A 55,213-nucleotide genomic window follows, 5' to 3' on the forward strand; every position below is an offset into this window, starting at 1 on the left:
CCCGATCGACACCGCGGCCGATGTCCGGGCGGCGGTTGATCGAGCGAAGCCGGCCGCGATCTGGTGGCGTGAGCTCGGGTTCGACGGGCGTAAGCAGCGACTGCGCACCTGGCGTTCGCTCATCGTGCAGCGCATCGACGAGTTCGCCGAGCTGATCCATCGTGAGAACGGCAAGCCTGTCTTCGACGCGATCGCCGAATTGTCGATCGCAGTGGAGCACCTCGACTGGGCTTCCGGCGCCGCGCAGAAGGTGCTCGGCCAGCACAAGGTGTCTTCGGGTCTGCTCGCGATCAATCACAAGGCCACGCTCGAGTACCGGCCGTACGGCGTCGTCGGCGTTCTTGGTCCGTGGAACTACCCGGTACACACGCCGATGGGCTCGATCTCCTACGCGTTGGCCGCGGGCAACGCGGTCGTGTTCAAGCCGAGCGAGTACACGCCGGGCGTCGGCAGGTGGCTGGCCGAGAGCTTCGCCGAGATCGTGCCGGAGCAGCCGGTCTTCCAGCTGGTCACGGGCTACGGCGAGACCGGCGCGGCGCTGTGCCGGTCGGGCGTGGACAAGCTGGCGTTCACCGGCTCCCCCGCGACGGGCAAGAAGATCATGGCCGCGTGCGCCGAGACGCTGACGCCGGTCCTGGTCGAGGCGGGCGGCAAGGACGCGCTGCTGGTGGACGCGGACGCGGACCTCGACGCGGCGGCCGACGCGGCCGTGTGGGGCGGCATGTCGAACGCGGGCCAGACGTGCGTCGGCGTCGAGCGGGTCTACGTGCACGAACGCGTGTACGACGACTTCGTGTCCAAGGTCGTGAAGATCGCCGGTGACGTGCGGGCGGGCGACGACGCGGAGGCACAGATCGGGCCGATCACGATGCCGGGCCAACTGGCGATCATCCAACGGCACATCAAGGACGCGCTGGCCCGCGGTGGCCGGGCGCTGGTCGGCGGCGCCGACGCGGTGGGCGAGCGTTTCGTGCAGCCGACGGTGCTGGTGGACGTGCCCGAGGACTCGTCGGCCGTGCGGGAGGAGACGTTCGGCCCGACGCTGACGATCGCGAAGGTCGCCGACATGGACGAGGCGATCACGAAGGCCAACGACTCGAAGTACGCCCTGGCGTCGACGGTCTTCTCGAAGCGGCGCGGAATGGAACTGGCACGGCGCCTGCGGTCCGGCATGACGGCGGTGAACGGGGTGATCTCGTTCGCGGGAATCCCGTCGCTGCCCTTCGGCGGCATCGGCGAGTCGGGTTTCGGCCGCATCCACGGCCCCGAGGGGCTCAAGGAGTTCGCCCGCCCGAAGGCGATCGCCCGTCAGCGGTTCCGCGCGCCACTGGTGCTGACCACGTTCAGCCGCACCGCTAAGACGGACGCGACGGTGGCGAAGCTGATCACCCTGCTGCACGGCAAGCGCCGCTGAGGTTCGGCCTCCGGCCCCGGTTTCCAGCGTACCGGCGGCCACCGACAATCCCCGCGCCCCACGACGGTTGTCCACAGCCCCGACCGGGCGAAGCTCGCACGAAAGGGACTTTCGTACGCCCCCGGGGGTCCCCCGATTTCAACGCTACCGGGAGCCACCGACAAATCTGGTGCTCACGCTGGTCAGGCGTCTGGTGGGACCAACAGCCGGGTTTTCGCGGACCGAGGTCAGGCCGCCTGGGCCGTCTGCCTGGTGAGCAGTGCCGGGTAGGTGATGGGGACCGCGTCGTGGTGTAGCGCGATGTCCACCGCGTCCAGGAGGGCCTGGCGGGGTCCGGAGCGGGACAGGTCCGTGGTGTCGACGGCCAGCCGGATCAGGTGACCCCGCCGTGCCGCCCGGGCCGTGCCCATCACCAGGGCGAAGCACCACCACGGCTCGGTTCGCTCACCGAAGCCGAAGCCCTGCACACGTCCTCTGTGGACGGTTTCGGTACGCAGGTCCCGGATGCCCATGAGGTCCGCGCACATCGTGAAACCCTTGTGGCGCAACGCGACCATCGCGCCAGGGGACACTATCCACCGCGGTGGCACGAAGGCGTCCGTGGTCAGGTTGAGGCGTTCCATCGCGGCGGCGGACGCCGTCAGGCGCAGTTTCGCCTCGTGGGCGGGAAGCGACGCGAACTCCGCGCGCCGGCGGACGGTGCGGGTTCTCGCGTCGGCCGGGTGGTCGTAGCCGTGCTGGAGCAGTGCGTTGCCGGCGGCCCGCTGCTCGCGCACCCAGCTCAGCACCATCCCCGGCTGGTCGGCGCCCGCGATCCTGGGGGCGAACAACATCGAGAAAGGTACGCCTCGAGAGGCCAGTTCCATGCTCAGATCGCTGGCGCGATCCAGTGTCCAGGCGTTGATCCCGGACAGCGACACCATCAGTCGAGCGGACACGCCACCCATGACGACATGCATGGATGACACCTACCTGACGCGAAGGTGACGTGTCGCCGAACAGTGGCCCGGTTTCATGCGGAGTTCATGCATGCCACGAGTGGGTGTCATTGTCCAGTTTGCCTGCTCGTAGGGTTTGACGATGAGCTACGACTGGATCTCGTTCACCACCGACTACGGAACCGATGACGGGTTCGTCGGTGTCTGCGAGGGAGTCGTCGCGGGGATCGCGGCCGGGCCGCGGATCATCCACATCAGCCACACGATACCGCCCCAGGATGTGCGGCGGGGGGCCGCGGTTCTCGCCCAGTCCGTACCGTTCCTCCCGCCGTCGGTGCACCTGGCGGTGGTCGACCCGGGGGTCGGGACCGACCGAAAGGGTGTCGTGGTCGTGACCTCGCGGGGGTTGCTCGTCGGACCGGACAACGGCCTCCTGATGCCGGCCGCTGAGTTGCTCGGCGGGGCGCGGGCGGCCTACGAGCTGACCGAGCCGGCCTACCGGCTGTCGCCGGTGTCGGCCACCTTCCACGGGCGGGACGTCTTCGCGCCCGCCGCCGCGCACCTGGCCGCCGGGGTGCCGGCCGAGCGCCTCGGCCCGCCGGTCGACCCGGCCACGCTCGTGCGCCTACCGGAGCCGAAGACGTTCGTGGAGACGGGAAAGCTGTCCACGGAGATCCGGTACATCGACACCTTCGGCAACCTCCAACTGGCCGCGACCGCCGCCGACCTGGACGCCAGCGGCGCGGTCCTCGGCGCCACCGCACACGCCGACCTCAACGGCCGCTCGATGACGGCCACCGTCGCCCGCACCTTCGCCGACACGACCCGCGACGGGCTGATCCTCTACGTCGACTCGGGCGGCCGGGTGGCACTCGCGGTCAACGGCGGCTCGGCGGCCCACGCCTTCGGCGGCAAGGTCGGCGACCCGGTACGACTCCTGTTCGCACGGAGTTAGGACCTGCCGGCACCCAGCGACACCTGGAAATCCCGGGGAGGCGGACTAGCCCTGGATCATGCTGCGCCAGTCGCGGCCGTGCGATAGGTCCTTCAGCAGCGCCAGGTAGTTGTCGTGCAGTACAACCCGGTAGCACGGGGCCACCCGTGAGGGTCGTGACCACGCCGCCCGCCTCCGTCACGATCACCGGAATTGGCGCGAGATCCTCGTAGTCCATGCTCCCGCCGGCGATGACGACAGCGTCGACCCGGCCGGTGACCAGTCCGACGATGTCGCCGGTCGTCTGCAGGAAGACCGTGCGGTGCAACGTGGTCAGCAGTTCCTCGGACCAGGTCCCGGGGTTGATCATCGCGGTGCGGGCGCCGCTGAGCTTCACGCGGTCGCCAACCCGCGTCGGCGTGGTCGCCGAGCCGATCGACCGCCAGCAGCCCCGTCCACGGCCCGCGTAGATCGTCTGCCGAGCGACCGGCTCGTGGATGACGCCGATGGCCGGTCCGTGCTCGTCCTCGAAGGCGATCCGCGTCGAGAAGACCGGGATCCGGTGGGCGAAGTAGTAGGTCCCGTCGATGGGGTCGACCACCCAGCGGCGGCCCGACGTACCGGCGGAGGTCCCCAGCTCCTCGCCGTAGACCTCGTCGCGGGGAAACCGGTCGGCCAGCTCTGTGCGGACCAGCGCCTCGACGGCGAGATCGGCCTCGGTGACCTCGGTGCCGTCAGGCTTGAAGGACACCCGTGTGCCGGCGAAGAACCGCTCGGTGACCAGGTCGCCGGCGCGCCGGGCGAGGCCGACGGCGAAGTCGACCAGGTCCTGGTCGGCCGGTGGGGTCAATGGACGACGACCTCGTCGCCGGGGTTGATCTCGCCCGGGGTCGTCACCGCCACCTTGATGCCGAAGCTCACGCCGCCCTCCGGCTCCCTGCGGTAGTCGGCCAGCGTGCGTAGCGGCTCGGGGCCGGCGGAGGTGCCGGTCGGCTGGTCGACCATCGTCACCTTGCAGCGGACGTCCGGCTTCACCCAGCGCAGGCGCGTCGAGCCGATGGTGAACTCGCGGATCCCGTCCTCGGTGTACGGCGCCTCCCAGCCGGTGACCACGATGTTGGGCCGGAACCGTGCCATCGGCACCGGCTTCGCGCCCCTCGCCAGGATCCGGGCGTTGAGATCGTCCAGGGACGACTGCGACGTCAGGTGCAGCGGCGTGGAGTCGGTGAAGGTGATGTCGCCATGCCGGTCGTCCACCGCCCGCCGGTGGTCCGGGGCCACGCGGACCAGGCGCACGGGCTCGCCGAGCAGCGTGCTCGCCCAGTCCGCCGGCTCGTCGCCCTGGTCGACCGCCTCGCCGTCCCAGACGCCGTGGATTCCCACCGTCAGCCGGGGACCGTCCGGACGGACGTTCACGATCACCGACTCGTGGTCCGGCGCGGACAGGGTCAGCTTGTCGGCCTCGGTGGTCAGCTCCGGCCGGACGACGGCGAGCTTCGACGTGCTGCGCTGGCTGCGGAACAGCCCGTCCGGCCGGACGAACATGAACGTGCGGTCGTGCAGTACTCCGGTGGGGAGTACCCGCGCGTGGGTCAGAGGGGTGCCGGCACAGCCCTTGACCGGGTAGAGCATCAGCTGGGAGACAGTCGCCACCCCACCGAGACTAACGGCGCCGGCCAGGCGGAACCTCCCGGTTTCTAGAGGATCGCCCCCGGCACGTACGCGGCCGCCTCCGGGAAGCGGGCCACGACGTCCGACACGCGCTTCACCACCGCCGCCACCTGGGCGTTCGCCACGCCGGTGAACGGGAGGCGGTCGGCCAGCAGGTCGTCCAGCCCTGCGCGCGACAGCGGGATCCGGTCGTCCGCGGCCAGCCGGTCCAGCAGGTCGTTGCGCTCGACCCCCTGCTCACGCATGGCCAGGGCCACCGCGACCGCGTGTTCCTTGATCGCCTCGTGGGCGGTCTCCCGGCCGACGCCGGCCTGCACCGACGCCATCAGCACCTTCGTCGTCGCCAGGAACGGCAGGTAGCGGTCCAGCTCTCTGCCGATCACCGCCGGGTACGCGCCGAACGAGTCGAGCACGGTCAGGAACGTCTCGATCAGCCCGTCCAGCGCGAAGAACGCGTCCGGCAACGCCACCCGGCGCACCACCGAGCACGACACGTCGCCCTCGTTCCACTGGTCGCCGGCCAGCTCGCCGACCATCGACGCGTAGCCGCGGAGGATCACCGCGAAGCCGTTGACGCGTTCGCTGGACCGGGTGTTCATCTTGTGCGGCATGGCCGACGAGCCCACCTGGCCGGGGCGGAAGCCCTCCGTCGCCAGCTCGTGACCGACCATCAGGCGGATGGTCTTCGCGAGGCTCGACGGCGCGGCGGCCACCTGCACCAGCGCGGTCACCACGTCGTAGTCCAGCGACCTCGGGTACACTTGGCCGACGCTGTCGAAGACGTGCGCGAAACCGAGATGACCCGCGATGGTCCGCTGGAGCCTGTCCAGCTTGGCCGCGTCGCCGCCCAGCAGGTCCAGCATGTCCTGCGCGGTGCCGACCGGACCCTGGATGCCACGCAGCGGGTAGCGCTCCACCAGCGAGTCGAGCCGCTCGAACGCGACCAGCAGCTCGTCCGCCGCGGACGCGAACCGCTTGCCCAGCGTCGTGGCCTGGGCGGCCACGTTGTGCGACCGGCCGGCCATCACCAGCTCGCCGTGCTCGGTCGCGAGCGTCGCCAGCCGGGCCAGCACGGCCACCGTCCTGACCCGGACGTGCTCCAGCGACCTGCGGAGCTGCAGCTGCTCAACGTTCTCCGTGAGGTCGCGGGACGTCATGCCCTTGTGCACGTGCTCGTGCCCGGCGAGCTCGTTGAACTCCTCGATCCGGGCCTTGACGTCGTGCAGCGTCACTCGTTCACGGGCCGCGATCGACGCCAGGTCGACGTGGTCGACCACCCGCTCGTAGTCGGCGATCACCCCGTCGGGCACGTCGATGCCCAGTTCGGCCTGCGCACGCAGCACGGCGAGCCACAGCCTGCGCTCCAGCACGATCTTGTGCTCGGGCGACCACAGCTCGGCCAGCTCGGCGGAGGCGTAGCGGTTGGCCAGGACGTTCGGGATGCGTGGCTTGGGCGTCACGCACCCCAGCCTAGAGTCCCAGCTCGGTGTCGGTCGCGAGCCTGCGCAGCTGCTCGACGGACACCGGGATGGTCTCCTTGGTGAGCTTCGGGCCGCCGCTGAGCGCGTAGTTGTACGCGGCGGCCTCGACCGCGGCACCGTCGCGCCGGAGGTGGTAGACGGCCGAGATCTTCCCGCCGGCCACGAACCCGCCCAGGTCCTGGTCCACGGCCATGAGCACGCCGCCGTCCTGCTCGCCGATCTTTCGGCAGGTGCCCTCCGAGCACGCCGTGTCGACCAGGTCGTTCGCGCCACCGGGCACCCATGTCTGGACCAGGATCGAGTACCGGACGCCGTCGATGGTGAAGTCGATGGCGCCGTTCACGTTCGTCTGGCCCTCGTAGTACTCACCGGTGGCCTCGCCGCCGAACTCGGAGACCTCGATCTCCGACGCGTTGGGCAGCACGGAAGGCATGATCTCCCGCAGGTGCGCCGCCATGTCCGTGCCACGCGCACGCAGCTTGTCGATCGGGAACTGGACCGGCGTGACGTCCTTGGCCGGCCACTGGATCCGAGACGGCGACGGGGACGTCTCGGACCCGGTGGCCGTCGACTCGGTGGTCGTGGCCGGCCCCTGGCCCGCCTCCACCTGCGACGACAGGCGGCCCAGCGCGACCGGCAGCGCCACGGCCGCCACCGCGACCGCCACGGTCGCCACGCCGACCCCCATCAGCGCGCGGCGCCGCCTGACCTGCTGACGCGCGGCCGCGACCAGCACGTCCGGGTCGAAGTCGAGCGGCGGCTCCTCGGCGACGGCGTCCCGCATACCGCCGCGCACGTCTTCCTCACTCATGACGCGACCCTCCCCATCAGTTCCGACACACAGGTCCGCAGCGATTCGAGGCCGCGGGCCGACTGGCTCTTGACCGTGCCCTCCGAGCAGGCCATGACGTCGGCCGTCTCGGCGACGGACAGGTCGTCGAAGTAGCGAAGGACCAGCACGGCGCGTTGCCGGGGCGGCAGGCGCAGCAGGCCCTGGTGGACGAGGTCGCGGGCCCACAGCCGCTCCGGGCTGTCGGCCGGGCCGCGTCCCTCGTCGTGGCGTTCCGGGACCTCGGCGGCCGACTGCTCGGACCGCCGCCACGGCCGGCGCTTCTCGTCCAGCCAGGTGCGCAGCAGGACCGTGCGGCTGTAGTTCGAGAGGCTCTCGTCCTTCTCGACCCGCGTCCACGACCGGTAGATCTTGATCAATGTGGTCTGCATCAGGTCCTCCGCGAGGTGCCAGTCACCGCAGTACAGGTACGCCGACCTGCGCAGTCGGGCGGCGTGCTCGACCGCGAACCGGCGAAAGCTCTCCTCGTCGGACTGTCGCATGGGCCCCCTTTCGCCCATTACCCACGACGCGATGCCCATCAGGGTTGCAAGGACTCGCGGAGCATCCGTTTCGCGACCGCGCGGGGGTCCGGGTTCACCTCGATCAGCGCGTTGACCACGGCGCCGTCCACCAGCGCGATGAGGTGCTCGATGCGTCGCTCGTCGACCGGGACGCCCGAGCGGGCCAGGATCTCGGCGAGCAGCGCCCGCAGCTCGACGCCGAGCGTGCGCATCAGTGGGCGCAGGTAGGGGCGGCGGAACGTCGCCACCAGGCGCTCGTACCGCAGCAGCACCAGCTCGGCGTCCCGTTCGCCGGCCGGCGAGCCGAGCAGCTGGTCGAGCACGAGGTCGATGACGGACTCGAGGTCGCGCCGCTCGGCGGGGAGCGCCTCCAGCAGCTCACGGCCGCGGACCAGCTCGGCCCTGGCGTGGTGCTCGACCGCGGCCGTCATCAGCTCGTCCAGCGAGTCGAAGTAGTACGTGGTGGACGCCAGCGGCAGGCCGGCGCGCTCGGCGACGGCCCGGTGCCGGACGGCGTCGAAGCCGCCCTCGACCAGCAGCGCCGCCGCGGCCGCCACGAGCGACTGGCGACGCCGCTCGCCTTTGGGGGTGCTGGCGGCCGTCATGCCGAGAAATCGTACGGCTCAGTAGATCCTGGCGATTCAGTAGATTCTGGCGATGTCCCTGGCGAAGCGGGACAGGTCCGCCTCGTACGGCGCGGCGTCACCCGCGCTCGCCGGCTCGCTCACCACGAGCACCTGCCGGCCGTCGCTCGTGGGCGCGAGGGCCTGGGCGCTGCCGGAGCTGGCCGCGGTGAAGGCCGTGTCACTGGCAGACACGAGAAGGACGTTGAGCCGGCCTTCCGGAAGGTCGAAAGCGGCGCCCGTGGTGTCGCCGCCGCAGCTCATGGAGACCGGCACGGCATCGTTGGCTTTGATTCCGGCGGCGGCCGGGAGCTCGCCCGCGAGGGCAGCAGCGAGCTCCCGGTCCACCTGTTCGCACCCACTAGGAGTGCCGGTGGGCCCCGCAGGCCCACCATTCCCATTCGGAGTGCCCCCCTGCTTGGGCGACCCCGACGGGAAGTCTTCCGCACGCTGACTCTCCGTCGGTGCGGCAGTTTTACCGTCCTCGTTTGGTAACTCGTCTGGAGCAGCGAGTTCGTTACCGGTTGAAGCGGAAACGCCAGCACTTGCCGAGTCCGAGTACGAACCCTGCCCTGTCCACAATGCCACGCCCAACGCCGTCGCGCCCGCGAGAACCGCCACACCAAAGGCGGAACCTGCGAGTAACCCGTTCCGGCGACGGGCCCGCTGGCGTTCCGACTCCCTGGTGACGTCGGTCCGCGTGAACGTCGGCGGCGGAGTGTCCGCGACCGCGTCTTTCAGCAGCTCGGCGAGCTTCTTCTCGTCCATTCCGCCACCTCCTTCCACGCTCATGAGGCGGACCTCAGGTCGTCCAGTGTGCCGCCGAGCGCCGTCCGCAACGCCGTCAGCCCTCTGGCAGTCTGGCTCTTCACGGTCCCTTCCGAGCACTTGAGCGCCTCGGCCGTGGCCGCGACGTCCAGACCCTCGAGGTACCGCAGGACGAGCACCGCACGCTGCCGCGGCGGGACCGCCCGCAGGCCGGCGAGCAGCGCGGACCTCGTCGCTACGGCGTCGCCGATCTCGCCGTCCGTGGACGGCCGGTCCGGCAGTTCCTCGACGAACCGCTCCCGGCGCCACGGGCGCCGGGACTCGTCGATCACCGCGCGCACCAGCGTCCTGCGGACGTAGGCGTCCAGGGCCCCGCGGTCCCGGATCCTGCGCCATCGCCGGTGCAACGAGACGAACGCGGTCTGCGCGAGATCGTCCGCGCGGTGCCAGTCACCGCACAGCAGATACGCGGATCTCCGCACGGCGTCTCGCCGAGCCGCGAAGTACTCCGCGAAGTCCTCCTCGTCGCGCTGATCCACGCGGGCTCTCTCTGCTCGTCGTCCTGCACGTCCGGGACGGAAAGTGCGGTGTCTACGGTTGCACGACCCTTCGTTGTGACGTACGCCACCCCCTCCTGGGACGCACGGGACGTCGCCGAGGTGCCGCCCAGGGGGATGTGGTGTGATCAGATCGTGACCAAAGTGCGGGAGATCGATCTTCGTTCGGACACTGTCACCCAGCCGGACGAACGGATGCGGCTCGCGATGTCGCGGGCCGAGGTCGGGGATGACGTGCTCGACCGGGACCCCACGATGCGGGCCCTCGAGGAGCGGGCGGCCGACCTGCTCGGCGTCGACGCGATGCTGTGGGTGCCGACCGCGAGCATGGGCAACATCATCGCGTTGACCTCACACCTGCGAAGAGGCGACCGATTTCTCGCGCCACGCCTGGCGCATGTGCTGGAGAACGAGTTGGGCACCGCGGCCTGGCTGTCCGGCGGCATGCCGGAGGCCGTGGACTGGGGCGCGTGGCCGGGGCGGATGCCGGTCGAGTCGGTGCGGGCGGCCGGGCGCGTCGGGCCCTACCACTCGCTGCGAACCACGCTGCTGTGCCTGGAGAACACGCACAACGGCGCGGGCGGCACGGTCACCCCACCGGACGAGCACGCGAAGCTGGTCGCGACCGCCAGGGACGTGGGGCTGAAGGTGCACCTGGACGGCGCCCGGCTCTGGCACGCCTCGGTCGCGCTGTCCGTGCCGCCGGCCGCGCTGACGGTCGGGGTCGACACCGTGCAGGTGTGCCTGACCAAGGGACTTGGCGCGCCGATGGGCAGCCTGGTCGGCGGCAGCACCGCGTTCGTCGAGGAGGCGCGGCGGATCAGGAAGATGCTGGGCGGCGGGGTCCGCCAGGGCGGGATCGTCGCCGCCGCCGGGCTGGTCGCGCTGGACCGGATCCCGGACCTGGCCGAGGACCACGTCAACGCGCGGAAGCTCGCGACCGGACTGGCCGAGCTCGGTTGGGAGGTCGACCAGCCGGAGACGAACATCGTGCTGGCGGGGACGCCGGACACCGAGGCGTCGCTCGCCGCGCTCAAACGGGTCGGCGTGCTGGCCGTCCCGATGAGCGGCAAGGTGCGGTTCATCCCGCACCGCGACATCACGGCCAAGGACATCAGCGAGGTCGTCGGCCGGATCGCCGGGCTCTAGCGGATCTGCTTACGGTGCGAGCCGGCCTGGATGGCCTTGTAACCGACGAAGCCGACGGTGACGACCGCGGCCGCGACGAGCAGGAAGCCCACGACCTTGAAGATCGCACCGATGATCCAGAAAGCGGCCCAGATGACCAGGATCGCGCCGGCGATCTTGAGCAGCGTGTTCATTGTGTCTTTCCTCCCCTGTACCGGGTTCACCCGGCTGAACGAACGGCGCTCGCCGCCGGTTCCTTCAGTCAACCACCGGCGGAGCCCCGAGACATCGGGGAATTCCACCGGTCTTCGTCTCAGGGTGTGAGCCACTCACCCAGCCGTTCCAGGGCCGCCTCGACGTCCTGGGTCGGACCCGCGAAGGAGAACCGGACGAAACGCGTGCCCAGCGCGGGGTCGAAGTCGACGCCGGGGACGATCGCGACGCCGGTCTCGGCGAGCAGGCGCTGGCACCAGGACATGGTGTCGGTGGTCAGGTGGGACACGTCGGCGTAGGCGTAGAACGCGCCGTCGACCGGGGCGACCCGGTCGATGCCCAGCTTGGCGAGGCCGGTGACCAGCAGGTCGCGGTTGACCCGGTAGTGGTCGACGTGGGCGTCGAGCTCCGCGTACTGGAAGGCGGCGGTCGCGGCGTGCTGGGCGAGGGTCGGCGGGCAGAGCGTGAAGTTGCCGGTCAGGCAGTCGACGGCGCGCAGCAGGCGCCGCGGCACGAGGAGCCAACCGAGCCGCCAGCCGGTCATGGCGAAGTACTTGGAGAACGAGTTGACCACGATGGCCTCGCGGGAGAACTGCCATGCCGAGGCCGGCGGGTCGGCCAGGTACGAGATGCCGTGGTAGATCTCGTCGCTGACCAGCTGCACGTCGTGGTCGGCGCACCAGCCGGCGATGGCGGCGAACTCGCCGGTGGGCAGGACCGTGCCGGTCGGGTTGGCCGGGGACGCGATGATCAGGCCGTCGAGCCTTCCCGCTCGTGCCAACATGTCGACGGTGGGTTGGAAGCGGGTCTCGGGACCGCAGGGCAGCTCGACGACCTCGCAGCCCAGGGTCCTGAGGATGTTGCGGTAGGCCGGGTAGCCGGGACGGGCCAGGGCGACGCGGTCGCCGGCGTCGAAGGCCGCGAGGAAGGCCAGCAGGAAGCCGCCGGACGAGCCGGTGGTGGCGACGACGTCGCTCGGGTCGACGTCGAGGGCGTACCTCTGGTCGTAGTGGTGGGCGATCGCCTCGCGCAGCTCGGGGATGCCGAGCTGCTCGGTGTAGCCGAGGTAGCCGTGGAGCGACTCGGCCGCCCTGTCGAGAACGGCGCGTGGTGCCGCGGCCGACGGTTGCCCGGCGGCCAGCGACACCACGTCCCCCTGTGCGCGCTGCCGGGCGTTGGCCGCGGACAGCACGTCCATCACGTGGAAGGGTGGGATGTTTGCGCGAGCGGCGACGTTCAGCATGGTCACCACCCTTACACGGCCGCGGGCACCAGCTCCTCCTCCTGTGCGACCTTCGGTTGGCGCAACACGGTGACCGCGAGTACGACCCCCAAGGCGACGAGCCCGGCGGCGATGCCGAACGCGAGGTGGAAACCGCTGGTCACCGCCTCGGTCCGGCCGATGCCCTCGGCGAGCAGCCCGTTGGTGTGAGCCGTTGCCACCGTGGCGAGGACGGCGAGCCCGAGCGCGCCACCGACCTGCTGGGTGGTGTTGACCAGGCCGGACGCGACGCCGGAGTCGTCCCTGGTGGCGTCGGACATGGCGAGGGTCATCATCGCGGGGAAGCCGAGGCCGGCGCCGATGCCCAACAGCGTGACCGCGGGGAAGACGTCGGCGAGGTAGCCGGCGTCCACGGGCGCGCGGGTGAACAGGACAAGGCCGGCCGTGACGAGGACGAGCGCCGCCACCAGGACGTTCCGTTCCCCGAAGCGGGCGTTGACCCGCGCGGAGACACCGAGCGACAGCCCGCCGATGCCGACGGCGACGGGCAGGAACCCGAGGCCGATCTGGAGTGGGTCGTAGTGCAGGACCTTCTCCAGGTAGAGGGCGCCGAGGAAGAACATGCCGAACATGCCGGCGACCAGGAGGACCTGGATGAGGTTGGCGCCCGCGACGTTGCGGCTGCGGAGGATGCGCAGGGGCAGGAGCGGGTTCGCGCTGGTGGCCTGGCGGGTGACGAAGCCGGCGAGGAGTGCCACGGACGCCGCGCCGACGAGGAGCGTGTGGGCGGAGCCCCAGCCGTAGTCGGCGGCCTTGACGATCGTGTAGACGCCGAGCATGAGACCGGTGGTGACGAGGAGGGCGCCGAGGACGTCCGCGCCTTCCTTCAGTCCGATGCCCTGCTCGCCGGGGACCCTCCGGACGGCCAGCAAGGTGGTGAGGACGCCGATCGGCACGTTGACGAAGAAGATCCAGTGCCAGCTGATGGCCTCGGTCAGCACGCCGCCCGCGAGGAGGCCGATCGAACCGCCGGCCGCCGCGACGAAGCTGAACACGCCGATCGCCCTGGCCTGCTCCCCCCTGCCGGGAAACATGGTGACGATCATGCCGAGAATGACGGCGGCGGCCATCGCGCCACCGACCCCCTGGACGAACCGCGCGGCGATGAGCAGTCCCTGTGTGGTGGCGAGGCCGCAGAGCAGCGAGGCGGCGGTGAAGACCGCGATGCCGCCGAGAAACATGCGCTTGCGACCGACGAGGTCCCCGGTCCGGCCGGCGAGGAGAAGGAGACCGCCGAAGGGGATGAGGTATGCGTTGACCACCCAGGCAAGCCCCGACTGGGAGAAGCCGAGGTCAGCCTGGATGACGGGCAGCGCGACGTTGACGATGGTGCCGTCGAGAATGATCATCAACATCCCGGCGCACAACACGACGAGCGCGAACCACCTGGAGTCGCGCCTTTCGTTCTGGGACATGTGGAGCCGCCTCCTGAGCGTTCAAGTACAGGAGAGACCGTAGCAGATAGTCCCGAAGCGGACGATCCAGTGTGGGATTGCCTACATCGAGACGAATCTGAGGACACACGTCTCCCACGTCCGCAAGGGGGACCCCTGGTTCCACACTATCGGCAGGCACCGACAAAAACGGGGCCCGAGCTGCACGAACGGACCGTTCGCGCGGACGACATCGAAAAAGTCTCCATTCGCGCGGCGCCACGGACCGGTGCGCGGTTCGCCGCGCGTTGACCTGATGCGGCGGTACTCGCGGGCGGTCTCTTGCGGCGGCACCGGCATGAACCGCGACCCGTTGACCACGGCGGTGCGCAGGCGGGACGGCGCCGTGTGGGTCACATGCGACGGCGGGGTGGGCGTTGGCAGGCGACCGGTGTGGAAAGGCGGCCCTCCACCAGGCGGGTCAGGCCGGCCACGAAGCCCTCGCGTTCACCGTCCGGCAGCGCCGCCAGAACGTCCTCGTGCACGCGGGACACCACGTCCTTCGCCGAGGCGTGGACCTTCCGGCCCAGCTCCGTCACCACGATGATCCGCGCGCGGCGGTCCGTCGCCGAGGTCTGGCGTTCCACCAGCCCGGCCTTCTCCAGCTCGTCGATGGTGACGACCATCGTCGTCTTGTCCAGTTCGCAGATCTCGGCCAGCTGGATCTGCGTCCGCTCGCCGGCCTGCGCCGCGGACAGCACGCAGCTGGCCCGCGGCGTGATCCCGAGGCCGGCCAGCTCCGCGGTCAGCTCGGTCGACAACACGTGACTGGCGTGGGAGAGCAGGAACGAGAGATCCATGTCGGCCAGGTTACGCCGATAGGTCTGTCAGCAGATAATCCCGTGACGAACCAATCAGTACCCGACGTACGAGCCGCCCGAGGCCGTGGCCTTGATGCCGGGCACGTTGCCCAGCGACCCGTACCTGGAGATCGCGTAGTTCACGCCGGCGCAGATGTTGTCCACCGGGTTCCAGATGTCGCCGTGGCCCGGCAGCTTGTACGAGTTGAACGTCGGGTCGATGCACTGCATCAACCCCTTCGACGGCGTGCCCTTCGCGGCGTTCGAGTCCCAGTTGTTGATCGCGTGTGGGTTGCCGCCCGACTCGTGCTGGATGATCTGCCAGATCCGCTGGGCGTCCGCCTCGCTGACGTTGATGCCCTGCTTGCGCAGCTCCTCGATGGCTTGCTTGATCCACTCCTGCACGTTCCCGGGAGGCGGGCCCCCCGCGGGCGGGCCACCGGACGAGCCCATGCCACCGCCACCGCCACTGAAACCGCCGCCACCGCCCCCACCGCCGCCGCCATGTGACGAGCCGCCGGAGTGGGCGGCGGTCTGCTGGACCGGCTCCTGGGTCTGGGTCGCGTTCGCGTTCGCCGGGGCCGTCTGCGCCTCCGGCGTCTCCTTCCACGTGACCGGCTGACCCGACTGCGGGCTGAACGGCTGCGTGTTCGGCTGTGGCAGCGTGGAGAACCTGGTGGCCGGTGACTTGCTCGCGTTGATCGTCCCGAGCGACGCGCTGAGTGTCTGCTCGGTGCTCTGGAGGTGGCTGTCGATGTCCCCGGCCGCGCTCTGGCACACCCGCGTGGTCATGGCGTCGAAGTCCGCCGTCGACGCCTTCGGGTTGTTGGTGGTCCACGTCCGGATCTCGGTGAGCGCCTGGTCGCAGCGGGTCGAGATGTAGCTCTGCGCGCCGGTGATGGCGCCTGCGGCGTTCGTGAGCGCGGTCGCGGCGTTCGACATGGCCGTGCCGACGTCCGAGCCCGCGGTCTTGAACTTGTTCATGTACCCGACGAACTCGTCCGCGGACGTGCCCTCCCACGCCGCGTCGAGCTTGGTGACCGCGCCCGCCACCTCGCCGCTGTACGTCGAGACGTTCGTCGCGGCCATGGACAGCTTGCTCGCGGCCGTGGTGACCGCCGAGGCGTCCGCGTCCTTGATCTTCGCCACGGCCGTGGCGACGACACCGCCACCCGCGTAGCCCGCCAGCGTCTCCGCCGAACCCACCGTCGTCCCCTCCTAGACCTACACGTAGTGGGGTTGCCCCTGCCCGTACCGGTGCTGCCCCTCGTCCTCGACGTTCTGGACGGTCCGCAGTACCGCGTCGAGCGCGCCAGCCACCCCGTTCAACCGGTTCTCGGCGGCGTCGAACTCGTCATGCATGACGTCGTTGAGCGAGTCGAGCGCGGAGGCCAGCCCCGCGGAACTCGGCAGCTTGCCGAACGTGCTCGCCGACGTCGTGGCCGTGCCCCCGTCGGGAAACGAGTCGGAGACCGAGCCGAACTTCGGCTTGTAGTCCTGTGCCTTCGAGATGAGGCCGTTGATGGCGTCGATGTTGTACTGCGTCATGTCCCACCCCTTCGCACCCCGTCCGACGGCCACGAGCCAGCCGCGGTTCCCTCAACTTTATGCCGGTCAGACCTCGGCCATCAGCTCTTCGACACAGCTCGCGAGGCGGCGTCCGTCGGCCGGCGTGACGGTGCTCCACATGCGGCCGTCGTTGTTCGCCCTGGCGAGATGGACATACCGCCCGTTCGGCGTGTCGTGGAAGGCGACGACCCGGTCGGCGCGGAGCATCCGCTGGTCGCGCTGCATGCGGGTGACGCCGAACTGGCCGCGCACGTTCATGTCGCGCACCATGTCGGCCATCGTCTTCGCGTCCTTGCCCGCGACACCCCGCCCGGTCAGCTCGGCCGCGAGCAACCGCACGTCACCACGAGCCTCGGCGTCCGCGGCGACGAGCACGTCGGTCGGCACGCTGACCGACAGCCCCGGCCCGGCGACCACGTCCCCCGCGATCGACACGGCGGCGTCGGCGATGGCGGTCTCGCGTGCGGGAATGAGCCAGACCTCGGGCCCGTCGACGGCGGCGAGCAGCGCGGTATGGCCCGCGACGACCGCGAGCGAGGAGATGCGGTGGTCGGTCCACACCCAACTGTCGATGGAGAGTTGGTGGTGGGCAAGCAGGTTCAGCTGGTCGACGAGCTCGGGCACGGCCCGGTCGCGCTTGGCGAGCCCACGCGCCTCGAGATCGTCGAACGCCTTGCGGACCAGCTGGCGACGTTCGGTGTGGGTGCGGCCCGGGCTCGGCACCGTGAGCGCCTCATGTTTTGCCGGGAGCCCTTCGGACTCCCAGAGCACGTCGAACTCGAGCTTGGAGAGGACGATGCTGCCCCTGCTCATCTACCCCTCATCGTCATCCCCGATGGACTCCGGCGCGACGACCCGCTCGTCGTCGAACACGTCGCTCGACTCGACACCGTAGCGGCGAACGTGCTCCAGGTCCTCCTCGCCCTCTTCCTTCCGGCCGGCGGCCGCCGGCTGCATGAGCGAGCTGCCGGGCCGGCCGCTCTTGGCACCGAACCGCTCGGCGTTGCGCGCGGCACGGGCCTCCTCTTCCGGCGCGGTACCAAGGGGAGTGCCGTTCTTGACCGGCCCGCGGTTGGCCGTGTTACGAGAGAGGCGTTCCTCCTCTGCGCCCGCGCCGGCACCCGTGGCGCCACCGGTCCCGATGGCGGTGGCGGCGTCGGCCATGAGCAGGGGGTTGGCCGCGGCGCGAAGCGCGGCCGGGAAAGGAGCGGCGGTGTTCGGGAAGGAGGGGGCGCTGGGGAGCGGGCCGCCGCCGGTGATGGGTCCGGTGCCGACGGGCGGATTGCCGCCGGGGGTGGGGATGGGGCTGGTGCCGCCACCACCCGGTGCTCCGGGAACGAAGCCGGTCGACCCGCCCGGCGCGCCACCGGCGGGGTTGAAGTTGCCACCCGGGTTGAAAGTGCCGACGGAGGACATGTGCGTGCTGGTGTCGACGGGCTGGGCGTTGAGGTTCATGCCGGGCGGGACGGGGAGCGCCTGGGACCTGCCGAGGGCGTCGGAACTGCTGGACTGGTAGCCGTTCATGGCGTCGACGGCCTGCTGCCGGGAGGCGTTCGTGTCCTTGACCTGTTGGGCGTGGTCGGTCGTGTGACCGAGGAAGCCCATGAACTGGTCGAAGCCGTTCTCGTCGGTGGGGCCGTTGAGCGAGCCCGCGTCCGGGGCATTGTTCTTGCCGGTGGAGAAAGCGGCGCCCTGGGAGTCGACACCCTTGGCGGAGTTGTCGACCGGGCCCTGGGACTGGTCGGCGTAGATGCTCGCGTCCTTGGTGGCAGACGTGCCACCGTCAGCCGCCTCACCCTGCCAGGTGACGCCGATGTCAGCGAGTTGCTGACGAAGCGCGGCATCCGTGTCGGAAAGGCCGTCGGAGAGCTTCATCAACGCCGTGACCGCGCTGTAGAGCGTGGAAGGGCCAGGTCCGTTACGCAGCCCGGTCACCTGCTCGGCGAGCGCGTGGTTGTCGTATCCGTCGAAACGCAGGTTACTGAGTCCGTGGTCCCCGGCCATAGCTACTTCCTTACCTCATGGTCTGCAGTGTCTGCAGCGCCATCTCGGCCGCTTCCTTGCCACCCTGGCAGATGGCATCCCCGGTGATGTCGTCGCTGATCGGTTCCATCTCGACATGCAGATGCTGGTTCTTCGCTACGCCGACCGCGATGGCGCATTCGTGCTTTCCGCCACCCAGGAGGTGGAACTGGGCCGCCGGATAGCCGCCGACAGAGATCAACTTGACGTCGGCGTTGTGTGGTTCATTGATCCACCACGCCACGTCGACGTTCGTGACAGCGATCACGCTGTAGCTGATGAATGGCTCCTCGGCATCCTTGTCGAGAGTGCAGTTCTTCATGTCCTTGTAGATCGTCCCGGCATCGCCGCCGTCATCGGGGGTGACCTCGTTGATCTGCAGATCCGATCGCTGGGCTGTCGTGAACAGCGTGCACGGGTCGATGCCGTCGAGTGAGAGGTCCCGAGGTGGAGGCGGGACGTCCACCGAGGAAGTGCTCGGATTGCCGGTCGAAGTCGAACCGCCACCGGCCGTGGAAGAGTCGGAGGTCGCGCTGCCAGCCTGGCTGACCGTGCATCCCGCCACAAGGGCCACAGCCGCGACCACGGGGAGCAGGATCGACTTCCTACGCACCCTTTTTCCCAAAAGCCGTGGCGATCTGGTCCTCGGTGTAGCCATAGGTCTTGGCTGCGTCACCCAACTGGACTGCCAGCTTCTTCAGGCCCAGGACGTATTCCCTGATCCGCGTGTCGTAGGAGTCGTCGTTGTCGACGAGGACCTCGTTCCATGCCTTCGCCATACGGATGCTCACGTCGTCAGTGCCCGGCGGCTGGATACGAAGGTCGTGTCTGCGTTCTTGCCACACCTTCTGGAGGGCGTCAGCCTGGGACTCGACGATGCGGCCGGCGGCCAGGACGTTGTCCCTTGTCACTGTGAAGGTGCCGGACGTGATGGCCGCAGTCGCCTTGTTGAGCTTGGTGAAGGCGGTATCGACGCCGCTGGCTATGTCGCCGGCGAGGTACATCTCGTCGCTCCCCACTCTTCGTGACGGGCCGGTCTCTTTCCGCAGGTTACCAATGCCGCGCAGGACTCACCTGAACTTTGACGAAGAAGTGGCACTACCGGTTCCGCTGATTGGCTGAACCCGTTACGGAGCGGTGACCTCGCCCTTGGCCGCGCGTGCCGCGATGTCCGTCCGGTGGTGCGAGCCCGCCAGGTGGACCTCGTCCACTCGCCGGTACGCGTCCTCGCGGGCCTCCGTCAGGGTCTCGCCCGTGCCCACCACCGACAGGACGCGACCACCAGCGGACACGATCGCGCCGTCGTCGCGGCGGCGGGTGCCCGCGTGGAGGACGGCGTGGGCCTCGGCGCCGGTGATCACGTCGCCCGCGCGGGCTCGTGCGGGGTAGCCCTCGGCGGCGACCACCACCGTCACCGCGTAACCGTCGCTCCACTCCAGGGGTGGGTATGCCGCCAGGGTGCCCGTCGCGGCGGCGTTCAGTAGGCCGGCTATGGGGGTGCGGAGCAGGGGCAGGACAACCTGCGTCTCCGGGTCGCCGAAGCGGCAGTTGAACTCGATCACCTGCGGGCCGTCGCTCGTCAGTGCCAGGCCCGCGTACAGGAGGCCGGAGAACGGGGTGCCCCGCGCCGCCAGCTCGTCGACCACCGGTTGGATGATCTTCGCCAGCACGTCCTTGACCATGCCGGGTGGTGCCCATGGCAGCGGGGCGTACGCGCCCATGCCGCCCGTGTTCGGGCCGGCGTCGTCGTCGCCGACGCGCTTGAAGTCCTGCGCGGGCACCAGTGGGACGACCGTCGTGCCGTCGACCACGCAGAACAGGGACGCCTCGGGGCCGTCCAGGAACGACTCCAGCAGCACGGGGTGGCCGCCGTCCAGGAGGGTCATGGCGTGGGTGCGAGCCGCCGCTCGGTCGCTCGTGACCAGGACACCCTTGCCCGCGGCCAGGCCGTCGTCCTTGACGACCCAGGTGGGGCCGAAGTGGGCCAGGGCCGCGTCCAGCTTGGCCGGGTTGTCGACGATCTCGCTCTGGGCGGTCGGCACGCCGGCGGCGGCCATGACCTCCTTGGCGAACGCCTTCGAGCCCTCGATGCGGGCCGCCTCGGTGGACGGGCCGAAGCACGCGATGCCGGCCGCGCGCACGGCGTCGGCGGCACCCGCTACCAGCGGCACCTCCGGGCCGACGACGACCAGATCGGCGTCCCACTCCGTGGCCCGCGCGGCGATGGCCGCGGGGTCGGCGACGTCGACACCGTAGGACTCGGCGACGGCCGCCGTGCCCGCGTTGCCGGGGGCGCACGCCAGCGCCGTCACCGTGGGGTCGTGAGACAGCGCGAGCACCAGCGCGTGCTCACGCGCACCGGACCCAATCACCAGTACACGCACGAGCAAACAGCGTAGATGGGACGGCCGGCCGGGGCAGCGCCAGGGCCGAGACGTGCTCGAACCCATGCGATACCGACACCGGTTCTTGGTCTCGCGAACCACGCCGTCCCGCCGGAAAGCCCGTTGCCCGTCAGGAAACCGACCATCGCCGAAGAAATTTCAGCTTTGTGGACCTCTTGTGGTTACGTAGGCAGCCCCCACCCGATCCCGGGGGCCACCCCGCTTGCCAGTCTACCGGGTGGGGGTGACGGGAGGGGGGATCTTGATCTTGACTGTGGATAACTGGGGCGGTTGTGGATGGCTGGCCCGACACCCGGCCTGACCAGCCTTTTCCTACTTCGCGGCCAGGGCTTGGGCGGCGCCCGGGTGGAGTTTCACGGGGGCGGTGTCCGTGGCTTTCACCCGGTCGAGGGCTCTTGCCGCCTGGTGGACCTTCACCAGTTCGTCCTTCTTGTCGAAGATCAGTTTGGTGATGGCGCACGCGTTGTTGTTCGGGAAGTCCTTGCGGACCAGCAACATGTTCGGCACCACGATGCTCGGGACGTCCTTGGGCAACCCGTACGTGGCCGCCGGCATCGTCCCCTTCTCGTAGACCGGGTTGACCTTCTTCAGGTCGTCCAGCAGGTTCGTCACGTCGACGAACTTCACGTCCACCGAGGTCGTCAGGTCGGTCAGCTCGGGGGTTGGCAGGCCGCCTGACCAGATCAGCCCGTCGATCTGCCCCGCCTTCATCTGGTCCACCGTCGGGCGCAGGGCGAGGCGTTGGGCCGAGATGTCCGTGTCCGACAGGCCCGCCGCCGTCAGCAGGCGGTTCGCGATCACCTCCGTGCCGGACTTCGGGGAACCCGTGGAGATCCGCTTGCCCTTCATGTCCGCCATCGTGTCGATGCCGCTGTTCGCGCGCACGACCACCTGCGTGTAGTTCGGGTAGATGCGGGCCAGTGCCTCGACGTCCTGGCGCTTTCCGTCGAACGACGCCTTGCCCTCCACCGCGTCCGCCGCCGTGTCGGCCAGCGCGAACGCCACGTCGTAGTCACCCGCCACCAGCTGCTGGATGTTCTGCACCGACGCCCCGGTCTCCGCCGCCGTCGCCTTCAGTGGGGTGTTGTCGCTGATCAGCTGCGCCAGGCCGCCGCCGAGCGTGTAGTACACCCCGCCCGTGTTCCCGGTCGCGATCGTGATTCTGCCGCTGGACGCCTCGCAGCCGCCCGACGACTCGTTCGACGCGTTGCTCGCCTGTTTCCCCCCGCACGCCGCCGCCACCATGGCGACCGCCAGCGCGGCGGACGCGATCCGCATGGCTCGCATCATTGGGCTCCTTGTTCTCTCGGGGTCCTGCGGCCGATCAGGTGGATGACGACCGCCACCGCAAAGAAACCGACGCCGATCGCTATCGACAGCGGTTGCAGGTAGAGCAAGAGCAGGGCCGCCGGCACGCACATGGCACGTTCCGGCCACCGAGCCGGGCCGAACAGCCAGCCGCCCGTGACGACCGCCAGGGCCGCCACGCCGAGCGCGGACACCACGACGACCCACAGCACCGTCACCGCGTCCTGCTGGAGCAGCAACGCGGAACCGTTGTCCGTCAACACGAACGCCAACGGCACCAGGAACGCGGGCAGCGTGTACTTCCACGTCTGCCACATCGTCCTCATCACCGAACCGCCGGTGATCGCGGCCGCCGCCACCGCGGCCAGGGCGGTCGGCGGGGTCACCTCCGACAGGACCGCGTAGTAGAAGATGAACATCGCGACCTCGGGCGGCGCCACGTTCAGATCCGCCAGCGCCGGGCCAAGCACCACCCACGCGATGATGAACGACGCGGTCACCGGCACCGCAAGGCCCAGCACGCTCACCGCGACCGCCGCGAAGACGGCCGTCAGCACCAGGGCCATGGTCGGGTTCGACGCCAGCGCCTGTGCCTTGTCCACGAGTGTCGACGCCAGCTCCTGGCCCAGCCCCGTCTTCGTGATCGTCGACGTGATCACCCCCGCCGCCGCGCACACCGCGACCACCGGGAGCGCGCCGCGGATGCCTTCCGCCAACGAGTCCGCGATCAGGCGCACCCAGGCGAGCGGCGACCCGCCGCCCACCAGTTGCGAGATCAGCGCGAACAGCGCCGACACACCCGTCGCGTAGACCACCGCGGTGAACGGCGGGATGTCCAGTGCCAGGAACACCACGATGATCCCCAGCGACACGAAGTGGTAGCCGCCGCCCTTCAGCAGCTCCCACACCCGCGGGGTGTCCAGGTCCACCGGCTTCGCGCCGAAGCGCCGCGCGTCGGCCTCCACCGCGAACGCGATGCCCAGGTAGTACAGGACCGTCGGCATGATCGCCCACAGCAGCACGGTCAGGTACGAGACCTGCAGGTACTCCGCGATGATGAACGCCGCCGCGCCCAGCGTCGGCGGCGACAGGATCGCGCCGATGCCCGACGCGGCGAGGAGTCCGCCCGCGTTCTCGCGCGGGTAGCCGGCACGCCGCAGCACCGGCCACGTGATCGCGCCGAGGCTCACCGTCGTCGCCGTGCCCGAGCCCGACACCGTGCCGAGCAGGAAGCCCGACAGCGCGGCCGTGCGCCCGGGCGCGGTGCGGGACCTGCGGAACGTGGCGAAGCTCAGGTCCACGAAGAACGTGCCGGCACCGGACGCGGACAGCACCGCGCCGTAGATCGTGAACAGCACGATGTACGTCGCGGCCACGTCCAGCGGGATGCCGTAGAACCCGCTCTGGTCGTTGTACAGCGCGTTGACGATCTGGCTGAAGTCCACGCCCGCGTGCGCGATGTCCCAGTCCTGCGGCAGGTAGCCGCCGTAGTACGCGTACGCCAGAAAAGCCAGGCACACCAACGGAAGCACCAGACCGGTCGTGCGCCTGGTCGCCTCCAGGACCAGGACCAGCAGCAGCGCGCCCGCTATGACGTCCGGTGTGGACAGGATCCCCTGCCGGTCCAGGAACGCGTCGAAGCCGCCCGCGAAGCCGTCGCCGCCGACCGGCAGCACCGGGTACAGACCGACCAGCAACGCGATCACCGCGAACGCCCAGTCGAGCGGGCCGGGGTTGTCGGGGTCCTTGGCCGTGCCACGCATCCGGTAGCACAGGAACACCAGCGGCAGCGTGAGTGCCAGGAAGATCACCAGGTAGAACTGGTTGCCCGTGGCGAACGGCCAGAAGACCTGTTTGAGCACGAGCAGGGCGACCGCGATCGACGCCGCCCAGACGAACCGGTCCCAGCGGCCGGTCAGCCGCCGCGCCGGGCGTTCCTCGTCGTGCTCGCCGACCGTGCCGGCCACACCCACCTCGGCGTCCATGTCTTCCGTAGACCTGGTCACCATCCGCAACCTACCGGTCACGCCGACAAGATGATCGGATGCGTAATCGCTTCGTCACCTTCTCCTCTGGTGGAGTTTCCTCAGCTGGGCAACGATGCGCAGGCCTTGCGGCAGCGCCGTGAGGCTTCGATCGGAGGAGGAGACCGTGAGTTCGAAGTTACTGCGCCTGGCCGTCACGGCGACGGCGGCGCTCGCCCTGGTCGGCGCGGCTCCCGCGACGGCCGAGCACGGCCCGGCCACGACCACCGCCGCACACGACGACTTCACCGTCGTCGGGCACCGCGGCGCCGCGGGGTACCGGCCGGAGCACACGCTCGCGTCCTACGAGCTCGCGGCCCGGATGGGCGCCGACTACATCGAGCCGGACCTGGTCGTCACCAGGGACGGCGTGCTGGTCGCCCGGCACGAGCCGGAGATCGGCGGCACCACCGACGTCGCGGCCCACCCCGAGTTCGCCGGCCGCAAGACCACCAAGCTGCTCGACGGTGTGGCCACCACCGGCTGGTTCACCGAGGACTTCACGCTCGCCGAGCTGAAGACGTTGCGTGCCAAGGAACGCATCCCGGCCGTCCGCCAGCGCAACACGATCTACGACGGGAAGTACCAGGTCCCGACGTTCCAGGAGGTCATCGACCTGTCGCGGCGGCTGTCGCGCGAGCTGCACCGGGAGATCGGCATCTACCCGGAGACCAAGCACCCCACGTACTTCCGCAAGCAGGGCCTGCCGCTGGAGCCGCGACTCGTGGCGGCGCTCAACCGCAACGGGCTGAACCGCCCCAGCGCCAAGGTGTTCGTGCAGTCGTTCGAGGTCACGAACCTGATCCAGCTGCACAGGGTGCTGCGGGTGCCCCTCGTGCAGCTGACCTCCGCGTCGGGAGCGCCGTTCGACTTCGTGGACTCCGGTGACCCGCGGACCTACGCGGACATCACCTCGGCCACGGGCCTGAAGGACGTCGCCAGGTACGCCGAGGGCCTCGGGCCGGACAAGAACCAGATCATCCCGCGCGACGCCGCCGGCTTCCTTGCGGCGCCGACGACGCTGGTCCGGGACGCGCACCGGGCGGGCCTGAAGGTCCACCCGTACACGTTCCGCGCGGAGAACACGTTCCTGCCGGCGGACTTCCGCTCCTCAGCGGACCCGAACGCGTACGGCGACCTGTTCGGTGAGATCGCCACGTTCAAGGCCACGGGCATCGACGGCCTGTTCACCGACAACACCGACATCGCGGTGGCACAGGAGCAGTTGGCCGCCGCCTAGGCTTACGGACCCCCTCGGGACGCCCAATGTCCCGAGGGGGGTCCGTCAGCCGAGCATCGAGTGGCGCACGATCGTCTGGTCGCGGCCGGGGCCCACGCCGATGGCCGAGAACCGCGCGCCCGACAGCTCCTCGAGGCGGTCCACGTACGCCCTGGCGTTCGCCGGCAGGTCCTCGAAGGTCCGGCACTCGGAGAGGTCCTCCCACCAGCCGGGCAGCTCCTCGTACACCGGCACGGCGTGGTGGACGTCGGTCTGGGTCATCGGCATGTCGTGCACGGTCTCGCCGTTCACCTTGTACGCCACGCAGATCGGCACCCGGTCCAGCCCGGACAGCACGTCGAGCTTGGTCAGGAAGTAGTCGGTGATCCCGTTGACACGCGCGGCGTAGCGGGCGATCACGGCGTCGAACCAGCCCGTGCGGCGGGACCGGCCGGTGGTCACGCCGAACTCGCCGCCGGTCTTGCGCAGCCGCTCGCCCATCTCGTCGTGCAGCTCGGTCGGGAACGGCCCGGAGCCCACGCGTGTGGTGTACGCCTTGAGGATGCCGATCACGGTCGTGATGCGGGTCGGGCCGATGCCGGAACCGGCCGCCGCGCCGCCCGCGGTCGGGTTCGACGACGTGACGAACGGGTACGTGCCGTGGTCGACGTCGAGCAGCGTGCCCTGCGAGCCCTCCAGCAGCACCGCCTCGTCACGTTCCAGGGCCTGGTTCAGCAGCAGCCGGGTGTCGGCGATGCGGTGCGCGAACCGCTCGCCGCACTCCAGCACCGAGTCCACGACCTGCTCGGGGTCGAGCGCCTTGCGGTTGTAGACCTTGACGAGGATCTGGTTCTTGACGTCGAGGGCCGCCTCGACCTTCTGGCGCAGGATTTTCTCGTCGAGCAGGTCCTGCACCCGCACGCCCACCCGCGAGACCTTGTCCTGGTACGCGGGCCCGATACCGCGGCCGGTGGTGCCGATCTTGGCCTTGCCGAGATACCGTTCGGTGACTTTGTCGATGGCCACGTGGTAGGGCATGATCAGGTGCGCGTCCGCGGAGATAAGCAGACGGGACGTGTCCACGTCCCGCTCCTCCAGACCGGCCAGCTCAGTCAGCAACACCCCGGGGTCGACCACCACGCCGTTGCCGATCACGTTGGTCACGCCGGGCGTCAGAATGCCCGAGGGAATCAGGTGGAGCGCGAAGTCTTGGCCATCCGGCAGCACAACCGTGTGACCCGCGTTGTTGCCGCCCTGGTAGCGCACCACCCACTGGACCTGCTCGCCCAGGAGGTCTGTCGCCTTGCCTTTACCTTCGTCACCCCACTGGGCGCCGATGAGCACGATGGCCGGCATGTGAGACTCCCCGATGTCATGGAATAGGGCTGGGCGAAATGCCGGTGATTGAGCGTAGACCAGGAGTCCGCCAGTGGTAGCACTAATACTCGGTTGTGGGACGGCTGTCACCAGTGGTGACTGGTCAAAACTGACGTCGAGCACGGGATCGATGCCGCACGAGATCCCTGCCACACCGAGCCGAAACGATGTCGACCCGCTGCTGAAGGGCGACGAGTACGACCGGGTCGTGGTGCACGGCACCGACGCCGATCTGGCCGCCGTCGTACTCAGGCTGCTGCGCACCGATCGGGTGGCGGACGTGCCCGTCGGGTTCGTGCCGGTGGATCATCAGCGCTCGGTGGTCGCCCAGGTGTGGAAGCTGCCGGTGGACTCGGCCGGCCTGGCACTCACGGCGGGTGACCGACCGCTCCCGCTGATCCGGGACGACGCCGGCGGGGTCCTCGTCGGGCTCGGCGCGCTGACGTCGGTCAGCGGCACCGTGTACTGCGACGACGTGGTCGCGCTGCGCGGCGACGCCAGCCGGATCGAGGTGACGCCGGGACCCGAGGGCGTCGAGGTGCGGGTGGTCCGTGGCCGTCTGCGCCGGCCGGCGGTGTTCTCGGGGCGCGCCGTGCAGTTCGGCATCGACGGGTCGTCGCCGGTGCACGACGGGGTGACGCACTCCCGCCTCGTGACGCGCTGGACGTGGTACCGCCACACCGAGGACCTGCGCGCGATCCACTGAGGCGCGAGCCCCGGCGCTCACAGTCCTGCCGGACCACTGCTGATCCCTTTGGACCACAACGAAAGTCGGCAATTCGCCGAGGTCATTGCCCTGCCGGCCAACGGTGTCGCATCGTCGATGCACTCTACTCAGGAGGGCACGATGTCGGGGAAAGCTTTTGTCGGCGCGGTGTTGCTGGCCGCCGGGGCCGTGATCGGGCTCGGCGGTGCGGCTCAGGCGACTCCACCGGGTATCCCTTCGGCGGGTACCGCTCGGACCGAGCTGGCGGCGCTCACGGTAGCGCCGGACGGCTCCATGGACGGCTACGACCGGGACCGGTTCCCGCACTGGCACAGCGTCGAAGGTGCTTGCAACACAAGGGAGATGGTGCTCCAGCGGGACGGCGACGGGGTCGAGACGGGCAGCGACTGCGCGCCGACGTCCGGGAGCTGGACCAGTCCGTACGACGGGGACACCTGGACCCAGGCGTCCGATGTGGACATCGACCACATGGTCCCGCTCGCGGTCGCGTGGCGGTCCGGTGCGTCGAGCTGGACGACGGCCGAGCGTGAGGCGTTCGCCAACGACCTGAACTCGCCGCAGCTGTGGGCGGTCACGGACAACGTGAACCAGGAGAAGAGCGACCAGACGCCGGACGAGTGGAAACCGCCACTGGAGTCGGAGTGGTGTGAGTACGCGCGGGCCTACACGCACGTGAAGTACCTCTACGAGCTGACGGTCGACTCGACCGAGGAGGGCGCGCTAGCCGACATGCTCGCGACCTGCTGACCCGTCCCGGCGGACCCCCTTCGAGGCGATGACCGTCTCGAAGGGGGTCCGTCACGGCGTCAGGCCAGGCCGAGCTGGGCGGGCGCCTCGGGGTCGGAGTCGGCGAGGAACTGCCTGCACCGCTCGTACTCCTCGACGTCGTTGATCGCCTGCGCGGCCCGCGACAGCGCGGCGAGCGCCCGGAGGAAGCCCTGGTTGGGCCGGTGTGCCCACGGGATGGGGCCGTGGCCCTTCCAGCCAGCCCGGCGCAGCTGGTCGAGCCCGCGGTGGTAGCCGGTGCGTGCGTAGGCGTAGGCGGCGACCGGGTTGTTCTCCGTCAGCGCCAGCTCGGCGAGCGCCGCCCAGCCCTCGCTGAAGTCCGGCCACTCGGTGACGACCTTCGACGGCTCCGTACCGCCCTCCATCGCCGCCTGCGCCTCGGGGCGCTCGGGCAGGTGGGTGGCCGGCGGACCGCCGAACAGGTTCTCCTGCAAGGTCATGGCGCTCAGCCCGCCAGCATTCGGCCGGTCGACCTCAGCTGCTCGCACGCCTGGGTGATGCGTGCGGCCATGCCCTGCTCGGCCGCCTTCAGGTACGAGCGCGGGTCGTAGGCCTTCTTGTTGCCGACCTCGCCGTCGATCTTCAGCACGCCGTCGTAGTTGTTGAACATGTGCGCGACCACCGGACGGGTGAACGCGTACTGGGTGTCCGTGTCGATGTTCATCTTCACGACGCCGTACGACACGGCCTCCTGGATCTCCTCCACCAGCGAGCCGGAGCCGCCGTGGAAGACCAGCTCGAACGGCTTCTCGCCCGGCCGGCCCAGCTTCTCGGCGACGACCTCCTGGCCGCGCTTGAGCACGTCCGGACGCAGCTTGACGTTGCCCGGCTTGTAGACGCCGTGCACGTTGCCGAACGTGGCGGCCAGCAGGTAGCGGCCGCGCTCGCCGGCGCCGAGCACGTCGACCGTCCTGATGAAGTCGCCCTCCGCTGTGTACAGCTTCTCGTTGATCTCGTGGGCGACGCCGTCCTCCTCGCCGCCGACGACGCCGATCTCGACCTCGAGGATGATCTTCGCCTTGGCCGCCGCGTCGAGCAGCTCGGCCGCGATGGTCAGGTTCTCCTCCAGGTCGATGGCCGAGCCGTCCCACATGTGCGACTGGAACAGCGGCTCCTTGCCCGCGGCGACCCGCTCCTGCGAGATGGCGATCAGCGGCCGGACGAACCCGTCGAGCTTGTCCTTCGGGCAGTGGTCGGTGTGCAGGGCGATGTTGACCGGGTACTTCGCGGCGATCACGTGCGCGTACTCGGCGAGTGCCGTGGCACCGGTGACCATGTCCTTGACCTTGGTGCCGGAGGCGAACTCGGCCCCGCCGGTCGAGACCTGGACGATGCCGTCGCTCTCGGCCTCGGCGAAGCCGCGCAGGGCGGCGTTGAGCGTCTCGGAAGAGGTCACGTTGATGGCTGGGAAGGCGAACTCGTTCGCCTTGGCCCGGTCCAGCATCTCCGCGTAGACCTCGGGGGTGGCGATGGGCATCGGTACGTCCTCCTCGTGCCTGGCAGAGCCGTCGGCCCGATCCTACGAGGCGGCGCTCGCGGCTCGGACGCAGGATGACCGATTCAGAAGGAGCACACTGGAGCCCATGGCAACTGCACGCTGGAACGGCGAGGTAATCGCACAGAGTGACGACACCAAGGTCGTCGAGGGCAACGAGTACTTCCCACCGGACTCGGTCCGCGCCGACTTCCTCGCACCGTCCGAAACCCGCTCGACCTGCCCGTGGAAGGGCGAGGCGAGCTACTACACCCTCCGCGTGAACGGCGACGAGAACCCGGACGCCGCCTGGTACTACCCGACCCCCAAGGACGCGGCCGCCGAGATCAAGGACCACGTCGCCTTCTGGCGCGGCGTCGAGGTGACAGCCTGACAACTTTTTCTTGATCAACGCGAACGCAGGTGGTCGCGTGGGCAGTCCCCCACCCAACCCAGGGGGCCGGCCCCGGTCCCATTGTACCGGCTGAGACGGACGAAACGGCTGGTCAACGGGGGGTGTGGATAGCTTTCACCCGGTGAGTGCGAGCGAAAGGGACACTCGTGCGGCGGGTGGGGTTGGAGCGGGCCGCGCAGGCAGGCTCGGACGAACGCTGATGCGGGATCGGGCCCCGCCCGCTCGGTGAGCGGGCCGTTCAAGGTGGACGGGACTTCATCGCGGGGTGAGTCTGAGGGCGACCTGGGTGAGCGGTCGCTTACGCCGGCCGAGCTTGCAGGCCGACCCGGGGCAGTCGAGCCGGCACGACTTGGAACCGACCCACCAGCACGAAACATCGCTCAGCTGACAAACGCGTTGGGCGAGCGGCCGCATGAACAGACCGCTCGCCCAGGCTGGGGTCAGACCAGCGCCGCCGACAGGGCCCTGAGCACCGGCAGCCGGTTCTCGTTCAGGACCTGGATCGCCACCTGGTCGGCGCCCGCGTCTCGGTGGGCCTGGATGCGTTCGCGGATGGCCTCCTCGTCGCCCCAGGCGACCAGGGCGTCCACCAGTCGGTCGCTGCCGCCGTCGGTTATGTCGGCCTCGGTGAAGCCGAGGCGCAGCCAGTTGTTGGTGTAGTTCGGCAGGCGGTAGTACATCTCCAGCCGCTCCCGGGCGAGTGCTCGCGCCTCGTCCGGGTCCGTGGACAGGACCACCTTCTGCTCCGGCACCAGCAGCTTGTCGGGCCCCAGGATCTCCCTCGCCTGCGCCGTGTGTTCCGGCGTCGTCAGGTACGGGTGCGCGCCCGCCGTGCGTTCCCCGGCCAGGCGCAGCACCTTCGGGCCCAGCGCGGCCAGCACCCGACCGGACTCCGGAACGCCACCCTCGTCCAGCACGTCCAGGTAGCTCACCAGCTTGTCGTACGGCTTCGTGTAGCGCTCGCCCACCAGCGGGCGGTGGCCTGCCCCGATCCCCAGCACCAACCGGTCGGGGTAGGCCGCCGCCACGCGGTGGTAGCCGCCGACGGCCACGGTCGGGTCGGCGTCCCAGACGTTCACGATCCCCGTCGCCACCACCAGGCTGGTGGACGCGGCCAGGATCGGCTCGATCGTGGACAGGTCGGCCGGCGGTGAGCCGCCCAGCCACGCCGTGCCGTAGCCGAGGTGTTCCAGTTCCGCCAGTGCCGAAGGGTCACCGAACTCCGACCACGAACCGTGCCCCCACACGCCAACCGGACCGATGTCCATGCTGCCTCCAAGTTGTCTTCGACAAATATCGAAGACAACTCGCCGGCGCGGCGGCTAATTCCCGATCGGGGTGCCCACCGACTGGACCTTCTGGGTGCCGGCCCGCGTGCGGAACGAGCGCGCCCAGTTCAGCGTGCTCGCCGGGTCCGCCTTGTTCGCGAGGTAGTACCAGTCCATCTGGGCACCCGCAGGCGTCACCTCCAGCACCGACGGGCCGTGCGAGTCCAGCTCCACGTACTTGATGTGCCGGTTCAGCACCCGGATCGCGGACTCCAGCGCCGGCGACACGGTCCTCGGCGGCACGCCCAGGATCTCGTCGATGTTGTCCGAGGTCACCGACGTGCACACGAACTCCGTCGCCACCGAGGGGGACAGCGGGTACAGGCCCGCGTCCCTGGGCACGTCGCTCGCCCACGACGAGTGGATGTCGCCGGTCAGGAACACGGTGTCGCGCACGCCATGACCCGCGAGGGTCGCGAGCAGGCGACGGCGGTCGGCCGCGTAGCCGTCCCACTGGTCGGGGTTGATCGACAGGCCCTCGGACGGCAGGCCCAGCAGCTCCGCCAGCGGGCCGAGCAGCTCAGGCGAGAGCGGTGGCAGCTGGAACGGCGCGATCATCACCGAGTTGCCGACCAGTTTCCACTGCGCGCCGCTCGTGACCAGGCCGTTCTCCAACCACGCCATCTGCTCGGCGCCGGTGATCGTCCGGTTCGGGTCGTCCGTGCCGCCGTTGCCGACGGCCACCTGCTTCGACCGGTAGCTGCGCAGGTCGAGCATGAACAGCTCGCCCAGCAGGCCGAAGCGCAGGCGCCGGTAGATCTTGTCCGCCTCGTTGCGTACCGGCATCCACTCGAAGTACGCCTGGTGGGCGGCCGCCTTCCGGGTGGCGTAGTCGCCCTCGGTGTCCGGCTGGTGGTTCTCGGCGCCGCCGGACCACGCATCGTTGGCCACCTCATGGTCGTCCCAGGTCGCGATCATCGGGACCGTCGCGTGCAGCCGCCGCAGGTGCTCGTCGGACTTGTACTGCGCGTGCCGCCGCCGGTAGTCGGCCAATGTCAGGATCTCGTGCGGCGGGTCGTGGGGCCGGACGGCCTCGCCGTTGAAGTCGCCGGCGTACTCGTAGATGTAGTCACCCAGATGGAGGACGGCGTCCAGGTCGCCGCGCTCGGCGAGGTAGCGGTACGCGGCGAAGTAGCCGGCCGGGACGTTCGAGCAGGACACCACGCCGAAGCGCAGCCGGGCGACGGCGGCGGTCAGCGCGGGCGCGGTGCGGGTGGTGCCGACGGCGGAGACCGCGCCACCCAGCCGGAAGCGGTAGTAGTACGTGCTCGCCGGGTTCAGGCCGGTCGCGTCGGCCTTCACGGTGTGGTCCCGGCCGGGGCCGGTGCCGACCACACCGGAGGCGACCACGGCGGCGAAGGCCGGGTCCGTGGCGACCTCCCAGGTCACGTCGACGGTCGGGCCGACGCCGGAACCCGGGGTGGCGTCGGGGGTCGGGGTGACGCGCGTCCACAGCAGGACCGCGTCTGGCAGGGGGTCACCTGAGGCGACACCGTGCGCGAAGACGGGTTCGGCGGCGCTGGCGGCGGTCGCACCCGCGGCCACCACGCCCGCACCGAGCACCACACCCGCCGCGCCTACTCGCAGTACGGATCTACGGTCGTAGGTCTGCTCCATGTCACCGATCCTGGTGTCACCCAGGGGTGTGACATACAGCCGTTCTTCGTAAACATTCCGTGCACATTTACCATCTACTCGAAGTAAGTTACTAGTGGTAGGTTCGATGGCATGTCGAAGGTGACGGGAAAGGTCGTGCTGATCACGGGCGCTGCCCGGGGCATCGGCGCAGGTGTCGCGCGGGACCTGGCCGCCAAGGGCGCGAAGGTGGCGCTGGTCGGGCTCGAACCCGAGGAGCTGGCCGAGGTCGCGCGGGAGTGCGGACCGGACGCCGGTGCCTGGGAGGCCGACGTCACCAGCTGGGCAGACCTCGAGAAGGTGACCGCGGAGATCGTCGCGCGGTACGGCCGGATCGACGTCGTGCTGGCCAACGCGGGCATCGCGGCCACCGGCTTCACCCGGTCGATCGACACGGCCTCGTTCGAGCGGGTGATCAACGTGAACCTGTTGGGTGTCTGGCGCACCATCCGCGTGACGCTGCCCCACCTGATCGAGTCAAAGGGCTACGCGCTGCTCGTGTCGTCCGCGGCTGCGATCGTCCACATCCCCGGCAACGCGGCCTACTCCGCGGCGAAGGCCGGCGTCGAGGCGTTCGCGAACGCGCTGCGTGCGGAGGTCAGGCACCTCGGCGTGGACGTCGGCGTCGTACACCCGACCTGGATCGCGACGGACATGGTCAACTCCGCCGACGAGCACCCGGTGTTCGGCAGGATGCGGGCCACCAACGGCGGAATCGCCAGCAGGACCTATCCGCTCTCGGTTGCCGTCGACCTCATCTCCGCCGGCATCGCCAAACGCACGCGGGCAGTGCACGTGCCGGGCTGGGTCGGCGTGCTGAAGCTGTTCCGCACGCTGATCCCGCGCGTGGTCGAGTGGCAGGCGCGCCGGTTCGTGCCGGCCGGGGACAAGGCGGCGATCGAGGACATCGAGAAGCGCGGCGCGGTCGAGGCGAGCATGGTCGGCCCCGGCGCGAAGGCTGCGGCCCGCCGCGACGGTGCGCTATAACGTGTTATGCCGTCGCGCCGTGACAAGATCAAGATGACCTCTGACGAGGTCGCCGCCTTCCTCGCCGAGGGGAAGACGGCGAACCTCGCGACCATCGGCCCGAACGGGCGACCCCACCTGACGGCGCTCTGGTACGTGCCGAACGGCGAGGTCATCGAGACGTGGACGTTCGCCAAGTCGCAGAAGGCCGCCAACCTGCAGCGGCTGCCGCAGGCCACGATCCTCGTCGAGACCGGCGACTCCTACGAGAAGCTGCGCGGCGTCTCCATGGAGTGCGACGTGGAGCTGGTGACCGACGTGGAGCGGATCACGGCCATCGGTCAGCAGCTCATGCACCGGTACAACGACAACCCGGAGATCGCCACGTCGGCGAGCCAGTTCGTCCGGTTGCAGGCGCCCAAGCGGGTGGGCCTGATCTGCCGGCCGACGAAGATCGTGAGCTGGGACCACTCGAAGCTAGCGGGCACCTACTGAGCCCATGACGAGCTTCCACTCGTTGACCGTGCGGGACGCGGCCACCCCGTCGATCGTGTACGGGTCCTGGGCGAGCAGCTGGTCCAGCTCGGCACGGTCCGCGACCTGGTAGATCGCGAACCCCGCCGAGTCGTCCACCCACGGACCGGCCGCGCCGACCTTGCCCTGCTCGACCAGCGCCTGCAGGTAGACGCGGTGGCGAGGACGGCTGTCCGCGAGCTTGCCGGGGTCGTCGATGTACTTGGTCTCTACCGTGAACCAGGCCATAGCGCGAACGGTACAGACGGCGGCCGGGGCGGACCGGTAGGGTGCGCCTGTGCCTGGGGAACTCAGTGCGGAACGCAGCGTCGAGCAGACGCTCGGTCATCTGCGTGCGATCGACACGGGGAGCTTCCCCGTGCCCACAGCGCCCGTCCAGCAGGCGCCGCTGACCCTCGAGGACCTGTATCGCACACATCGCATGCGTCTCGTCCGGCTCGCGTTGCTGCTGGTAGACGAGCCGGCGACGGCCGAGGACGTCGTGCAGGAGGCGTTCACCGGGCTGCACCGCAACTGGGGCAACCTCCGCGACGCCGCCGCGGCCCTCGGCTACCTGCGCACCGCCGTGGTCAACGGGTCGCGGTCCGTGCTGCGCCGCCGCAAGACCGCCCGCGAGTACACCCCGCCGCACCAGGTCAACGCGCGGTCCGCGGAGAGCCTCGCGATGCTGACGGCCGAGCACCAGGGGGTCGTGCGCGCGTTGTCGCAGCTGCCGCCCCGCCAGCGCGAGGTACTGGTGCTGCGTTACTACGGCGACCTGTCCGAGGCGGAGATCGCCGAGGCCGCCGGCATCTCCAAGGGGACGGTCAAGTCGACGGCCAGCCGGGCCCTGGACGCGCTGCAGAAGATCATGCGCACCCCTAACTGACAGCCGCTTGGAAGCGATTCTCCACCTAGTCGCGCCCACGAAACGTTAGGCAATAACGCGACTGCATTGGTATATAGTGAATAACCCCCATGCGGGCAACAGGCGCTATGGTATAGACCAATAGCGTCAGGTGTTGAGGGGTGAGGGATGGCTGCGCAGCTCATCAGCGGGGGACGGGTCGCCACGCCGGATGGCGTGCTCGACCCGGGCTGGTTGCTCGTCGACGACGGCCGGATCACCGCGCTCGGCAGCGGTGAGCCACACTTCCGCCCCGGTACGACAGTCACCGACGCCTCGGGCAGTTGGGTGGTTCCCGGCTTCGTCGACATCCACTGCCACGGTGGTGGCGGCGCCGCGTTCACCAGCGCGGATCCCGCCCACGTGCGGCAGGTCGTCGACTCGCACACCGCGCACGGCACCACGACGATGCTCGCGAGCCTGGTCACGCGGCCGGTGAGCGAGCTGGTCGAGCAGGTCGCGGCCCTGGCCGAGCTGGTCCAGGAGGGCCTGGTCGCGGGCATCCACCTCGAGGGGCCGTTCCTGTCGGCGGCCCGCTGCGGCGCACACGACCCGGTGTTGCTCAGGCCTCCTGACCCGGTCTCGGTGGACGCGCTGCTGTCGGCCGGCCGCGGCACGATCCGGATGGTGACCGTCGCGCCCGAGCTGGAAGGTGCGGTCCCCGCGGTCAAGCGGCTGGTCGACGCCGGTGTGCTCGCGGCGATCGGCCACACGGACGCGCTGGCCGAGGACGTCGTGCCGGCGGTGGACGCGGGCGCGACCGTGGCGACGCACCTGTTCAACGGCATGCGGCCGCTGCACCACCGCGAGCCGGGTCCGATCGGCGTGCTGCTGGACGACGAGCGGGTGACGGTCGAGCTGATCTGCGACCTCGTGCACCTGCACCCGACGATCGTGCGGCTGGCCGCCCGGCACGCGGGCGCCGCCCGCACCGTGTTGATCACCGACGCGATCGCGGCCGCGGCGGCCGGCGACGGGACCTACGACATCGGCGGGCTGAAGGTCGACGTGACGAACGGCGTGCCGACGCTGGCGGACGGCGGTTCGCTCGCGGGCAGCACGCTGACCATGGACGCGGCGTTCCGGAACCTGGTGAAGAGCTGCGGGCTGGGCGTGCTCGACGCGGTGGCGGCGGCGTCCACGCGACCAGCCGCCCTGCTCGGCCTCGGCGACGTGACCGGCAGGCTGGCCCCCGGGTTCGCGGCCGATGTCGTCTTGTTGGACGACGCGCTGCGCCCGGTGTCGGTGATGCGGCGAGGCGAGTGGGTACCTTCTGGTACGTGACACCCGACGACCCGGAGAAACTGCTCGCCGACGCGCTGCGTGCGCAGGCGCGGCAGGCCCCGGCCGACACCTCGCCGGTCGGGTACGGGTTGCTGTCGGGGAGCGACCTGCCGCCGACCCTGCCTCGTGCCGAGGACGTGACGACCCACATCCCGGAGGAGCCGGACGAGCCGCGTCAGGTGCCGATGCTGCTCGTCCTGCTGTTGGCGCTGCTCCTGGGCCTCGCGTCGGGTGCGGTCGTGGGGCTGCTCACGCTCCTGTGACGCTCGCGTACCCTTCGATGGTGTGACGCCCGCCGCCGCCACCGTGCACGCGATGTCCTTTTTGCCCTCCTGGCTGGACCCGGAGGTCATCCTGCGTGGGATGGGCGGCTGGGCACTGGCCGTGCTCTGCCTGATCATCTTCGCGGAGTGCGGGCTGCTGGTCGGCTTCTTCCTGCCGGGCGACTCGCTGCTGTTCGTCGCGGGCCTGTTCGTGGCGACGGGGACCATCCAGACGCCGCTGTGGCTGGTCTGCGTGCTGGTGACGGTGTGCGCGTTCGTGGGGAACGTGTGCGGGTACTGGATCGGCGCGAAGGCCGGGCCGGCGCTGTTCAACAAGCCGAACTCGAAGCTGTTCAAGCAGGAGCACGTCGCCAAGACGCACGAGTTCTTCGAGAAGTACGGCGCGCGGGCGGTCATCATGGCCCGGTTCGTGCCGATCGTGCGGACGTTCATCACGGCGACCGCCGGTGTGGGGCGGATGGACGCGAGGAAGTTCTTCACCTACTCGGCGATCGGCGCGTTGTTCTGGGCGTCGGGCGTGACGGTCCTGGGTTACTTCCTAGGCGAGGTCTCGTTCATCGAGAAGAACATCGACGCGATGGCGGTCCTGATCGTGTTGATCTCGGTCATCCCGATCGTTATCGAAGTCGTGAAGGCCCGCCGCGAGAAGAAGCAGGCCGCGAAGCTGGCCAACGAGGACACCCAGATCATCAAACGTCTCTAGGCCGTCTCTAGGCCATCGAGAACATCGAGCCCGGGTTGAACAGGTTGTCCGGGTCCAGGGCCGCCTTGATCGCACGATGGGTGCGCATCGCGACGGGGCCCAGCTCTCGTTCCAGCCAGTCTCGTTTTATCTTTCCTATGCCGTGTTCGCCGGTCACCGTGCCGCCCAGGGCCAGGCCTGCCGCCAGGATGCCGTTGAACGCCACGTTCGCCCTGGCGAACTCGTCCTCCGAGGTCGCGTCGTAGACGATCGTGGGGTGCATGTTGCCGTCGCCGGCGTGGCCGACCACCGCTATGCGTAGGTCGACCTCTCTCGAGATCTTCTCGCAGGTGGCTATCAGCTCGGCGATCCTGTTCCTCGGCACGCACACATCGTCGGTCATCCAGGCGCCGTAGAGCTCCAGTGCCGGCAGCACCGCGCGGCGGGCCGCCAGCAGCATCGATCCCTCGGCCGGGTCGAACGTCGAGTGGACCAGGTCGGCGCCCACGTCCTCGCACACCTGCTCGATCGCCCGCAGCTCCTGCCTCGCCGCTTCCCCGCCCGAGTCCGACTGGCACAGCAGCAGCGCCGCGCAGCCCTTCCCCGCGCCCAGCTCCGTCTTCAGGTGGGCCTCCACCGCGGCGATCGACGTCGCGTCCATGATCTCCATCAGGGACGGCACGATCCCTTCTCGCACGATCCTGCTCACCGCAGCGCCGGCGGTCTCCATCGCCGAGAACGCCGCCACCATCGTGCCCGGGGCCTGTGGCAGCGGCCGCAACGCCAGCGTCGCCTGGGTGATCACGCCCAGCGTGCCCTCGCTGCCCACGAACAGCTTCGTCAGGTCGTAGCCCGCCACGCCCTTCACGGTGCGGCGGCCCGTCCGCAGGATCTCGCCGTCCGCCAGGACGACCTCCAGGCCCAGCACGGAGTCCGTGGTCACCCCGTACTTCACGCAGCACAGGCCGCCCGCGTTCGTGGACACGTTGCCGCCGATCGTGCACCAGTCGTAGCTCGACGGGTCCGGTGGGTAGAACAGGCCGTGCTTCTCCACGGCGCTCCGCAGGTCCAGGTTCACCACGCCCGGCTGGACCACCGCCAGCCGGTTGTCCGGGTCGATCTCCACGATCTCGTTCATCCTGGTCATCGCCAGTACGACACAACCCTCGATCGCGTTCGCCGCGCCGGACAACCCCGAGCCGGCGCCCCTTGGCACGACCGGCACCGCCGCCGCCGCCGCGCAGGCTCGGACCACCGCCTGCACCTCTGTCGCGGTCCGGGGCAGCACCACCGCCAGTGGTCGCCCGTGCGGGGCCAGCGGCATCATGTCGCGGCGATAACTCTCCGTCACATCTGGGTCGACGAGCACCGCGCTGTCCCCCACCGCCGTGCGAAGGTCGTCCAGGATAGTGCTCATGCCCTCACGTTAACCGGGTGCTTGAGCGAAATTCGAGTGCTTCGACCAACACTCGACCAGGTGAAGGCGTGACACCGAACCGAGATCCACATTCTCTGTGATCCGCCACTCGATCGTTTATCGTGGTTGACAGGTCAATGATGACTGCCGAGCAGGAGGGCGGGGGTGCGATGACGCGGCCTGCGGTGCCTACGAGCCCCAGCGTCCAGAGCCGGGCCCTCGCGCAACTGCTCATGAGCGGTCTTCGACCGATCGGCGACCGGATGAGCGTCACGAGCTGGCCGCAGCGACGGCTGGTTCGCGAGGTCTTCGACACCGTCGGCCTGACCCCGTTGCCCCGCGGCACCCGGTTGGCGGCAGTAGCGGACGGTGACGTTCACGGGTTGTGGCTCACCGGCCGGGGTGCCGATCCGGCGAACGGCGTCGTCCTGTACCTCCACGGCGGTGGCTTCGTGTTCGGGTCCCGGCGCACGCACCGGCACCTCGCCGCGGCCCTGTCGGTCGCGACCAGGCGTCCCGTGCTCCTGGTGGACTACCGGCGGGCGCCCGAGCACCCCTTCCCGGCCGCCGCCGACGACGTGCTCGCCGCCTACAGATGGCTGCTGCGGACGGGGCACACGCCGGAGAGCATCACCGTCATGGGTGACTCGGCCGGCGGCCACCTGACCGCGGGCCTGCTCGCGGACCTGTCCCGGCGCCGCGTCCCCATGCCGGCCGCCGCGGTCATGTTCTCGCCGTTCCTCGACCTGGGCTGTGCCGAGGTGGCCGAACGCGACGCGGTACGGCGTGACCCGTTCGTGCCACCCCAACGGGCGATCGAGTGCGGGCTCAGCTACGCGGGGACATACTCACTCACCCACCGCAGGATCAACGTGCTCGGCGCGAGCAAGCGCCGCTGGCCACCGGTGCTGATCCAGGTCGGCGACACCGAGTGCCTCCTGGGCGACTCCGAACGGATGGCCGAGAGCATCAGAGCCGCCGGCGCGCACTGCGAGCTGCAGGTGTGGCCGGGTCAGGTGCACGTGTTCCCGGCGTTCTACCCGCTGATCCCGGAAGGACGGGCGGCCGTCAGGTATGTGGGTGACTTCGTGCGTACCCATTCCACCGTTGGCGTCACGGAACAGGACATCATCGCCACCGCCAGTTGACACGATGGTGGAGATCGGGCGAATTCGGGCACGTTCGGCGTACGCCGCCGAAGTGGACACGTACGCTACCTGTCGTGAGTTCAGTGGCTGAGGCGAGCGCGGTGGCCAGCGGCGTGCTCGAATCCGCCGGGCCCGTGATGGTGTGGATCATCGTACTCGGGTTCGTGTTCACGGAGTGTGCCTTCATCATCGGCCTGTTCCTGCCGGGTGACGTCCTGCTGTTCGGAGCCGGCGTCGTGCTGGCCGAACACCACGCGGAACTGCAGGCGTGGGCGCTCTCCGTCGTCGCACTGGTGACCGCGGTGGTCGGCAACATGGTCGGCTACTACATCGGCGCCAAGGCCGGCCACACGCTCATCGCGCGACGCGGCGGACGGGTGCTCAACGTCGAGAACCTCGCCAAGGCACGCGACTTCCTCGACCGGCGCGGCTTCTGGGCCATCGTCCTGGCGCGGTGGATCCCGTGGGTCCGCACGCTGGCGCCGCTGATCGCGGGCGCGGCCAAGATGGACAACCGCCGGTTCATGTTCGCCACGACGATCGGCGGCCTGGCCTGGGTGCCGACGCTCGTGCTGCTCGGCTACTACGGCGCGGGCCTGCTGGACAACCTGCCGTGGCTCAAGGCCGTGGCGCTGTGGGGCAGCATCGCGTTCTTCGTCGGCGGGACCGCGTACGGCGTGTTCCGCTACCGGCAGGAGATGCGCAAGCCGCCGGTGGAGGACACGGTCACCCGCGCGTGAGCGGGCCGACTGAGCAGCGTCGGACACGCGCGCACACAAGGAGCAGGACCAGCTAGGGCTGGCGGGCCCAGAGCACGAGCTGGATGCCGTCCGGGTCACGCATCGAGATGACCTCGGTGCCCGGCGCCGAGTGCTCCTCGGTGATCGGTGAGAAGGTCACGCCGTGCTCGTTGAGCCGCTCGGTCCACTCCTTCAGGCCGGCCCGGTCCGGCACGGAGAACGTCAGGTGGTCCAGACCTGGCCGGCGCTCGTCGAACCGCGTGTACTCCGACACCGGGTGCTGCACGAGGGTCAGGGAGATGCCGAGCCCGGGGCCGCGTAAGAAGGCCTTCCGCATGCCGGAGGGTGACTCGTCCTTGCCGATCGACTCGAACCCCAGCACCCGCTCGTACCACGGGACGCTTCGGTCGACGTCGGTGACGGTGAGCGCGACATGGTGAACACCGGTCAGCGTGGGCATCAGAGTCCTTCCCGACCCGGGGTTGCGGGCCGCCTCAGCCATAGTGCCGCAGCTCTCCGACAAAACCCCCGCCGTTATCGGATCTTCTGCATGCCGCAACCACCTCAGCGATAACCGCTGGTTAGCGGTGTGCACCGGTGACGTCTCACGCCGGTGGCACGATGCGCGGATGACTGGAGTGCTCGTGGTGACCGGTGGCAGCAGGGGAATCGGGGCGGCCGTGTGCAGGTTGGCCGCGGATCGGGGCTACGACGTGGTGGTGAACTATGCCGCCGACTCGACCGCCGCGCAAGATGTGGTCGGCGGTCTGACCAATGTGCGGGCCGTGGCGGTCGCCGGCGACGTGTCCGACGCGGACGACGTGACCCGCCTGTTCGACGCGGCCGCGTCGCTGGGCCCGCTGGCCGGGCTTGTCAACAACGCCGGCATCACCGGCAACACGCCGGGCCGGCTGGACGAGCACGATCCCGAGGTGGTGCGCCGCGTGCTCGACGTGAACGTGACCGGCGTGTTCCTGTGCGCCCGCGAGGCCGTGCGGCGGATGTCGACGCGGTACGGCGGGCAGGGCGGGGCGATCGTGAACGTCTCGTCGACCGCCGCGCACCGCGGGTCGCCGGGCGAGTGGGTGCCGTACGCGGCCAGCAAGGCGGCGGTCGAGACCATGACCCTCGGCCTGGCAAAGGAGGTCGCCGCCGAGGGCATCCGGGTGAACGCCGTCGCGCCGGGCCTGGTGCACACGGACCTGCACGCGGCGGCCGGCATGCCCGACCGTCCCGACCGCATCGCGCCCATGATCCCGATGCGGCGCGCGGGACAGCCGGACGAGATCGCCGAGGGGATCGTGTGGCTGCTCTCGCCGGCCGCGTCCTTCGTCACGGGCGCGGTCCTGCCGATCAGCGGCGGCTTCTGACCCGCACTAACCGCGCTCCAGCAGGGCCGCCGCCTCCAGCACCATCCAGCCGGACAGTTGCACCGAGAGATCCAGCTCGACGCGGCGGTGTGCCGGTGAGCGGGGCACGCGGGCCGGCTGCGACCACTCGGGCCCGAACAACGGGCCGGACCGGGCAAGGGCCCGGTTGCGCCACGCCGCCGCGGCCGAGCCGAGCACCAGCTCGCGCGCGACGCCGGCGGCCGGCGAGTCCAGGCGCAGCGCGGCCTGGGCCAGGTAGCGGGCGAGGATGCCGGCGAACAGGCCGCCGTCGCCGCCGCCCCGGCCGCGCAGGACCCTGTCGTCGTTGAGGTGCGCGGCCACGGCGTAGATCGTGCGCTCGGCACGCTCGACCCAGACGCCGGACGAGTCGCCCTCGGCCAGCTCAACGCACGCGCCGATGTAGACGCCCTGGCAGTAGGTGTAGGTGACCTTGACGATGTCCTTGATCGACCCGTCCTGCTCGACGTAGACGCCGTCCCACAGCAGGCCGGTGCGCGGGTCGACCAGGACCTGCGACATCCACTCGGTCATCGAGCGGGCCCGCTGGAGGTCGGCCTTCTCCCCACCGCGGTCCGCCCAACGCGTGAACAGGATCGCCGCCGGGCCGTTGGCCGGCACGTTCTTGAACATGTCCCTGCGCCGCCACCAGATGCCGCCGCCCCCGTGGTCGGTCCAGCCGGCGCGCAGCTGAGCGGCGATCCGGGTCATCGCCGTCCTGACCGGGACGTCCTCGCAGTCGTTCGCCCGCATCAGCGCGAGGCCCAGCCAGGCTACGTCGTCGTAGTAGTCGTTGGTCCACGAGCCGAAGTTGCGCAGGTGGATACCCCGGACCAGCTTGCTGATCGTGCCGGCGCGGGTGGCGTTCGGCTGGCGTTCCTGCGCGTCGACGAGGCAGTCCAACAGGTGCGCCTGCCACCAGTAGTTCCAGTGGCCGTGCAGGCGGTTGCCCACCGACTGCGGCCAGCCGGCGACGCCCAGCCTCGTGCCGGGCAGTGCCCACACGCGGCGCACGTGACGAGCGACGACGGCCCGTTCCGCCACCGCCGCCCTCGCACACCAGAGGGACGGCGAGTTCTCCGGCGGACTTTCCGCCGAGTCCAGGCGCTGCGTCACCTCTCCATCGTGCGTGCTGAATCGATTCCGATGACTCGGCCGGAAGAGTGATGTCACCGTCCTGTGTCACAGTTGGGGCTATGACCACGGCGCCTGTGACCTGTCCCCTGTGCGAAGCGACGTGTGGGTTGTCGGTCTCGGTCGAGGACGACCGGGTTACTACGGTGCGTGGCGACGACGCCGACGTGTTCTCGCGGGGCTACATCTGCCCGAAGGGCGCGTCGCTGGGCGCGCTGCACCACGACCCCGACCGGTTGCGGCGGCCGATGGTGCGGCGGGACGGCGAGCTCGTCGAGGTCGGCTGGGACGAGGCCTTCGCGGAGATCGACCGGAGGCTCCCCGCACTGATCGCCGAGCATGGGCGGGACGCGGTCGGGGTGTACGCCGGTAACCCGTCGGTGCACAACACGTCGACCTCGCTGTACGGGCCCGTGTTCTACAAGGCGCTGAACACCAGGAACTTCTACACGGCCAGCACCGTCGACCAGCTGCCGAAGCACTTCTCCGCCGGGCACATGTTCGGCCACGCGCTGACGATCCCGGTGCCGGACCTCGACCGGGTCGACCACCTGCTGATGCTCGGCGCGAACCCGCTCGTGTCCAACGGCAGCCTGATGACCGCGCCGGACGTGCGTGGCCGGCTCAGGAAGCTGCGCGAACGCGGCGGCAAGCTCGTCGTGGTCGACCCCAAGCGGTCCCGCACGGCCGAGCTGGCCGACGAGCACCACGCGATCCGGCCCGGCACGGACGCGTTGCTGCTGTTCGCACTCGTGCGGACGCTGTTCGCGGAGTCGCTGGTCGACCTGCGCGACCTGCCGGTCAACGGCGTCGACGAGGTCCGCGCGCTGGCCACGCCCTTCACGCCGGAGGCCGTCGCGGCCCACGCGGGCCTGTCCGCCGACACGATCCGCGGCATGGCCCGCGAGCTGGCGGCCGCCGAGCGGGCCGTCGTGTACGGCCGCATCGGCACGACCACGCAAACGTTTGGCACCCTCGCGAGCTGGCTGATCGACGTGCTCAACACCCTGACCGGCAACCTCGACCGCGAGGGTGGCGCCATGTTCCCGCTCGCCGCGGCGGGCCAGGCCAACGCACGGCCGGGGAAGAAGCGCCGCGAGTTCCGGACCGGCCGGTGGCACAGCCGGGTCCGCGGCCTGCCGGAGGTGATGGGCGAGCTGCCGGTGGCGACGCTCGCCGACGAGATCCTGACCCCGGGCGACGGCCAGATCCGCGCGCTGATCACCGTGTGCGGCAACCCGTGCCTGTCCACCCCGAACGCAGGGCGGCTGGCGGAGGCGCTGGGCCGGCTGGACTTCATGGTGTCGCTGGACGTCTACCTCAACGAGACCAGCCGCCACGCGGACGTGATCCTGCCGGGGCCGACACCCCTGGAACGCCCGCACTACGACCTGGCGCTGTACCAGCTTGCCGTCCGCAACGTCGCGAACTGGACGCCGGCCGTGCTGCCCACCGACGTGCCGCAGGAGTGGGAGACACTGCTGCGCCTGACCGGCGTCGTGATGGGCATGGGCGCGACGCCGGACCTAGCGGCGCTGGACGACTTCGTGGCCAACCAGATGGCGGAGCGCCACGGCGTCGAGGCCGGCGAGCGTCGAGGCCCGGAGCGGCTGGTCGACATCATGCTGCGTGGCGGCCCGTACGACCTGACGCTGGCCGACCTGGAGGCCGCGCCGCACGGTGTCGACCTCGGTGCGCTCGAGCCACGACTGCCCGACGTCCTGACGACGCCGTCCGGCCGCGTCGAGCTGGCGCCGGAAGCGATCACCGTGGACGTGCCGCGGCTGGTGGCGGCCCTGGACACGCCCGTGAACGGCGAGCTGCTGCTGATCGGCAGGCGACAGCTGTCGTCCAACAACTCGTGGATGCACAACCTCGAGCCGCTGGTCCGGGGCTCGAACCGGTGCACGGCACAGGTGCACCCGGACGACGCGGCCCGGCTCGGCCTGGTCGACGGCGCCACCGCGGTGGTCCGCTCGCGGGCCGGCAAGATCGAGGTGCCGGTCGAGATCACGGACACGATCCGGCCGGGCGTGGTGAGCATCCCGCACGGCTGGGGTCACGACGTGCAGGGCACCCGCACGGCGGTCGCACGTGCACATGCGGGTGTTAACACCAATGTGCTGGCCGACGACCTACTCCTTGACGCCCTCTCCGGCACGGCGGCGCTCAACGGCATCCCCGTCGAGATGGAGCGCGCCTGAATCGCGCCGAATCACCGCGAATCAGCTGATCACAGCCCGTCGACTGTATGCATGCTGTACATCGGATCGAGTGCTACACCTACGGCTGAGTAGTCTCACGTTCAGTCTTGACTTTTGTGTGGTAAAACTGATCTGATTCGCATCAGATCGAATCATCTCGGTCATCGCCGGTCCTGGATGACGGGAGGATTCGCATGGACACCTCGGGTGGTTTGGGACCGCCGCCGACCGGAAGGGAGCGGTTGGCGACGGAACTACGCAAGTTGCGCGACATCGCCGGAGTCTCCGGGCGAGAGCTCGCACACCGCATCGGCATCAGCCAGTCCAAGGTGTCCCGGATCGAGTCGGGCGCCGTCGTCCCGTCCCTTCCGGAGGTCACGGCTTGGGGAAAGGAGCTGGGCGTGTCCGTCGAGACCCAGGCGCGGCTCACGGGAATGACCGAGGCGGCATACAACGAGGTGCATCCGTGGGGGGCCGCGGTTCGTCTCGGCAACCTGCAGGAGGGGGTCCAGGAGCATGAGTCGACCGCGACACGGATAGCGGTGTTCCAGCCGTCGGTCGTGCCGGGTTTACTGCAGATCGCGGGATACGCGCAGCGTGTGATCGCACTGTTCCACCGGCAGTACAGCGAGACCGACCAGGCCGCCGAGATCGCGAGCAGGCTGGACCGGCAGCTCGCGCTCTACGACACGAACCGCCACTTCGACTTCCTCGTCACGGAGGCGGCGCTGCGTTGGCGGCCCGGGCCGGCGCAACTGCTGATCGCCCAGCTCGAGCGCATCATGTCGATCGGCTCGCTGGAGAACGTGTCGATAGGACTGATCCCGCTGAGCGCCCAGGCCACCACCCTCACCACACACGGGTTCGTGCTGTACGAGGGCGAGCACCAGGACTCGTGGGTCACCGTCGAAACCATTCACGCCGACATGAAGGTGGCCGCGCCGGAGCACGTCGAGATCTACCGCTCCCGCTGGTCCCTTCTCCGCAGGATGGCGTTGTTCGATGCAGATGCACAGGATTTCATGGGGGGGATTATCGATGACCTCCGCAGCGCGCCAGTCCAATAAGACAACCGCCGCTAATCTCTGGCCAGCAATCCGGCGAACGAGTCCCACCCGCGCCGGGTGAACAGCAACACAGGGCCGTCGGGATCCTTGGAGTTCCGCACTCCGACGATCTCCGTTCTGGTCACCTCCACGCAGTCACCGCCCTCGCTGAAGCTGCTCTTGGCGAAGGTGGCGTGCGTCCGAATCCAGCTCTCGAATTGGCCGTCCATGATGTCAATAAACACCGAAGGTGAGAGATGGCGAAAGAGGTAAGCTTTCTTTCTACCAAAACTGTCATGTTTCACCTGTACGGCCCGGTCGACACGACCATCGACGGTGTGCGGATCGGGCCGGACACCGAAAAGGAACGCCGGATGGTGGTGCCGCTCCTGCTGACCATCAGACGACCAGTGTCCTATCTGGAGCTGTCGGACTGGATGTGGGACGGCACGCCGGGGAGCGCACCGGACGACCTGGGCCGGTACATGGGTGAATTCCGCCTCCGGCTCACACGGCTGGGTCTCCGGGGCGCGCTGGTGAACCGCGACCGCGTGTGCCGCCTGAACGTGGACCCGGACCAGGTGGACCTGCACTGCCTGAGCACGCTGTTGACGGAGGTCGACCAGCTCGACGACGTGACGGCGGCGGCCCGGCTGCGTGCGGTCCTGGCGCTGTGCGAGGGGGAGCCGCTGGAAGGGCTGTCGGGTCACCGGATCGACAGCTGCCGGCAGATGCTGCTGGAGGAGCGACGGCGCGCGGAAATGACGCTGATCCGCGTGGACTTCCGCCTCGGCCGGGCGACCCACCGGGTGCCGGACCTGATGCGGTTGTTCCACGACCGACCGGAGGACACGACGGTCGCGACGCTGACGATGCAGGCACTCGCCAAGGCGGGCCGGCAGGCGGAGGCGCTGGGGGTGTACCGGCGGTGCTGCGAGCGGGTGGTCGAGCTGGGGATGAAGGTGCCGCCTCAGATGGCGGACCTGCACGGCCGCATCCTCCGCGACGAGCCGGCGGACCGGGAGCTGGAAACACACCGCTGACCTTGGGGGCCGGCCTTGCTGGGGGTAGGGCCGGCTCCCAGTCCCTCGCCTACCAGGCGGTGTCGAGGTTCGCGTGTTCGCGGATCCAGGCGTGCATGACGATGCCCGCCGCCACGCCCGCGTTGATCGAGCGGGTCGAGCCGAACTGGGCGATCGACACCACCTGTGTCGCCTGCTTGCGGGCGTCCTCCGTCAGGCCGGGGCCCTCCTGTCCGAAGACCAGCACGCACCGGCGCGGCAGCGAGACCGTCTCGATGCGAGACGCACCGGGTGTGTTGTCCACCGCGACCACCGCCAGTCCCGAGACCGTCGCGAAGTCCAGCAGGGACGCCATGTCCGGGTGGTGCCGCACGTGCTGGTACCGGTCCGTCACCATCGCGCCCCTGCGGTTCCAGCGGCGGCGGCCGACGATGTGGACGGCCTGCGCGGCGAAGGCGTTGGCCGTCCGCACCACCGTGCCGATGTTATGGTCGTGCTGGAAGTTCTCGATCGCGACGTGGAACTCGTGCCGCCGGGTGTCCAGGTCGGCCACCACCGCGTCGCGGCGCCAGTAGCGGTAGGCGTCGACCACGTTGCGGCGGTCACCCTCCGCCAGCAGCACCGGGTCGTAGCGGTCGTCCGTCGGCCGCTCGCCCTCCCATGGGCCTACACCGACGGGCTCGCCGAACTCCCACTCGGTTGGACCGGGCTCCTCGGCCACCGCTTCCACACTCCCACGTACGACGCGACCACGACCGCGACCGCCCCGGCGCCCACCACCGGCAGCAGTGCCCGCGGGATGATCTCGCCATAGATGTAGTACTCGTTGAAACCGCCTGGTAGCGGGCCCAGCCCCTGCATGCCGCGGAACCAGTTTTCCAGAGCCGTCAGCGGGCACTGGATCGGCGTCACGTTGACGATCACACCCCACGCGGCGAAGAACACGTGCACGAAAATCGCCCTGTGCCAACGCCAGGCCAGGAACCCCCCTAGGCCGATGTACAGCAGCGCGATGAAGTGCACAACCACCGTGACGTCGGCCAATAACCACGCCATACCGCCAAGCTAACCGAAATCCCACCCCAGCGCCGTTGGGTTTGGTGGCGGTTGGATACCGATCAGCTGAGAGGCGTGACCTGGTCGAACGCCCTCACGAGCACGGGTGCCGCGTATCTTCCTGGTCAGCTCACAGACCGAGGTCGTCCTTGCTCAGCAGGTAACGGTACGGGAGCCCCCTGGCCTCGATGGCCTCGCGGGCGCCGGTGTCCCGGTCCACGACCGTCGCGACGCCGATCACCCGCGCGCCGGCCTCGGTCAGCGCGTCGACCGCCTTGAGCACGCTGCCACCGGTGGTGGACGTGTCCTCGACGGCGAGCACCGGCTGTCCGGCGACCTCGATGCCCTCGATCAGCCGCTGCATGCCGTGCGACTTGGTCTCCTTGCGGACGACGAACACGTCGAGCACCTCGCCGGCGGCCGCGGCCGCGTGCATCATCGCGCACGCCACGGGGTCGGCGCCGAGGGTGAGGCCGCCGGCCGCCACGTAGTCCCAGTCGGCGGTGAGCTGGCGGAGCAGCCGGCCGATCAACGGCGCCGCCGCGTGGTGGAGGGTGGCGCGGCGGAGGTCGACGTAGTAGTCGGCCTCCTTGCCGGACGCCAGCGTGACACGTCCGTGGACGACGGCGAGTTCGGTGATCAGGCGGGCTAGCTCGCCCTTCGCGGAGAGGTCAAGGGTGCGCACAGGTCCACACCTTCTCACATTCGACGGGCGGGATGAGGACAGCGGCTCCCCCGACGAGCCACCGGATCATCCGAAGCCGCGGCTGTCCTGCTTGAGGGCGGTGTCCACGGTGAGCGCGGACGCGACGACCATGCTGGCGAGCGGGTCCTGCAGCTGCCGGTGGATCTGCACGACGTAGTTGTCCGCCGTGGTGAACATGGTCTTCGCGAAGCCCTCCCAGGTCTTCGTGATGCGGGCGATCTCGGCGCCGGTGTGGTCGACGACCGCGAAGTTCCACGCGCGCCAGTTCTCGGCCTGGATGCCGCCGATCTGCTGGCCGCCCACCATGTACGAGAAGCGGATCTTGCCGATCATGTTGTCCTGCTGGATCTGGCCGATCTCCTGGCCGTCGGGTCGCTGCACGATCACCCGGGACTTGACCAGCTTCGCCGGCCGGGTCAGGTACAGCACCGGCTGGTGGTTGACGTCCCGCACCTCGAGGCGGTGCGTCATGAACTGGTCCCAGCTGCTGAGGAACCGCACGGCCTTCTTGAGCGCGCTCTGGCCGATCTCGGCGACCGACCCGAGCTGGCGGCCGTTCTGGTCGAAGACCCCGTACTCGTTGGCCATCTCGATGAGCTTGACCTTCTGGTTGACGACGAGCACGGGCTCGGTGAACAGCGTCCCGCCGCCGTAGCCGACCTGCCCGACGCCGGCGCGCCGCGTCTGTTCCTTGACCTTGTCCGGCGTCGGTCCACTGCCGACCTGGACCTCCCACGCGCTCGCGTCGCTGCGCGGTTGCTGCTGCTGTGTGTGCTGGGTCCACTGCTGTCCGTCCCACCAACGGAGCATCGTGGAGCCGGGCTGTTCGGGGTACCACCCGGGTGGCTGTGTCATGCCGGTCAGCTTCGCACTTCGCAGGTCAGAGCGCAGCCGATGTCCGATAATTCAGGGTTCGCACCGTACTCAGGTGCGGTCCCGGCCACTGGCGACGCGTGCCTCCACGCGGCGCAACAGCCCGCGGGGCAGCAGTCGCGGCACGGTGGTGATGGCCTTGTACGCGAACCCGGGAACCGAGCGTGGCCGCCCGCGCCGCAGGTCACGCAGGCAGTCCGCGACCACGCGGTCGGCGTTGAGCCACAGCGCGTCGGGCAGCGCGGACATGTCGTCGCCGGCCCGGTCGTGGAACTCGGTCCTCGTGAACCCGGGGACCAGCGCGATGACCCGTACCCCCGTGCCGGCGAGGTTCGCCGCCATGCCCTCGGAGAACGTGGTCACCCAGGCCTTCGACGCCGCGTAGGTCGGGCCGGTGCCGGGGAAGAAGCCCGCGACGCTCGACACGTTCACGACGGCGCCGAAGCGGCGTTCGAGCATGCCCGGCAGCGCCGCCCTGGTGAGCCGCAGGACGGTGGTGACGTTGAGGTCCAGCTGTGCCTGCAGCAGGTCGATGTCGCTCGACGCGAACGCGCCGCGGGTGCCGAAGCCGGCGTTGTTGACCAGCAGGTCGACCGGGTGCTCCGCGTCGGCCAGCCGGTCCTCGACCCGCCTGCGGGCCCGCGCGGTGGACAGGTCCGCGGTCATCGGCGTGACCGTGACGCCGTGCCGGTCGGACAGCTCGGTCGCGGCCTCCTTCAGGCGCTCCCTGGTCCGGGCGACGATCACCAGGTCGTACCCCTCGGCGGCGAGCTTCCTGGCGAACGCGGCGCCTATTCCGGCCGTTGCTCCCGTGACGAGTGCGGTTGGCATGTTGCCAACCTAGCGTCCCGCCGCCACGAATTTTCGGGTGCGGGTCGCGACCTGGCCCTAGTCCTGGCGTTCGCCGTGTCTGCCGGTCGGCCGCTCGGACTCGCCGACGGGGTCGATCTCGGCGTCGAAGGGATCGATCACGTCCGCGATCTCGCCGATGCCCCGCAGCAGCCGCTCCAGCCGGGACGGCGACGCGTGCGGTGCGACGCTCGCCAGCACCCAGCCGGCCTCGATCCACGCGACCGGGATGTCCGCGCCGATCTCCTCGGTGGCGTCCACCAGGTCCGGCGTGATCAGGCCGCGCGCCGCGGAGATGTCGGAGACGAACGCGTACCGCTGGCCGACCGGACCGAGCAGCTCGGGCATGGTGTCCCGCTGGAACGGCGCGCTCGGCAGCCACAGCTCGATGGTCGCGGGATGCACCCGGCGGCACTGCACCGCCGTGATCACCGTGGTGATCCGGCCGTTCGTCTCGAGGTCGAACACGTACACCTTGCGCCGGCCGTCCGCGGTGAACGTCGACCCGGCGACCGCGTCACGTGCCACCCCGCCGCCGTGGAACGCGATCGCACCGCCCTCCCACTGCGCGGGCAGCAGGTGGTCGGTGTCGGCGTACGCCCAGCCGCGCAGCGCGGCCCAGTGCCGGCGTTCCCTGTTTCGCGAGGTCAGGCGGGCGCGGTCACGCAGCAACAAGCCGGCGCCGGCCAGCCCGGCGACGATCGCCACGACGAACCACACCCATGCCGGTATGCCCACGCCGCACAGCGTAGTCATCGCGACGTCAGAGCGAAGATCACCGCCCCCGTGTCACCCGTTGTGGCGGACACTTGTGCCGTAGTCCTATAGTGCTAGTTAGCTAGATAAATGGAGGTGAATCTTGATCGAGTTCTTCCTGGACGCCAAGTCGGGCCTGTCGCCGTACCAGCAGCTCGTCCAGCAGGTCCGGCATGCCCTGCGGCTCGGGCTGCTCAACGAGGGCGACCAGCTCCCGAAGGTGAAGGACGTGGTGGCGAGCCTCGCCATCAACCCGAACACCGTGCTGAAGGCCTACCGCGAGCTGGAGCACGACGGGCTCGTCGGCGCTCGGCCGGGAGTCGGGACGTTCGTGACCGCGACCCTCAACGGCGGCTCGTTCGCCGCCATCGGCCCGCTGCGGCAGGAGCTGCGGCGCTGGCTCACGAAGGCGCGCAAGGCCGGCCTCGACGAGGAGAGCATCGAGGCCCTGCTGATGTCCACGTTTCGCGACTCCACAAGAGAGGAAATAGCGTGACCGTCCTGCGTGCCCAGGGGCTGGGCAAGAAGTACAAGCGCAAATGGGCGTTGACGGACTGCACGCTCGAGATCGAGCCCGGGCACGTCACCGGGCTCGTCGGTCCCAACGGCGCCGGCAAGTCGACGCTGCTGAACATCGCGTCCGGCATGCTCGAGCCGAGCGCCGGCACGATCGAGGTGTGCGGCGGCGTGCCCGGCAGCGGTCCGGAGCAACTGGCCAAGGTCGGCTACGTCGCACAGAACACGCCGGTCTACGCGAGCCTGTCCATCGAGGACCACCTGCGGCTCGGCGCGCACCTCAACCCGAACTGGGACGCCGCGCTCGCCACCGGGCGGATCGAGCGGCTCGGGCTGGATCCCAGGCAGCACGCCGGCAAGCTGTCCGGTGGCCAGCGTGCCCAGCTGGCACTCACGATGGGGATCGCCAAGCGGCCCGAGCTGCTGCTGCTCGACGAGCCGGTCGCCGCGCTGGACCCGCTCGCGCGCCGGGAGTTCCTGTCCGACCTCATGGCGGCGGTGGCCGAGGACGGGCTGTCCGTCGTGCTGTCCTCCCACCTGGTCAACGACCTCGAACGGGTCTGTGACCAGCTGATCGTGCTGGTGGACTCGCAGGTGCGGATCGCGGGTGACATCGAGGAGCTGATCGCCACGCACCACCGGCTGACCGGTCCCCGCCGCGACCTCGACACGCTGCCGTCGAACCAGCACGTCATCTCGGCGAAGCACACCGACCGGCAGACCACCGTGCTGGTCCGCACCGAGGCGCCGATCCTCGACCCCGCCTGGACGGTCGCCCAGCTCAACCTGGAGGACGTCGTCCTCGAGTACATGAGCAACCCGGCCACCGTCCGTCCCGCCCTGGAGGTGCTCCGATGACCTGGTTGACCTGGCGCCAGTTCCGCGTCCCCGCGGTGTCGGTGTTCGCGGGCCTGGCCGTGATCGGCGTGGTACTCGCGATCACCGGCCCCGACCTGGTCGGCAGGACGGACTTCTCCGACTCGGACTTCCTCTACAGCGCGACCATCCTCCTGATGTACCTGCTGCCGGCGGTCATCGGCGTGTTCTGGGGCGTGCCCATGATCACGCGCGAGCTGGAGACCGGCACGCACAGCCTGATCTGGAACCAGACCATCACCCGCGGCCGGTGGCTCGCGACCAAGCTCGGCGTCGGCGTGCTGGCCGGCATGGTGGCGTCCGGGCTGCTGAGCCTGGCGGTCACCTGGTGGGCGAGCCCCATCGACGCGCTGGCGAACCAGCAGACGGAACGGGGGATGCTGAACTGGTTGTCGCCGGTGGTGTTCTCCGCCCGCGGCATCGCGCCGATCGGCTACGCGGCGTTCGCGTTCGTCCTCGGCGTCGCGGTCGGGATGCTGCTGCGCCGCACCGTGCTCGCCATGGGCGTCACCCTTCTCGCCCTCGTCGGCGTGTTCCTGGCGGTCCCGTTCCTGGTTCGCCCGTACCTCCTGCCCCCGCTGGAACAGACGGTCGCGATCGAGAGCGACTCGATCCTGGGGGCGCACGGGGACAACACGGGCCTGGTCGAAGCGATCATCGTGCGCGAGCCGACCGGCGCCTGGGTGCTGGCCGACGAGACCGTGGACCCGGCGGGCAACGTGGTCACCCCGCTGCCCGACTTCGTACAGAACTGCATGCCGACACCGGGTCGCAACCCGCAGAACGCCCAGCCCGGCCCGCCGGAACCGGGAGACATGCGGGCGTGCCTCGCCAAGCTGGGCGAACGCGGTTACCACCAGCGGATCACCTACCAGCCCGGCTACCGCTTCTGGCCGCTGCAGTGGCTCGAGCTCGCCATCTACCTCGCGTTCTCCGCGCTGCTCACCTGGCTCTGCTTCCGGCGACTCCGCCACCTTTCCTGAGATTCCACAGGGGGAATCATGCGTGCTCTCGCGGTTGCCACCGCACTGACCGCCGCCGTCCTGACCGCCGCGCCCGCCGCCGCGGACACGACCGCGCCGTACCTACCCGTCCCGACCGGGCACCAGCCGGTCGGCGTCACCTCGCTCTGGCTGAAGGACACCTCCCGGCCCGACCCGTGGGTGCCGGCCGTGCCCTACCGGGAGCTGATGGTCTCGGTCTTCTACCCGACGAACTCGGCCAACGGGCCGAAGAAGCAGTACATGACACCGAGGGAGTCGGAGCTGAACCTCGCGCGGCAGAACATCCCCGGCCTGCCGCTCGACGTCTTCAGCACGGTCCGGACGAACGCCGTCGTCGACGCGAGACCGGTCGGCCGGCCGCACAGCCTGCCGCTGGTGGTGCTCTCTCCCGGCTGGACCCAACCTCGCGCCACGCTCACCACCTGGGCCGAGGACCTGGCGAGCCACGGGTACGCCGTGGCGGTGATCGACCACACCTACGAGAACCGCGCCCAGACCTTCCCGGACGGCCACGTCACCGAGTGCGCCGCCTGCGCGTTCGACGACGACGAGGCCACGTTCTGGCCGAAGTTCTACGCGGTCCGGACCGCGGACACGTCGTTCGTGCTCGACGAGCTGCTCAGCCGGCATTCGAAGTGGCGCGGCGGCTCGCTCATCGACCCGTCACGGATCGGCATGACCGGCCACTCCGCCGGTGGCGCGGAGACCACGCACGCGATGCTCGCCGACCCCCGGATCCGCGCCGGGGCCGACGTCGACGGTTCCCAGCACGTCACGCTGCCCGCCGCCGGGCTGTCCAGGCCGTTCATGTTCATGGGCAGCATGGACGAGTACGTCCCGGGTCAGATGGGTCCCTACGACGACTGGGAGACGGACTGGCAGCACCTGTACGGGTGGAAGCGCTGGATCATGGTGTCGGGCACGGCGCACGCGTCGTTCGGCGACCTCGGCCCGCTCG

Annotated in this window: 61 protein-coding genes (1 of these 61 cut by a window edge); 23 read left to right on the top strand and 38 right to left on the bottom strand. The window is 69.7% G+C overall.

All coding sequences use genetic code 11. The features are described 5' to 3' along the window. The coding region (locus VET29_RS13660; RefSeq protein WP_324919823.1) for an aldehyde dehydrogenase family protein at positions 1 to 1,414 on the top strand (1,414 nt) is incomplete at its 5' end. A 227-nt stretch (positions 1,415 to 1,641) separates the two neighbouring features. Here VET29_RS13660 and VET29_RS13665 read toward each other — a convergent pair. Continuing rightward, on the bottom strand, positions 1,642 to 2,373 hold the full coding sequence (locus VET29_RS13665; protein WP_324919825.1) for a DUF2334 domain-containing protein: 732 nt from the start codon (positions 2,371 to 2,373) through the stop codon (positions 1,642 to 1,644). A 121-nt stretch (positions 2,374 to 2,494) separates the two neighbouring features. On the opposite strand from VET29_RS13665, the gene VET29_RS13670 reads away from it, so the two are divergent. Beyond that, positions 2,495 to 3,307: an SAM-dependent chlorinase/fluorinase gene (locus VET29_RS13670; protein ID WP_324919827.1), complete on the top strand. Its 813-nt coding sequence runs from the start codon at positions 2,495 to 2,497 to the stop codon at positions 3,305 to 3,307. On the opposite strand, the gene VET29_RS13675 is transcribed toward VET29_RS13670, so the two are convergent. Genes VET29_RS13675 through VET29_RS13710 form a run of 8 tightly spaced genes read right to left on the bottom strand, consistent with a single transcriptional unit; the run spans position 3,231 to position 9,721 of the window. Next, the gene (locus VET29_RS13675) at positions 3,231 to 4,136 is read right to left on the bottom strand and encodes an inositol monophosphatase family protein (protein WP_324919829.1); all 906 of its coding nucleotides are present in this window, start codon (positions 4,134 to 4,136) and stop codon (positions 3,231 to 3,233) included. The two genes, VET29_RS13670 and VET29_RS13675, sit on opposite strands and share 77 nt — an antisense overlap. Continuing rightward, entirely contained in the window at positions 4,133 to 4,939 is an 807-nt protein-coding gene (locus VET29_RS13680) for an MOSC domain-containing protein (RefSeq protein ID WP_324919831.1), read from the bottom strand. Before VET29_RS13680 ends, VET29_RS13675 begins: the two co-directional genes overlap by 4 nt. 44 nt (positions 4,940 to 4,983) lie before the next feature. Further along, positions 4,984 to 6,417, bottom strand: coding sequence for an adenylosuccinate lyase (purB, locus tag VET29_RS13685; protein WP_324919833.1), 1,434 nt, complete (start codon positions 6,415 to 6,417; stop codon positions 4,984 to 4,986). 10 nt (positions 6,418 to 6,427) lie between these two features. Next, a complete protein-coding gene (locus VET29_RS13690) occupies positions 6,428 to 7,249 on the bottom strand; it encodes a hypothetical protein (RefSeq protein WP_324919835.1) in 822 nt (273 codons plus the stop codon). Beyond that, positions 7,246 to 7,770, bottom strand: a complete 525-nt coding sequence (locus tag VET29_RS13695) for a SigE family RNA polymerase sigma factor (protein ID WP_324919837.1) — start codon at positions 7,768 to 7,770, stop codon at positions 7,246 to 7,248. The genes VET29_RS13690 and VET29_RS13695 overlap by 4 nt, the downstream gene beginning before the upstream one ends. Positions 7,771 to 7,808: 38 nt before the next feature. Then, positions 7,809 to 8,396: a TetR/AcrR family transcriptional regulator gene (locus VET29_RS13700; RefSeq protein WP_324919839.1), complete on the bottom strand. Its 588-nt coding sequence runs from the start codon at positions 8,394 to 8,396 to the stop codon at positions 7,809 to 7,811. 36 nt (positions 8,397 to 8,432) lie between these two features. After that, positions 8,433 to 9,182, bottom strand: a complete 750-nt coding sequence (locus VET29_RS13705) for a hypothetical protein (RefSeq protein ID WP_324919841.1) — start codon at positions 9,180 to 9,182, stop codon at positions 8,433 to 8,435. Between the two features lie 20 nt (positions 9,183 to 9,202). Further along, positions 9,203 to 9,721, bottom strand: a complete 519-nt coding sequence (locus VET29_RS13710; RefSeq protein ID WP_324919843.1) for a SigE family RNA polymerase sigma factor — start codon at positions 9,719 to 9,721, stop codon at positions 9,203 to 9,205. A gap of 135 nt (positions 9,722 to 9,856) precedes the next feature. Here VET29_RS13710 and VET29_RS13715 point away from each other — a divergent pair, with 135 nt between their 5' ends. After that, positions 9,857 to 10,888: a threonine aldolase family protein gene (locus tag VET29_RS13715; RefSeq protein ID WP_414636495.1), complete on the top strand. Its 1,032-nt coding sequence runs from the start codon at positions 9,857 to 9,859 to the stop codon at positions 10,886 to 10,888. On the opposite strand, the gene VET29_RS13720 is transcribed toward VET29_RS13715, so the two are convergent. The 13 genes from VET29_RS13720 to VET29_RS13780 all read right to left on the bottom strand — a co-directional run bounded on the left by VET29_RS13720 (position 10,885) and on the right by VET29_RS13780 (position 23,908). Beyond that, positions 10,885 to 11,061, bottom strand: coding sequence for a hypothetical protein (locus tag VET29_RS13720; RefSeq protein WP_324919847.1), 177 nt, complete (start codon positions 11,059 to 11,061; stop codon positions 10,885 to 10,887). The genes VET29_RS13715 and VET29_RS13720 overlap by 4 nt on opposite strands. A gap of 119 nt (positions 11,062 to 11,180) precedes the next feature. Then, entirely contained in the window at positions 11,181 to 12,323 is a 1,143-nt protein-coding gene (locus VET29_RS13725) for a pyridoxal phosphate-dependent aminotransferase (protein WP_324919849.1), read from the bottom strand. Between the two features lie 11 nt (positions 12,324 to 12,334). Continuing rightward, positions 12,335 to 13,777 carry an MFS transporter gene (locus VET29_RS13730; protein WP_324919851.1) on the bottom strand — a complete coding sequence of 481 codons (1,443 nt, stop codon included), beginning with the start codon at positions 13,775 to 13,777 and terminating at the stop codon, positions 12,335 to 12,337. Between the two features lie 371 nt (positions 13,778 to 14,148). After that, complete coding sequence (locus VET29_RS13735; protein WP_324919853.1) at positions 14,149 to 14,595, bottom strand: MarR family winged helix-turn-helix transcriptional regulator; 447 nt, start codon at positions 14,593 to 14,595, stop codon at positions 14,149 to 14,151. A gap of 54 nt (positions 14,596 to 14,649) precedes the next feature. Further along, positions 14,650 to 15,801, bottom strand: a complete 1,152-nt coding sequence (locus tag VET29_RS13740; RefSeq protein ID WP_324919855.1) for a transglycosylase SLT domain-containing protein — start codon at positions 15,799 to 15,801, stop codon at positions 14,650 to 14,652. Between the two features lie 18 nt (positions 15,802 to 15,819). Then, positions 15,820 to 16,143: a hypothetical protein gene (locus VET29_RS13745; RefSeq protein ID WP_324919857.1), complete on the bottom strand. Its 324-nt coding sequence runs from the start codon at positions 16,141 to 16,143 to the stop codon at positions 15,820 to 15,822. Between the two features lie 66 nt (positions 16,144 to 16,209). Beyond that, positions 16,210 to 16,977: an ESX secretion-associated protein EspG gene (locus VET29_RS13750; protein WP_324919859.1), complete on the bottom strand. Its 768-nt coding sequence runs from the start codon at positions 16,975 to 16,977 to the stop codon at positions 16,210 to 16,212. Next, positions 16,978 to 18,168, bottom strand: a complete 1,191-nt coding sequence (locus VET29_RS13755) for a PPE domain-containing protein (protein WP_324919861.1) — start codon at positions 18,166 to 18,168, stop codon at positions 16,978 to 16,980. Positions 18,169 to 18,178: 10 nt separating this feature from the next. After that, entirely contained in the window at positions 18,179 to 18,772 is a 594-nt protein-coding gene (locus VET29_RS13760; RefSeq protein WP_324919863.1) for a DUF3558 domain-containing protein, read from the bottom strand. 19 nt (positions 18,773 to 18,791) lie between these two features. Further along, positions 18,792 to 19,190, bottom strand: coding sequence for a hypothetical protein (locus tag VET29_RS13765; RefSeq protein WP_324919865.1), 399 nt, complete (start codon positions 19,188 to 19,190; stop codon positions 18,792 to 18,794). A 123-nt stretch (positions 19,191 to 19,313) separates the two neighbouring features. Next, on the bottom strand, positions 19,314 to 20,570 hold the full coding sequence (purD, locus tag VET29_RS13770) for a phosphoribosylamine--glycine ligase (RefSeq protein WP_324919867.1): 1,257 nt from the start codon (positions 20,568 to 20,570) through the stop codon (positions 19,314 to 19,316). Positions 20,571 to 20,903: 333 nt separating this feature from the next. Continuing rightward, positions 20,904 to 21,869, bottom strand: a complete 966-nt coding sequence (locus VET29_RS13775; RefSeq protein ID WP_324919869.1) for a TAXI family TRAP transporter solute-binding subunit — start codon at positions 21,867 to 21,869, stop codon at positions 20,904 to 20,906. An 8-nt stretch (positions 21,870 to 21,877) separates the two neighbouring features. Continuing rightward, a complete protein-coding gene (locus VET29_RS13780) occupies positions 21,878 to 23,908 on the bottom strand; it encodes a TRAP transporter permease (RefSeq protein ID WP_414636496.1) in 2,031 nt (676 codons plus the stop codon). Positions 23,909 to 24,050: 142 nt separating this feature from the next. On the opposite strand from VET29_RS13780, the gene VET29_RS13785 reads away from it, so the two are divergent. Continuing rightward, positions 24,051 to 25,163: a glycerophosphodiester phosphodiesterase gene (locus tag VET29_RS13785; protein ID WP_324919871.1), complete on the top strand. Its 1,113-nt coding sequence runs from the start codon at positions 24,051 to 24,053 to the stop codon at positions 25,161 to 25,163. A 45-nt stretch (positions 25,164 to 25,208) separates the two neighbouring features. Here VET29_RS13785 and VET29_RS13790 read toward each other — a convergent pair whose 3' ends face one another. Beyond that, positions 25,209 to 26,498, bottom strand: a complete 1,290-nt coding sequence (locus VET29_RS13790; protein WP_324919873.1) for an adenylosuccinate synthase — start codon at positions 26,496 to 26,498, stop codon at positions 25,209 to 25,211. Positions 26,499 to 26,649: 151 nt separating this feature from the next. On the opposite strand from VET29_RS13790, the gene VET29_RS13795 reads away from it, so the two are divergent. Next, the gene (locus VET29_RS13795; protein ID WP_324919875.1) at positions 26,650 to 27,225 is read left to right on the top strand and encodes a hypothetical protein; all 576 of its coding nucleotides are present in this window, start codon (positions 26,650 to 26,652) and stop codon (positions 27,223 to 27,225) included. Between the two features lie 141 nt (positions 27,226 to 27,366). After that, entirely contained in the window at positions 27,367 to 27,993 is a 627-nt protein-coding gene (locus VET29_RS13800) for a GmrSD restriction endonuclease domain-containing protein (protein WP_324919877.1), read from the top strand. A gap of 59 nt (positions 27,994 to 28,052) precedes the next feature. On the opposite strand, the gene VET29_RS13805 is transcribed toward VET29_RS13800, so the two are convergent. After that, complete coding sequence (locus tag VET29_RS13805) at positions 28,053 to 28,472, bottom strand: DUF3151 domain-containing protein (RefSeq protein ID WP_324919879.1); 420 nt, start codon at positions 28,470 to 28,472, stop codon at positions 28,053 to 28,055. Positions 28,473 to 28,477: 5 nt separating this feature from the next. Next, positions 28,478 to 29,509, bottom strand: a complete 1,032-nt coding sequence (gene fbaA / locus VET29_RS13810; RefSeq protein WP_324919881.1) for a class II fructose-bisphosphate aldolase — start codon at positions 29,507 to 29,509, stop codon at positions 28,478 to 28,480. 106 nt (positions 29,510 to 29,615) lie between these two features. On the opposite strand from fbaA, the gene VET29_RS13815 reads away from it, so the two are divergent. Further along, on the top strand, positions 29,616 to 29,900 hold the full coding sequence (locus VET29_RS13815; protein WP_324919883.1) for a DUF427 domain-containing protein: 285 nt from the start codon (positions 29,616 to 29,618) through the stop codon (positions 29,898 to 29,900). A 461-nt stretch (positions 29,901 to 30,361) separates the two neighbouring features. On the opposite strand, the gene VET29_RS13820 is transcribed toward VET29_RS13815, so the two are convergent. Together VET29_RS13820 and VET29_RS13825 are read right to left on the bottom strand one after the other, a co-directional pair. Next, on the bottom strand, positions 30,362 to 31,189 hold the full coding sequence (locus VET29_RS13820) for an LLM class F420-dependent oxidoreductase (protein ID WP_324919885.1): 828 nt from the start codon (positions 31,187 to 31,189) through the stop codon (positions 30,362 to 30,364). 54 nt (positions 31,190 to 31,243) lie between these two features. After that, positions 31,244 to 32,866 carry an alkaline phosphatase D family protein gene (locus VET29_RS13825; protein WP_324919888.1) on the bottom strand — a complete coding sequence of 541 codons (1,623 nt, stop codon included), beginning with the start codon at positions 32,864 to 32,866 and terminating at the stop codon, positions 31,244 to 31,246. 111 nt (positions 32,867 to 32,977) lie between these two features. Here VET29_RS13825 and VET29_RS13830 point away from each other — a divergent pair, with 111 nt between their 5' ends. After that, positions 32,978 to 33,871, top strand: coding sequence for a short-chain dehydrogenase/reductase (locus VET29_RS13830; protein ID WP_324919889.1), 894 nt, complete (start codon positions 32,978 to 32,980; stop codon positions 33,869 to 33,871). Positions 33,872 to 33,904: 33 nt separating this feature from the next. Continuing rightward, positions 33,905 to 34,345, top strand: a complete 441-nt coding sequence (locus VET29_RS13835; protein ID WP_324919891.1) for a pyridoxamine 5'-phosphate oxidase family protein — start codon at positions 33,905 to 33,907, stop codon at positions 34,343 to 34,345. Here the strand turns inward: VET29_RS13835 and VET29_RS13840 are convergent. Then, on the bottom strand, positions 34,328 to 34,612 hold the full coding sequence (locus tag VET29_RS13840) for a YciI family protein (RefSeq protein ID WP_324919893.1): 285 nt from the start codon (positions 34,610 to 34,612) through the stop codon (positions 34,328 to 34,330). The two genes, VET29_RS13835 and VET29_RS13840, sit on opposite strands and share 18 nt — an antisense overlap. A 49-nt stretch (positions 34,613 to 34,661) precedes the next feature. On the opposite strand from VET29_RS13840, the gene VET29_RS13845 reads away from it, so the two are divergent. From VET29_RS13845 to VET29_RS13860, 4 genes are all read left to right on the top strand, one after another. Beyond that, complete coding sequence (locus tag VET29_RS13845) at positions 34,662 to 35,252, top strand: SigE family RNA polymerase sigma factor (RefSeq protein ID WP_324919895.1); 591 nt, start codon at positions 34,662 to 34,664, stop codon at positions 35,250 to 35,252. Between the two features lie 147 nt (positions 35,253 to 35,399). Beyond that, positions 35,400 to 36,554: an N-acetylglucosamine-6-phosphate deacetylase gene (nagA, locus tag VET29_RS13850; RefSeq protein WP_324919897.1), complete on the top strand. Its 1,155-nt coding sequence runs from the start codon at positions 35,400 to 35,402 to the stop codon at positions 36,552 to 36,554. Further along, complete coding sequence (locus tag VET29_RS13855; RefSeq protein WP_324919899.1) at positions 36,551 to 36,817, top strand: hypothetical protein; 267 nt, start codon at positions 36,551 to 36,553, stop codon at positions 36,815 to 36,817. Before nagA ends, VET29_RS13855 begins: the two co-directional genes overlap by 4 nt. Positions 36,818 to 36,869: 52 nt before the next feature. Beyond that, a complete protein-coding gene (locus tag VET29_RS13860) occupies positions 36,870 to 37,541 on the top strand; it encodes a DedA family protein (RefSeq protein WP_324919901.1) in 672 nt (223 codons plus the stop codon). Positions 37,542 to 37,548: 7 nt separating this feature from the next. Here VET29_RS13860 and VET29_RS13865 read toward each other — a convergent pair whose 3' ends face one another. Beyond that, a complete protein-coding gene (locus VET29_RS13865) occupies positions 37,549 to 38,937 on the bottom strand; it encodes an FAD-binding oxidoreductase (protein ID WP_324919903.1) in 1,389 nt (462 codons plus the stop codon). Positions 38,938 to 39,170: 233 nt separating this feature from the next. On the opposite strand from VET29_RS13865, the gene VET29_RS13870 reads away from it, so the two are divergent. Together VET29_RS13870 and VET29_RS13875 are read left to right on the top strand one after the other, a co-directional pair. After that, the gene (locus tag VET29_RS13870) at positions 39,171 to 40,085 is read left to right on the top strand and encodes an alpha/beta hydrolase (protein WP_324919905.1); all 915 of its coding nucleotides are present in this window, start codon (positions 39,171 to 39,173) and stop codon (positions 40,083 to 40,085) included. Positions 40,086 to 40,159: 74 nt separating this feature from the next. After that, positions 40,160 to 40,825: a DedA family protein gene (locus tag VET29_RS13875; protein ID WP_324919907.1), complete on the top strand. Its 666-nt coding sequence runs from the start codon at positions 40,160 to 40,162 to the stop codon at positions 40,823 to 40,825. Between the two features lie 52 nt (positions 40,826 to 40,877). On the opposite strand, the gene VET29_RS13880 is transcribed toward VET29_RS13875, so the two are convergent. Further along, on the bottom strand, positions 40,878 to 41,285 hold the full coding sequence (locus VET29_RS13880; protein ID WP_324919909.1) for a VOC family protein: 408 nt from the start codon (positions 41,283 to 41,285) through the stop codon (positions 40,878 to 40,880). Between the two features lie 169 nt (positions 41,286 to 41,454). On the opposite strand from VET29_RS13880, the gene VET29_RS13885 reads away from it, so the two are divergent. Beyond that, on the top strand, positions 41,455 to 42,195 hold the full coding sequence (locus VET29_RS13885; RefSeq protein ID WP_324919911.1) for an SDR family oxidoreductase: 741 nt from the start codon (positions 41,455 to 41,457) through the stop codon (positions 42,193 to 42,195). A gap of 6 nt (positions 42,196 to 42,201) precedes the next feature. Here the strand turns inward: VET29_RS13885 and VET29_RS13890 are convergent, their stop codons facing one another. Further along, positions 42,202 to 43,257: a glycoside hydrolase family 76 protein gene (locus tag VET29_RS13890; protein ID WP_324919957.1), complete on the bottom strand. Its 1,056-nt coding sequence runs from the start codon at positions 43,255 to 43,257 to the stop codon at positions 42,202 to 42,204. Between the two features lie 152 nt (positions 43,258 to 43,409). Between VET29_RS13890 and VET29_RS13895 the strand changes: the two genes are divergently transcribed. After that, positions 43,410 to 45,551: a molybdopterin-dependent oxidoreductase gene (locus tag VET29_RS13895; protein WP_324919913.1), complete on the top strand. Its 2,142-nt coding sequence runs from the start codon at positions 43,410 to 43,412 to the stop codon at positions 45,549 to 45,551. Positions 45,552 to 45,745: 194 nt separating this feature from the next. Then, a complete protein-coding gene (locus tag VET29_RS13900) occupies positions 45,746 to 46,618 on the top strand; it encodes a helix-turn-helix transcriptional regulator (RefSeq protein ID WP_324919915.1) in 873 nt (290 codons plus the stop codon). Between the two features lie 11 nt (positions 46,619 to 46,629). Here VET29_RS13900 and VET29_RS13905 read toward each other — a convergent pair whose 3' ends face one another. After that, entirely contained in the window at positions 46,630 to 46,827 is a 198-nt protein-coding gene (locus VET29_RS13905) for a DUF397 domain-containing protein (RefSeq protein ID WP_324919916.1), read from the bottom strand. Between the two features lie 66 nt (positions 46,828 to 46,893). On the opposite strand from VET29_RS13905, the gene VET29_RS13910 reads away from it, so the two are divergent. After that, positions 46,894 to 47,640 (top strand): bacterial transcriptional activator domain-containing protein, encoded by a 747-nt coding sequence (locus VET29_RS13910; RefSeq protein WP_324919917.1) that lies wholly within the window; start codon positions 46,894 to 46,896, stop codon positions 47,638 to 47,640. Positions 47,641 to 47,689: 49 nt separating this feature from the next. Here the strand turns inward: VET29_RS13910 and VET29_RS13915 are convergent, their stop codons facing one another. From VET29_RS13915 to VET29_RS13940, 6 genes are all read right to left on the bottom strand, one after another. Next, the gene (locus VET29_RS13915) at positions 47,690 to 48,340 is read right to left on the bottom strand and encodes an RNA methyltransferase (protein WP_324919919.1); all 651 of its coding nucleotides are present in this window, start codon (positions 48,338 to 48,340) and stop codon (positions 47,690 to 47,692) included. After that, positions 48,286 to 48,675 carry a DUF2784 domain-containing protein gene (locus VET29_RS13920; protein WP_324919920.1) on the bottom strand — a complete coding sequence of 130 codons (390 nt, stop codon included), beginning with the start codon at positions 48,673 to 48,675 and terminating at the stop codon, positions 48,286 to 48,288. The genes VET29_RS13915 and VET29_RS13920 overlap by 55 nt, the downstream gene beginning before the upstream one ends. 130 nt (positions 48,676 to 48,805) lie before the next feature. Further along, positions 48,806 to 49,360 (bottom strand): orotate phosphoribosyltransferase, encoded by a 555-nt coding sequence (gene pyrE / locus VET29_RS13925; protein ID WP_324919922.1) that lies wholly within the window; start codon positions 49,358 to 49,360, stop codon positions 48,806 to 48,808. A gap of 66 nt (positions 49,361 to 49,426) precedes the next feature. After that, positions 49,427 to 50,236, bottom strand: a complete 810-nt coding sequence (locus VET29_RS13930) for a phospholipid scramblase-related protein (protein WP_324919924.1) — start codon at positions 50,234 to 50,236, stop codon at positions 49,427 to 49,429. 69 nt (positions 50,237 to 50,305) lie between these two features. Further along, entirely contained in the window at positions 50,306 to 51,085 is a 780-nt protein-coding gene (locus VET29_RS13935; RefSeq protein ID WP_324919926.1) for an SDR family oxidoreductase, read from the bottom strand. A 57-nt stretch (positions 51,086 to 51,142) separates the two neighbouring features. Beyond that, positions 51,143 to 51,841 carry a hypothetical protein gene (locus VET29_RS13940; protein WP_324919928.1) on the bottom strand — a complete coding sequence of 233 codons (699 nt, stop codon included), beginning with the start codon at positions 51,839 to 51,841 and terminating at the stop codon, positions 51,143 to 51,145. A gap of 121 nt (positions 51,842 to 51,962) precedes the next feature. Here VET29_RS13940 and VET29_RS13945 point away from each other — a divergent pair, with 121 nt between their 5' ends. The 4 genes in view from VET29_RS13945 to VET29_RS13960 are tightly spaced (at most 18 nt apart) and all read left to right on the top strand, a layout consistent with a single transcriptional unit that may run on beyond the window. Beyond that, positions 51,963 to 52,355 (top strand): GntR family transcriptional regulator, encoded by a 393-nt coding sequence (locus VET29_RS13945; protein ID WP_324919930.1) that lies wholly within the window; start codon positions 51,963 to 51,965, stop codon positions 52,353 to 52,355. After that, positions 52,352 to 53,233: an ABC transporter ATP-binding protein gene (locus VET29_RS13950; protein ID WP_324919932.1), complete on the top strand. Its 882-nt coding sequence runs from the start codon at positions 52,352 to 52,354 to the stop codon at positions 53,231 to 53,233. Before VET29_RS13945 ends, VET29_RS13950 begins: the two co-directional genes overlap by 4 nt. Further along, positions 53,230 to 54,234: a transporter gene (locus tag VET29_RS13955; protein ID WP_324919934.1), complete on the top strand. Its 1,005-nt coding sequence runs from the start codon at positions 53,230 to 53,232 to the stop codon at positions 54,232 to 54,234. Before VET29_RS13950 ends, VET29_RS13955 begins: the two co-directional genes overlap by 4 nt. An 18-nt stretch (positions 54,235 to 54,252) precedes the next feature. Then, on the top strand, positions 54,253 to 55,213 hold the 5' portion of the coding sequence (locus VET29_RS13960; RefSeq protein ID WP_324919936.1) for an alpha/beta hydrolase. Its footprint extends 167 nt past the window's final position; the window shows 961 of its 1,128 coding nt (coding positions 1–961); it begins with the start codon at positions 54,253 to 54,255; the stop codon falls past the right edge of the window.

Origin of the sequence: Actinophytocola sp. (assembly GCF_035634895.1) — a bacterium.
Taxonomy (GTDB): Bacteria; Actinomycetota; Actinomycetes; order Mycobacteriales; family Pseudonocardiaceae; genus Actinophytocola.

Coding starts and splice junctions, on each gene's coding strand:
- VET29_RS13755 (WP_324919861.1), bottom strand. CDS start 18,168: ATGGCCGGGGACCACGGACTCAGTAACCTGCGTTTCGACGGATACGAC.
- VET29_RS13715 (WP_414636495.1), top strand. CDS start 9,857: ATGTGGTGTGATCAGATCGTGACCAAAGTGCGGGAGATCGATCTTCGT.
- VET29_RS13700 (WP_324919839.1), bottom strand. CDS start 8,396: ATGACGGCCGCCAGCACCCCCAAAGGCGAGCGGCGTCGCCAGTCGCTC.
- VET29_RS13870 (WP_324919905.1), top strand. CDS start 39,171: ATGAGCGGTCTTCGACCGATCGGCGACCGGATGAGCGTCACGAGCTGG.
- VET29_RS13835 (WP_324919891.1), top strand. CDS start 33,905: ATGACCTCTGACGAGGTCGCCGCCTTCCTCGCCGAGGGGAAGACGGCG.
- VET29_RS13805 (WP_324919879.1), bottom strand. CDS start 28,472: ATGACCTTGCAGGAGAACCTGTTCGGCGGTCCGCCGGCCACCCACCTG.
- VET29_RS13900 (WP_324919915.1), top strand. CDS start 45,746: ATGGACACCTCGGGTGGTTTGGGACCGCCGCCGACCGGAAGGGAGCGG.
- VET29_RS13840 (WP_324919893.1), bottom strand. CDS start 34,612: ATGGCCTGGTTCACGGTAGAGACCAAGTACATCGACGACCCCGGCAAG.
- VET29_RS13815 (WP_324919883.1), top strand. CDS start 29,616: ATGGCAACTGCACGCTGGAACGGCGAGGTAATCGCACAGAGTGACGAC.
- VET29_RS13825 (WP_324919888.1), bottom strand. CDS start 32,866: ATGGAGCAGACCTACGACCGTAGATCCGTACTGCGAGTAGGCGCGGCG.
- VET29_RS13720 (WP_324919847.1), bottom strand. CDS start 11,061: ATGAACACGCTGCTCAAGATCGCCGGCGCGATCCTGGTCATCTGGGCC.
- VET29_RS13865 (WP_324919903.1), bottom strand. CDS start 38,937: ATGAGCACTATCCTGGACGACCTTCGCACGGCGGTGGGGGACAGCGCG.
- VET29_RS13830 (WP_324919889.1), top strand. CDS start 32,978: ATGTCGAAGGTGACGGGAAAGGTCGTGCTGATCACGGGCGCTGCCCGG.
- VET29_RS13800 (WP_324919877.1), top strand. CDS start 27,367: ATGTCGGGGAAAGCTTTTGTCGGCGCGGTGTTGCTGGCCGCCGGGGCC.
- VET29_RS13935 (WP_324919926.1), bottom strand. CDS start 51,085: ATGCCAACCGCACTCGTCACGGGAGCAACGGCCGGAATAGGCGCCGCG.
- fbaA (WP_324919881.1), bottom strand. CDS start 29,509: ATGCCCATCGCCACCCCCGAGGTCTACGCGGAGATGCTGGACCGGGCC.
- VET29_RS13910 (WP_324919917.1), top strand. CDS start 46,894: ATGTTTCACCTGTACGGCCCGGTCGACACGACCATCGACGGTGTGCGG.
- VET29_RS13745 (WP_324919857.1), bottom strand. CDS start 16,143: ATGACGCAGTACAACATCGACGCCATCAACGGCCTCATCTCGAAGGCA.
- VET29_RS13750 (WP_324919859.1), bottom strand. CDS start 16,977: ATGAGCAGGGGCAGCATCGTCCTCTCCAAGCTCGAGTTCGACGTGCTC.
- VET29_RS13730 (WP_324919851.1), bottom strand. CDS start 13,777: ATGTCCCAGAACGAAAGGCGCGACTCCAGGTGGTTCGCGCTCGTCGTG.
- VET29_RS13670 (WP_324919827.1), top strand. CDS start 2,495: ATGAGCTACGACTGGATCTCGTTCACCACCGACTACGGAACCGATGAC.
- nagA (WP_324919897.1), top strand. CDS start 35,400: ATGGCTGCGCAGCTCATCAGCGGGGGACGGGTCGCCACGCCGGATGGC.
- VET29_RS13690 (WP_324919835.1), bottom strand. CDS start 7,249: ATGAGTGAGGAAGACGTGCGCGGCGGTATGCGGGACGCCGTCGCCGAG.
- VET29_RS13790 (WP_324919873.1), bottom strand. CDS start 26,498: ATGCCGGCCATCGTGCTCATCGGCGCCCAGTGGGGTGACGAAGGTAAA.
- VET29_RS13905 (WP_324919916.1), bottom strand. CDS start 46,827: ATGGACGGCCAATTCGAGAGCTGGATTCGGACGCACGCCACCTTCGCC.
- VET29_RS13880 (WP_324919909.1), bottom strand. CDS start 41,285: ATGCCCACGCTGACCGGTGTTCACCATGTCGCGCTCACCGTCACCGAC.
- VET29_RS13860 (WP_324919901.1), top strand. CDS start 36,870: ATGTCCTTTTTGCCCTCCTGGCTGGACCCGGAGGTCATCCTGCGTGGG.
- VET29_RS13895 (WP_324919913.1), top strand. CDS start 43,410: ATGACCACGGCGCCTGTGACCTGTCCCCTGTGCGAAGCGACGTGTGGG.
- VET29_RS13735 (WP_324919853.1), bottom strand. CDS start 14,595: ATGGATCTCTCGTTCCTGCTCTCCCACGCCAGTCACGTGTTGTCGACC.
- VET29_RS13775 (WP_324919869.1), bottom strand. CDS start 21,869: ATGCGGATCGCGTCCGCCGCGCTGGCGGTCGCCATGGTGGCGGCGGCG.
- VET29_RS13930 (WP_324919924.1), bottom strand. CDS start 50,236: ATGACACAGCCACCCGGGTGGTACCCCGAACAGCCCGGCTCCACGATG.
- VET29_RS13820 (WP_324919885.1), bottom strand. CDS start 31,189: ATGGACATCGGTCCGGTTGGCGTGTGGGGGCACGGTTCGTGGTCGGAG.
- VET29_RS13955 (WP_324919934.1), top strand. CDS start 53,230: ATGACCTGGTTGACCTGGCGCCAGTTCCGCGTCCCCGCGGTGTCGGTG.
- VET29_RS13780 (WP_414636496.1), bottom strand. CDS start 23,908: ATGGTGACCAGGTCTACGGAAGACATGGACGCCGAGGTGGGTGTGGCC.
- VET29_RS13795 (WP_324919875.1), top strand. CDS start 26,650: ATGCCGCACGAGATCCCTGCCACACCGAGCCGAAACGATGTCGACCCG.
- VET29_RS13695 (WP_324919837.1), bottom strand. CDS start 7,770: ATGCGACAGTCCGACGAGGAGAGCTTTCGCCGGTTCGCGGTCGAGCAC.
- VET29_RS13725 (WP_324919849.1), bottom strand. CDS start 12,323: ATGCTGAACGTCGCCGCTCGCGCAAACATCCCACCCTTCCACGTGATG.
- VET29_RS13920 (WP_324919920.1), bottom strand. CDS start 48,675: ATGGCGTGGTTATTGGCCGACGTCACGGTGGTTGTGCACTTCATCGCG.
- VET29_RS13765 (WP_324919865.1), bottom strand. CDS start 19,190: ATGTACCTCGCCGGCGACATAGCCAGCGGCGTCGATACCGCCTTCACC.
- VET29_RS13705 (WP_324919841.1), bottom strand. CDS start 9,182: ATGGACGAGAAGAAGCTCGCCGAGCTGCTGAAAGACGCGGTCGCGGAC.
- VET29_RS13885 (WP_324919911.1), top strand. CDS start 41,455: ATGACTGGAGTGCTCGTGGTGACCGGTGGCAGCAGGGGAATCGGGGCG.
- VET29_RS13665 (WP_324919825.1), bottom strand. CDS start 2,373: ATGCATGTCGTCATGGGTGGCGTGTCCGCTCGACTGATGGTGTCGCTG.